The organism is Pantoea sp. CS_6 (assembly GCF_041954745.1).
Lineage (GTDB): Bacteria > Pseudomonadota > Gammaproteobacteria > Enterobacterales > Enterobacteriaceae > Pantoea > Pantoea stewartii.
Window position 1 is genome coordinate 1 of record NZ_JAVAYG010000007.1, and the last position, 57,671, is coordinate 57,671.

A 57,671-nucleotide genomic window follows, 5' to 3' on the forward strand; every position below is an offset into this window, starting at 1 on the left:
AAATTGTTAAAGAGCAGTGCAACCAGCGGGTTAACCGTCTGTTGCGAGGTGGCGTATTTTACGCTTTCCTCCTTCAGAGTCAACCTCTTTTTCAGAAGTTTTTCTCCGGCGAAAACTCCGGGGAGTTCTCTGCTGAACACCGCATTCCGTAAGCCGTTGTGCCGTGTCAGTGGAGGCGCATTATAGGGAAGCTTTCGCAGAGCGCAAGTGCAAATTTAAACTTTTTTGCTGTTCGTCTGAAATTTGCACAAAAGCGCTGTTTTAACCCTTTTTAATACGGGAAGGGAGCGCCGCAAGACTCTCTATTACCCAGTCAGCCAATGCCTCGCCTTCCGGCGTAACCGGCTTACCACTGCGCACTAACACTTTCTTACCGATACCGGCGGCCTGGGCGGCCTGCATATCTTCCAGCTTATCCCCTACCATATAAGACGCAGCCATATCGATATGCAGCTCTTCTTGCGCCGCCAGCAGCATGCCGGGTTGCGGTTTACGGCAGTCGCACTGCTGGCGATACGCTTCTACCGTTGCATCCGGGTGATGTGGACAGAAATAGATCCCATCGAGGTCGACATCGCGATCGGCCAGCGACCAGTCCATCCACTCGGTAAGCTGCATAAACTGATCTTCACTAAACATGCCACGTGCGATGCCAGACTGGTTTGTCACGACAACCAGCGCAAAGCCCATCTTTTTGAGTTGCTGCAACGCTTCAATTACACCATCGATAAACTGGAAATGATCGATTTCGTGGACATAGCCGTGATCAACATTGAGGGTGCCATCGCGATCGAGAAAAATGGCCGGGACTTTATTCGCCACGTAGAAACTCCTGCTATAAACATTGCCGCTCAGTATCGCACGATTGTCATAAAAGGGAGAATGCCCGTTTACATGACTTCGATTGATTTAGACGTCTGGATGCCTTAACATCCATCCAGCTTATGCATGCTGTCCTTTATGGCAGCACACCAGACCACGGATAATGCAAGACGGCAATAAATAACGTAATGATTAAATTAGAAAATATAACCAAAGTGTTCCAGCAAGGTTCGCGAACGATAAAGGCGTTATCTAACGTCAGCCTGCATGTCCCGGCCGGACAGATCTATGGCGTCATCGGCGCATCCGGTGCCGGAAAAAGTACGCTGATTCGTTGCGTGAATCTGCTCGAACGCCCTTCTTCAGGCCGCGTGTTGGTTGATGGCGCGGATTTAACGGCGCTGAGCGAACGACAGCTGACGCAGGCCCGCCGTCAGATTGGTATGATTTTTCAGCACTTCAACCTGATGAACTCCCGCACCGTCGCCGGCAATGTTGCGCTGCCATTAGAGTTGGGTAGCCTTTCTCGTGATGAAATTAAAAAGCGCGTCTCTGAGCTCCTGGAGCTGGTCGGCCTGGCGGATAAGCACGATGCCTGGCCTGCCAATCTCTCCGGCGGGCAAAAACAGCGTGTTGCCATTGCCCGCGCTCTGGCCAGTAACCCGAAAGTTCTGCTGTGTGATGAAGCCACCAGCGCATTAGATCCAGCGACCACGCGCTCAATTCTGGAATTACTGAAAGATATTAACCGCCGTCTGGGCCTGACTATTCTGTTAATTACCCATGAGATGGATGTGGTGAAACGCATCTGCGATCAGGTTGCGGTCATCAGCCAGGGTGAGCTGATCGAGAAAGACAGCGTAAGTGAAGTCTTCTCGCACCCCAAAACCCCGCTGGCGCAACAGTTCATCCAGTCAACCCTGCATCTGGATATTCCAGACGACTACCAGCAGCGCCTGTCGCCCGAAGCGGGCCCTGACAGCATGCCATTACTGCGTATGGAATTTACCGGCCAGTCCGTCGATGCTCCATTGCTGTCTGAAGCAGCGCGGCGTTTCAATATCAATAACAACATTATCAGTGCGCAGATGGATTACGCTGGCGGTGTGAAGTTTGGCATCATGCTGGCGGAAATTCACGGTAGCGAAAGCGATACACAAGCCGCCATTCAGTGGCTGCAGGAACATCATGTCAAAGTCGAGGTATTAGGTTATGTCTGAAGCGATGATTGCGCTGCTGGGGCGCGGCGTCTGGGAAACGTTGATGATGACCTTTGTCTCTGGCTTTTTCGGCTTCGTTCTGGGTTTACCGGTCGGCGTACTGCTGTATGTCACCCGTCCGGGACAGATTCTTGAAAACAAAGGGCTGTACCGTGTGCTGTCCGCCCTGGTTAACATTTTCCGCTCGATCCCTTTCATTATCCTCCTTGTGTGGATGATTCCGTTTACCCGCGTCATCGTTGGAACCTCTATTGGCTTACAGGCGGCCATCGTGCCCCTGACTGTCGGTGCGGCACCGTTTATTGCCCGTATGGTTGAAAATGCCCTGCTGGAACTCCCGACCGGGTTAATTGAAGCATCACGCGCGATGGGTGCCACGCCGATGCAAATCGTGCGCAAAGTCCTGCTGCCTGAAGCCCTGCCCGGTCTTGTTAACGCGGCCACCATTACGTTGATTACCCTGGTAGGTTACTCGGCGATGGGCGGCGCAGTCGGCGCGGGCGGCCTCGGACAAATTGGCTACCAGTATGGTTATATCGGATATAGCGCGACGGTGATGAATACGGTATTAGTGTTATTAGTCGTTTTGGTGTATCTCATACAATTCTGTGGCGACCGCATCGTGCGTGCTGTGTCCCATAAATAAGCAAGCAATATCACTATTAAGGAAAGGATATGTCTTTCAAATTTAAAAACATTGCCGCTGTGGGTGCATTAATTGGCGCGATTGCGCTGGCAGGATGCGATCAAAAAGCCAAAGATCCCAACCATATCAAAGTGGGCGTGATCGTCGGCGCTGAACAGCAGGTTGCCGAAGCGGCGGCCAAAGTGGCGAAAGATAAGTACGGTCTGGATGTTGAGCTGGTGACCTTTAATGACTATGTGCTGCCGAACGAAGCACTGAGCAAAGGCGATATCGATGTGAATGCGTTCCAGCACAAACCGTATCTGGATCAACAGATCAAAGATCGCGGTTACAAGCTGGTTTCTGTAGGTAACTCTTTTGTTTATCCGATTGCAGGCTATTCGAAAAAAATCAAATCGCTGGATCAACTGCAGGATGGCGCACAGGTTGCCATTCCTAACGACCCAACCAACCTGGGCCGTTCGCTGCTGCTGCTGCAGAAAGTAGGCCTGATCAAGCTGAAAGACGGTGTGGGCCTGCTGCCAACCTCGCTGGATATCGTTGAGAATCCAAAACACCTGAAGATTGTTGAGCTGGAAGCGCCACAGCTGCCACGTTCACTGGACGATCAGCAAATCGCCCTGGCCGTGATCAACACCACTTACGCCAGCCAGATTGGCCTGACGCCGGCGAAAGATGGCATCTTTGTGGAAGATAAAGACTCCCCTTACGTGAACCTGATTGTGGCGCGTGAAGACAACAAAGACGCGGAAAATGTGAAGAAATTCGTGCAGGCTTATCAGTCTGACGAAGTGGCTGACGCGGCCAATAAAGTGTTTAACGGTGGTGCCGTTAAAGGCTGGTAAGGTCGTCTGATCTTTTCCCTCAGGGCGGCTTTTAGCCGCCCTTTCTGTTATTGCCATTTGCTGACTTGTTATTTATCCGTGTCCTTGTTTCAATAACGCCACTTTTTGACACTTGAGGATGTTGCTATGCGTTTTTTACCGCTCTGCTTGTTAGCATTGATGCTGACAGGGTGTGTTCGGGAGTATCACCCAATAAGCAGCGCACCTTCTCATCCGCAGCAATCCAGCGAACCGACACGTAAGCCAGCGTATCGTCCCGCCCCCGTTAAGGTGTACACCGATGCTGCCGATCTGGTGAGCAAGCCCTTCCGCGATCTGGGTGAAGTCTCCGCAGAAGATTGCCAGATGAGCAATCAGAGTTCACCGCCCAATATCGCTACCGCGCGTAAACGTATGCAGATTAAAGCCGCACAGATGAAAGCTAATGCGGTACTGCTTCACAAATGTGAAATCGTGAGCAGCACCCCGGGCTGCTACCGTCAGGCTGTCTGCCAGGGTTCGGCGCTGAAAGTCACTAGTCAATGAGTGATTTTGCCTTTGCGCAGATCGGCGTAATCCGTTCGCCGTGGAAAGAGAAGTTCGCTGTCCCGCGTCAGCCTGGTCTGGTTCAGGACGGCGGCGGCGAACTGCATCTTTTGCCGCCTTATAATCAGGCAGAGGCCGTGCGCGGCCTGGAAGACTTCAGCCATCTCTGGGTGCTGTTTGTTTTTCATCAGACCCTGGAAGGCGGCTGGCGTCCGACCGTTCGCCCGCCCCGCCTGGGCGGTAACGCGCGCATGGGCGTTTTTGCTACGCGATCGACCTTTCGCCCTAATCCGATTGGGATGTCGCTGATTGAGCTCAAAGGCATCCGCTGCGCGAAGCAACAGGTCATTCTGGAGCTGGGCAGTCTGGATCTGGTGGACGGCACGCCGGTGGTCGATATCAAGCCCTATCTGCCCTTCGCCGAAGCCCTGCCTGAGGCGAGAGCGGGTTTTGCGCAGTCCGCGCCGGAAAGCAGCATGCCTGTGCGGTTTTCGCCGCTGGCCGGGCAGCAGTTGCAGCAGTATGCGCGCTATCCCTATCTTGCCCGCTTTATCCGTGAGGTTCTTGCGCAGGATCCGCGCCCCGCTTACCGTAAAGGTGAGGAAAAGGATCGCATTTATGCCGCCTCGCTGCTTGAGTTTACTGTGCGCTGGCGCGTTGATCACGCAGGCACGGAAGTCGTGGCCATCGATCCGCGTTAAAACCCGCTTTTTAGCCGGTGATCTCACTGGTACACTAGCCGCCAGCCTATTTTTGTCCGTGAATTTCCGATCAACTGGAATTGTAATCAATGCGTACTACTCAATATCTGCTCTCTACTCAGAAAGAGACACCGTCTGACGCGGAAGTGATCAGCCACCAGCTGATGCTGCGTGCTGGCATGATCCGTAAACTGGCCTCAGGGTTATATACCTGGCTGCCAACCGGACTGCGCGTATTAAAAAAAGTCGAAAACATCGTTCGCGAAGAAATGAACAACGCCGGTGCCATTGAGATTTCAATGCCTGTGGTCCAACCCGCAGACCTGTGGCAGGAGAGCGGCCGCTGGGAGCAGTACGGTCCAGAATTACTGCGTGTTGCCGATCGTCATGAACGTCCGTTTGTGCTCGGCCCAACGCATGAAGAAGTGATTACCGATCTGATTCGTAATGAGCTGAGCTCTTATAAACAGCTGCCGCTGAATCTGTATCAAATTCAGACCAAATTCCGTGATGAAGTGCGCCCACGTTTTGGCGTGATGCGTTCGCGCGAGTTCATCATGAAAGATGCCTACTCCTTCCATACCACGCAGGAATCACTGCAGGAAACCTATGACGCGATGTACCGCGCTTATAGTCAGATCTTCAGCCGTATGGGTCTGGATTTCCGTGCCGTGCAGGCGGACACCGGCTCGATTGGTGGCAGTGCCTCACATGAGTTCCAGGTACTGGCACAGAGCGGCGAAGATGATGTGATCTTCTCAACCGACTCTGACTATGCGGCGAACATTGAACTGGCCGAAGCCGTGGCACCGGCGGGCGAACGCCCTGCGCCTCAGGAAACAATGCGTCAGATCGATACACCGAATGCCAAAACCATCGCCGATCTGGTGAATCAGTTCCAGATGCCGATTGAGAAAACCGTGAAGACGCTGATGGTCAAGGGTGCAGAGGGAAGCGGTCATGCTCTGGTTGCCTTCCTGGTCCGCGGCGATCACGAACTGAACGAAATTAAGGCTGAAAAATCGCCGCTGGTTGCGTCACCGCTGGTTTTCGCGACCGAAGAAGAGATTCGTGCCGTGGTGGGTGCTGGCTTTGGTTCGCTGGGGCCGGTCGGGTTGACGATGCCGATTATCGCAGACCGTACCGTGGCGAAGATGAGTGATTTCTGCGCCGGTGCAAATGTGGACGGTAAGCACTACGTTGGCATTAACTGGGAACGCGATCTGCCCATGGCCGAGGTTGCTGATATCCGTAATGTGGTAGAAGGCGATCTGAGCCCGGACGGCAAAGGCACATTGCAGATCAAACGTGGTATCGAAGTAGGCCATATTTTCCAGTTGGGCACCAAATACTCCGAAGCGATGAAAGCGGCCGTTCAGGGTGAAGATGGTCGTAATCAGGTCATGACGATGGGGTGCTACGGCATCGGTATTACCCGTGTAGTGGCGGCGGCGATCGAGCAGAACCATGACGATCGCGGTATCATCTGGCCTGCGGCACTGGCCCCGTTCGACGTAGCGATTCTGCCAATGAACATGCAGAAATCATTCCGCGTAAAAGAGTTAGCGGAAGAACTGTACAACACGCTGCGCGCGAAAGGCGTCGAGGTGATTCTGGATGACCGTAAAGAACGTCCAGGCGTTATGTTCGCCGATATGGAACTGATTGGCGTCCCGCATACCATCGTGATTGGCGATCGCAATCTTGATAACCAGGAGATCGAATACAAAGCCCGTCGTGCCGGTGAAAAGCAGATGATTAAGCAGGATGAGATTGTCGATTTCCTGCTCAAGGCACTGAACAAGTAAGCCTGCCATAACGCCCCTTCATGGGGCGTTTTTTTTAACGCATGGTCGACTCTGTTCTCCTGACGACCACAGGTAATTCTCTGGCCACGTCTTACAGCACTTTACCGCGCAATGCTTTGGTCTGGCTGCGCCGTGATTTCCCTTCCAGCCTGCGCGCTTTCGACGCGCGTGTCGGTCGTGTTGAGCGCCGGACTTTCTCTACCTTCGTGAGCTCCTGAATCAAATTCACCAGCCGTTGCAGCGCCGCTTCGCGGTTCATCTCCTGGCTGCGGTATTCCTGCGCCTTGATGATAATCGTCCCGTCGCCGGTAATTAAATGATGGCTGGCACTGAGCAACCGCTCTTTATAAAACGGCGGCAGGGAAGACGCGGCGATATCAAAACGCAGATGAATAGCGGTGCTGGTTTTGTTGACGTGCTGGCCCCCTGCCCCCTGCGCCCGAATGGCCGTCAGTTCAATTTCATTGTCTGGCAGCTCGACATTCCGTGACAGCGCAATCATCGTCCACCCGCCTTTGTCCGGTTCCCGTTTTTTCGCTCTGACCTGTTCATCAACTTAACCTTTCGTGCTTTATCCTGAAACGTCTGATACGGCGTAGTCCGCTACTTTAGCAGTGATTTGCTCGCTGTTCCTGCTTTCGCCTGGCTGATTTTCTTGAAATGCCTGTGATATAGTCGCAAATCAACCAGAGTATTTATGCTCTGCTGAGGAGGTGCCCGTGCAAAAATATTGTGAGTTAGTTCGCCAAAAATATGCCGAAATTGGCAGCGGAGATCTGGGCTATATTCCCGATGCCATCGGCTGCGCGCTTAACGCGCTTGATGCTATTGCCGCGAATGCTGCGCTAAACTCTTCTCTCAGGGAACAGGCGGCTTATGCCGCCGCAAACTTATTGGTGAGCGACTATGTTGATGAATGAAGCTTATAAACCCATCAATTGCGATGACTACGATAATCTGGAACTCGCCTGCCAAAAAAACTGGATGCTGTCGCTGGCGTTAAAAGATGGCGAGCAGCTAAAGGCAAAGGCCAGGGACATCCTTTCACGTAAAAACGTGGAGTATCTGGCCATTGAACTGTCCGGTGAAACGCGCGAGTTACGTCTCGATCATATTGCCAGTTTTAGCCATCCTGAACTCGGCACCGTCGTGGTCAGCGAAGAGTAATTCACTTCCCGTCGGGCGGGATGCATTCCCGCCCATCTCATCAGGGCTTTACCGAACTGTAGTACGCCGCTAAATCTGTTATCTCCTCATCGCTGAGCCCCGCAACAAACGCTTTCATCACCTCTGCCTGACCACCGTTGCGCTCTCCCTTCTTATAGGCCTGTAGCGCGTGCGCGAGATAAGCGGCGTTTTGGCCCGCCAGGCTGGGATAAAGGGGAACCGTCGCAATGCCTTTCGGACCATGGCACGCCGTACAGGCCGCCGAACGCTGTTCGCCCGCGTGAATATCGCCTGCAGCACAAGCCGGAAACAACGTAAAAAACGTTAATGCCACTATCCATTGCCTCACAACGATACTCCTGTAGGTTTGTGCCAGTGAATCTGCCAGCCCTGTGCCTCCCCTGCTGCGCCTTCACGGGTCACGAACAGGCCGGGCGCACAAATAAGCGTTTGATTATAATAAATGAGCGGAATACGTTCCCGCTGCCATGACGGGATATTCAACGCCTGCCAGATTTTCTTCATCTCGCGCCCGCCCGCGCGATCCACAATATGCACGTACCCTGTCGCGTGAAAACGCACAAATACCTGTTCCTCCGGCGTCGGTCGTCGTAGTGAAGGCATTGTATAATCGGGCTGCAGCGTGCCGATATGCTGCGGCAGGGGCAATGTCTGGTTGAGATTCTTCCAGGCGATTTCGCAGTCGCGTAACGAGTCTCTGATCGGCAAAATATAAAGCCGCTGGCGATAACGGCGAATTTCGCTGTGGCCTAACCGTAGCCGTGGCTGGGCATCTTCACGACTCAGCATCACTTCCTGACGAATGCGGCGCAACGCATCGCGCGAGGGCATTTGCGCGCCCTGTCCGGCCAGCCAGCGACGCAGCAAAGCATTACTGCGCACTTCACTCATGGTCAGTAACGCGGAGAAACACAGGCTACCGTCCGGCTGAATCAGCGCAGCGAGTTGTTCCGCCAGCAACTCATCCAGCAGTTGCTCCTGCTCAGCACAGAGTGCCGCACTGCGCGCCGTCGCACTGGCGAAATGGGGCCAGCGTGCCACGACGGCCGGTAAGAGTTGCTGACGAAGAAAATTGCGGTCGTAACGCACATCCTGATTGCTCTCATCTTCAACCCATTGCAACTGATGCGTTTGGGCATACAGCTCTAATGACTGCCGGGAACAGCTTAACAGCGGGCGAACCAGAGGGTTTTTACCCAGAGAGCCCGCCACCGGCATGGCCGCCAGACCGGCCGGGCCACTGCCGCGTTTCAGGGCCAGCAGGACGGTTTCACACTGGTCGTCCAGGTGCTGTGCGGTAAGGAGTTTCTCATCCGCATGGAGCGCCTGGTGCAATGCCCGATAACGCGCCTGCCGCGCCGCCGCTTCAATGCCATCGCCCTGATCGGTTACCTGCACGCGCAGGATCTCGCAGGGGATCTGCCATGTTGCGCACAGGGTCTGGCAATGCGCCGCCCAGTGGTCGGCATTAGCACTGAGGCCATGATGGACATGCAGCGCTCGCAACCGCGAGGCCGGATGGTGCTGTTGCCAGTCCCGCAGCTTATGCAGCAGGACGGTAGAATCCAGGCCACCGCTAAACGCCACTACCAGCGCGTCGTTTTCATTCAGCAGTGCGTCAAAATCAGACATGATAATTCCATAACTCAGGCAGTGGGACGAGCCATAAAGCCGCCAGTTTACGCCTGATACAATTCAAGCGGCAAACCATCCGGGTCAGCAAAAAAGGTACAGGGTTTCCCGGTAAGCGCGTCAATGCGAATGGGTTCGCATGTCACGCCCTGCGTGTCCAGATAGCGCACCGCGGCTTCCACGTCCGGCACGCTGAAAGCCAGATGGCGAAGGCCACAGGCTTCCGGCTGACTGACCCGGGCGGGCGGGTGTGGAAAGGAAAACAGCTCAATGGTGTACTGACCGTTTAACGCCAGATCGCCTTTCCACGAATCGCGCGCTTCGCGGTAGTGCTCACTTTGCAGTTCAAATCCCAGTATGTCGCAGTAAAAGGCTTTACTGCGATGATAATCTGACGCAATGATGGCGATATGGTGAATGTGCGTTAGCTGTAGCATGTTTGCTCCCTGTTGGTCCTTCATTCCTGTTCCCCGCTCTGTTTCAGCACACGTACCCGATATTCACCTTCATCGGTTAGCGTCGCGCCGTGAATATCTGTCTCAAAGCCAGGATAGTGGCGCCCAATGCTACACAGCATGAGCAGGAAGTCGAGCACGGCGCGGCTTTGTTCTGTGATCATTTCGCCAGGCATCACCAGCGGTACACCGGGAGGATAAGGCAATATCATGTTGGCAGAGATACGGCCCACCAGCTCATTTATGTTTACGGTCTCAATATTGCCTTTCACCTGCTGCTGGAACGCCTGATGCGGCGTCATTTTCATCTCAGGTAAGACATCAAAGGCTTTCAGCATCAGACGCGGCAGGTCATGTTGCTGAATCAGGCGATGAATCCCCTGCGCCAGCGTCTGGATGCGCATCGTGCGGTAAAAGTCGGGATCTTCCGCATACAGATCCGGCAGCATGTTTTTTAGGCGCAGATTCAGGTCGTAGGCGCGCTTAAATTCGGTTAATCCACGCAGCACGCTCATCGCCTTGGTCTTGTCGATGCCAATACTGAACAAGAACAACAGGTTATACGGACCGGTCTTTTCCACCACAATCCCACGCTCATCAAGGAATTTCGCCACCAGCGCAGCGGGGATCCCCTCTTCGGCCATTTCTCCTAACTCGCTCATGCCCGGTGTAAGGATGGTGACTTTGATCGGATCGAGATACATATGATCGCGATCGGCCTGGGTGAATCCATGCCACGCTTCGTCTCCCGGCTGGATCGGCCAGCACTGCGCTTCATCCACATGCTCTGGTTGCCAGATATCAAAGAACCAGCTGTCCGACTCTTCGCGCAACCGCTGTATTTCACGACGAAAATGTAACGCGCGCTCGACTGACCGATTGATGAGCCTTTTCCCCGGATTCCCCCGCAGCATGGCGGCGGCTGTTTCAATAGAGGAAACAATCGCGTAATTGGGCGATGTGGTGGTGTGCATCATGTAGGCTTCATTAAAGGTTTGTTCGTCGTACTCGCCTTTGATGTGAATTAATGAGGCCTGCGAAAAGGCAGCCAGCAGTTTATGCGTGGACTGAGTTTCATAAATCACCTTGCCCGGTATCCGCTCACCGCTCATGCCGCTTTTCCCCTCATAGATAGGGTGAAAATTGGTGTAAGGCACCCAGGCCGAATCAAAGTGAATCGAGGGGACGTCGAGCGTTTGCTTGATGTACTGCGTGTTATAAAGCAAACCGTCGTAGGTCGAGTTAGTAATTACTGCATGAACGGGCCAGCTGGCGCGCGGCGTGGCAGCCACTTTCTGTTCAATGCTGGTACGGGTAAATTCTTTTTGCGGAATGCCGCCCAGAATGCCTAAGGCATTGCGTGTGGGTTTTAGCCAGACAGGAATCAGATCGCTCATCATCAGCAAGTGGGTAAGCGACTTGTGGCAGTTGCGGTCAACCAGAATCGTGCTGCCTGCCGGCGCGGCATACATGCCCACGATCTTGTTCGAAGTCGAGGTGCCGTTAGTCACCATATAGCTCTGTTCCGCACCGAACGTGCGGGCGATGTACTCTTCGGCCTCAAGATGTGGTCCGGTATGATCCAGCAGCGAGCCCAGCTCAGTCACCGAAATCGAAATATCCGACTTAAGCGTATTCGCGCCAAAGAAGTCATAGAACAAACAGCCCACCGGGCTTTTCTGGAAGGCCGTCCCGGCCATATGGCCCGGAGTGCAGAACGTGTACTTTCCCTCTTTCACATAGGTGAACAACGCTTTGGTTAACGGTGGTGTAATGTGGTCGAGGTAATCATCCGTGTACTGGCGGATGTGCAAGGCGATATCGTCGGCCGCATTCAGCGCGTACTCAAAAAAATGCAGCGGTAGCCGCATCTCATTGATGCTGATATCCATTTGCGAGTGGGTATTAATAAAGGCATACAGGGGCAGGTATTCATTGAGCTGATTAATTTCACCGCACAGCTCAGGGCTGTTGTGCTCATCCCAGTCAAAAATCACACCGCTGATACGGGGATTGTGTTCAATCAGTTTGAGAAGATCATCTGTGTTTTTAGGCCGTATGAGCTGAAAACCTTGCTGACTCAGTGCTACATCCAACTCGCGTAACGGTTCATCTTTGTAAAACACGCCATGCGCGCCCATGATCGCCAGAATATTCAATGCACATCTCCCTGATTGTTGAGGCATTGAGTAAGCATAGCGAATTACGCCACGAAACCGCAGTCAGATTCGTGGCATAAAAAAAGCGGACCGGAGTCCGCTTTTACGTCACAGCACTGAATCAGGCGTAGCCATAACTCATCAGACGCTGATAACGGCGATCTAATAATTCTTCGGTGCTTAACCCTTCCAGGTCAGCCAGATCGGCCAGCAGTTGCTGTTTTAGCGTCTGCGCCATTTCGACCGGATGGCGATGCGCGCCGCCCAGTGGCTCAGGGATGACCGAATCAATCAGCTTAAGCTCTTTCAGACGCGGCGCGGTAATGCCCATCGCTTCTGCGGCCAGCGGCGCTTTATCGGCGCTTTTCCACAGAATAGAGGCACAGCCTTCCGGTGAAATGACCGAATAGGTGCTGTACTGCAGCATGTTCACTTTGTCGCCCACGCCGATAGCCAGTGCGCCACCCGAACCGCCCTCACCGATAACAGTACAGATGACCGGTACTTTCAGGCCTGACATTTCGCGCAGGTTGCGTGCGATAGCTTCAGACTGACCGCGCTCTTCCGCGCCCACGCCCGGATACGCACCCGGCGTGTCGATAAAGGTGATGATAGGCATTTTAAAGCGTTCGGCCATTTCCATCAGGCGCAACGCTTTGCGATAGCCTTCCGGTGCCGGCATACCAAAATTACGGCGAATCTTCTCTTTGGTTTCGCGCCCTTTCTGGTGACCGATGATCATCACAGGACGGCCGTCGAGGCGGGCAATCCCGCCGACAATCGCTTTGTCATCCGCATAAGCGCGGTCACCCGCAAGCTCATCGAAATCGTCAAACGCATTGCGCACATAATCAAAGGTATAAGGACGTAATGGATGTCGCGCCAGTTGGGCGATTTGCCATGCGCCCAAATCGGCGAAGATTTTACGTGTCAGCTCAACGCTTTTCTCGCGCAGACGCTTAACTTCTTCGTCGAGATTGACGTGTTTATCGTCCTGACGACCAATCGAGGTAAGCGAATCAATTTTTGCTTCCAGTTCTGCGATTGGCTGTTCAAAATCCAGGTAATTAAGACTCATAATGTTCCTGTTTTAGTCAAACTCCAGTTCTACCTGCTCCGATCCAATTAACGACCGCAAATCGTTGAGTAAACGATCGCTGGGCGATATTCGCCACGCTGCACCAAAGCGTAGCTTCGCTCGCGCGTCGGCTCTCTGATAGTAGAGATGCACCGGAATTGTCCCTGAACGATGAGGCTCAAGGGACTGACGGAGTCGGTTTAATAGCTGGTCATCAATTTGCCTGTCTGTCAGCGAGATAGCAAGTCCGCGCGCGTATTTTTCACGCGCTTCATCTATGTCCATGACTTCACGGGCGGTCATTTTAAGGCCACCACTAAAGTCATCAAAGCTGACCTGTCCGCTGACGATCAGGATACGGTCTTTCTCCAGCAGTTGCTGGTATTTATCTAACGCATCGGTAAATAACATGACTTCAAGACGGCCAGAGCGGTCGTCCAGTGTACAAATACCAATTCGGTTGCCGCGTTTGGTCACCATTACACGCGCAGCAATCACCAGGCCTGCCGCGACGGTAATCTTACCACGATCGGTCGGATGCATATCTTTCAAACGCATCCCACCCACGTAACGCTCAATTTCTTTCAGATACTGGTTAATCGGGTGGCCGGTCAGATACAAACCCAGGGTTTCCCGTTCACCGTCCAGTTGCACCTGTTCCGGCCATGGCGTGACGCTGGCGTAAGACTGTTCGACCTGCTCAGGCTCATCGGCCAGCACGCCAAACATGTCGGCCTGACCGATTGCTTCCGCTTTAGCATGCTGATCTGCCGCTTTCAGCGCATCGTTCAGTGCGCTCATCAGGGCGGCACGATGTGGGCCCAGACGATCAAAGGCGCCGGACATGATCAACTTTTCCATCACGCGGCGATTGATCTTTTTGGTATCCGTTCGCGCGCAGAGATCGAACAGTTCGCGGAAGTAACCGCCTTCGTTACGCGCATCGATGATCGCTTCGATCGGCCCTTCCCCCACACCTTTGATGGCGCCGATACCGTAAACGATCTCGCCCTCATCATTAACGTGGAACTGATACAGACCCGAGTTAATGTCCGGCGGCAGGACTTTCAGCCCCATGCGCCAGCATTCATCTACCAGACCCACCACTTTTTCTGTGTTGTCCATATCCGCCGTCATCACAGCCGCCATGAATTCCGCTGGATAGTGCGCTTTCAGCCATAAGGTCTGATAAGACACCAGCGCGTAAGCGGCGGAGTGCGACTTGTTAAAGCCATAACCCGCGAATTTCTCTACCAGATCGAAGATTTTCATCGACAGTTCGCCATCGATGCCCATCTTTTCCGCGCCCTCTTTAAAAACAGAGCGCTGTTTGGCCATCTCTTCAGGCTTCTTCTTACCCATGGCGCGACGCAGCATGTCCGCCCCGCCCAGCGTATAGCCGGACAGGACCTGGGCAATCTGCATGACCTGTTCCTGGTAGAGGATAATGCCGTAGGTCGGCTCCAGTACCGGCTTCAGGCTTTCGTGTTGCCACTGAATATCCGGGTAAGAGATGGCTTCCCGACCGTGCTTACGGTCAATGAAGTTATCAACCATGCCCGACTGTAAGGGCCCCGGACGGAACAGGGCCACAAGCGCGATCATATCTTCAAAACAGTCAGGCTTCAGGCGCTTAATCAGATCTTTCATGCCGCGCGATTCAAGCTGGAAAACCGCGGTGGTTTCCGCGCGCTGCAGCATGTCGAAGCTCTTTTTGTCTTCAAGCGGAATGGTTGCGATATCGATCGGCGGTAAGCCCTGCTTTTCGCGGCGCGGGTTAATCATTTTCAGCGCCCAGTCAATGATGGTGAGCGTTCGCAACCCCAGGAAGTCAAACTTCACCAGGCCCGCATATTCCACATCATTTTTATCGAACTGGGTTACCGGATACTGACCGTTTTCATCACAATACAGCGGTGCAAAATCGGTGATCTTGGTTGGCGCGATCACCACGCCACCCGCATGTTTACCGGCGTTTCGGGTTACCCCTTCCAGCTTCCGCGCCATATCGATAAGCGCTTTAACCTCTTCATCCGCCTCATAAATTTCAGGCAGCTGCGGTTCCGAGGCAAAGGCTTTGTCCAGCGTCATGCCCGGATCGGGCGGCACCAGTTTTGAAATACGATCGACAAAACCATAGGGATGGCCCAGCACGCGGCCCACGTCACGAATGACCGCCTTGGCCGCCATCGTACCGAAGGTAATAATCTGGGATACCGCTTCGCGGCCGTACATATCGGCCACGTGTTCAATCACCTGGTCACGTTTTTCCATACAGAAATCGACGTCGAAATCGGGCATGGAAACGCGTTCAGGGTTAAGAAAACGTTCGAACAGCAGGTCGAACTCAAGGGGATCGAGATCGGTAATTTTGAGCGCATAGGCCACCAGCGAACCGGCCCCCGAACCGCGTCCCGGCCCTACCGGTACGCCGTTATCTTTCGACCACTGGATAAACTCCATTACGATCAGGAAGTAGCCGGGGAATCCCATCTGGTTGATTACGTTCAGTTCAACGTCCAGACGTTCATCGTATTCCGGCCGTTTTTCCGCCCGCACGGCTTCATCCGGGAACAGCATCGCCAGACGCTCTTCCAGCCCCTCACGGGATTTCATTACCAGGAAATCCTCGGTGGTCATGTCGCCCGTCGGGAACTGCGGCAGAAAGTACTCACCCAGTCTGACGGTGACGTTACAACGCTTAGCAATCTCTACGCTGTTTTCGAGCGCTTCAGGGATGTCTGCGAACAACTCGCACATCTCGTCTTCGCTGCGCATATATTGCTGAGGACTGTAATTACGGGGCCGTTTAGGATCGTCCAGCGTATAACCATCATGAATGGCGACGCGAATTTCATGCGCATCAAAGTCCTCTTCATTCAGGAAGCAGACCTCGTTCGTGGCCACAACCGGGATGCCTTCGGCAATCGCCAGCTCAACGGCGGCGTGCAGATAGGTTTCTTCATCGGGTCGTCCGGTACGTACCAGTTCCAGGTAATAGCGATCGGCAAAATGTTGCTGATAAAATGCCAGGCACTCTGAAACCAGTGCGCTGTTACCGCGCAGCAGACTGCGCCCCACATCTCCACGACGGCCACCTGACAACAGGATCAGGCCTTCCTGTAATTCAGCCAGCCAGTCACGATCGATTATCGGACCGGCCACACCGTAACCGCGTTGATACGCGCGGGAAATGAGTAACGTGAGGTTTTGATAGCCGGTGTTGTTGGCCGCCAGCACCGTAATCTGGGTCAGTTCATCCCCCATCAGCTCACTGGCAACGTTAAAATCCGCCCCGATAATCGGTTTGATCCCCGCCCCATGCGCACCACCGTAAAATTTCACCAGACCACACAGGTTGGTGAAGTCGGTAATCGCCATGGCTGGCATGCCTAACGCAGCCGCTTTCTTAATCAGCGGGCCGGTTTTCGCCAGGCCGTCGATCATGGAATAGTCGCTGTGAACATGCAGATGTATAAAACGGGGTTCGGCCATATCAGTTTCCGGTTAAAACAGGGGCGGATTAGCGCAGCGTGGAGGCGCTGCTCGCCAGCACTTCGGCATCGATGAGCGCATTACGCACCGGCGCAAAGCTGCGGCGGTGATGTGGTGTTGCGCCATACTGCGTTAACTTTTCCATATGTAACGCCGTAGGATAACCTTTATGTTGCGCAAAACCATACTGCGGAAACAACAAATCCAGCTCTGCCATTTCACGATCGCGCGTGACTTTGGCGATGATCGAGGCCGCACTGATTTCAGCAACCAGGCTGTCGCCTTTTACTACGGCCAGTGATGGCACAGGCAAGGCCGGACAGCGATTGCCGTCAATCAGCACATAATCAGGCGTGATCGCCAGGCCGGCCACCGCGCGCTGCATCGCCAGCATCGTGGCATGCAGAATATTCAGGCTGTCGATCTCTTCCGGTTCGGCACGGCCCAGACTCCAGGCCAGCGCATGCTCTTTAATCTGATCAAACAGCGCCAGCCGACGTTTCTCTGAGAGCTTTTTCGAATCGGCCAGGCCCGGAATGGGTTTCGCCGGATCGAGAATTACCGCCGCAGTCACCACCGCACCAACCAGCGGGCCGCGCCCCACTTCATCCACACCGGCAATCAGTCGGGCGTTGGGATAGATAAAATCAGCCATTGGCGAGCTCCAGTACCGCATTTGCGGCTTGTTCGTCCGCATTCCAGCGAATCTGCTGGTGCAGTTCGTGGAAGGTCTGCAATAACGTTTCGCGTTCATGACTGGCATGTAACAGCGGATCCAGCGCCGCAGCCAGCGCTTCGGGTTGGCACTCATCCTGCAGCAGTTCTTTGACCAGCTCTCGCCCGGCCAGCAGGTTAGGCAACGAAACGTAGTCAGTTTTGACCAGGCGTTTTGCCAGCCAGAAGGTAAACGGCTTCATTCGGTAGCCCACGACCATGGGGCATTTCGCCAGCATGCATTCAAGCGCCGCGGTGCCGGACGCCAGCAGCGCAGCATCACTGGCCACCATCGCTTCACGGCCCTGCCCGTCCAGCAGATGCACGGGCAGCTCCGGCGCAACCTGCGCTTTGATTTGCTCAAACTGCTCGCGGCGCTTCGGGTTAACCAGCGGTACCACAATTTCCAGCGCCGGATAGCGCTTACGCAGTATCTGCGCCGTTTTAAGAAAGTCAGCACTCAGCATGTCAACTTCGGCACCGCGACTGCCGGGCAATAACGCCAGACACTGGGCATTGTCGTCAATGCCCAGATGGCGACGGGCGGCGGCTTTGTCGGGCTGTAGCGGCATAGCATCCGCCATGGTGTGGCCGATAAAACGGCACGGGACACCGAAACGATCGTAAAAGGCTTTTTCAAACGGCAGAAATGCCAGCACCAGATCGGTGTTGCGACCGATTTTGAACACCCGTTTTTGCCGCCAGGCCCAGACAGAGGGACTGACGTAATGAATCGTGCGAATGCCTGCGCGCTTAAGATTACCTTCCAGCGTGATATTGAAATCCGGTGCGTCAATACCGACAAACACATCGGGTTTCAGCGAGATAAAGCGCTGTGTCAGATCGCGACGAATAGCCAGCAAGCGGCGCAATCGTCCCAGCACTTCCACAATGCCCATCACCGCCAGTTCTTCCATTTCGTACCAGGCTTCACAGCCTTCGGCCTGCATCAATGGGCCTGCGACGCCAACAAACCGGGCATCAGGATGACGCGCTTTTAAGGCACGAATCAGGCCTGCACCAAGGATGTCGCCAGAGGTTTCTCCGGCGACGACGGCTATCGTAAGGGGACGCGCTGACATGAATTAGCGAATTAATCCACGAGTTGAACGGGCAAAAAAGTCATAGAAAGGCTGCACTTCACTGTGTTGCTGAGCAATCGCTTCGATTTCTGGCTTAACCTCATCCAGCGTTCTGCCGCTGCGGTAAAGCAACTTATAGGCATTACGAATCGCGTGCAGTGACTCTTTGCTGAAGCCGCGACGTTTCAGGCCTTCAATATTGATTCCGAATGGCGTCGCGTGATTCCCCTGTGCAATAACATAGGGCGGCACATCCTGAGCAACGCCTGAACACCCGCCAACCATCACATGCGCGCCAATGGTGCACCACTGGTGCACAGCGGTCATACCGCCAATGATGGCGAAATCATCCACCGTGACATGGCCGCCCAGCGTGGCGTTGTTGGCCATGATGCAGCGGTTGCCGATCACACAGTCATGGGCGATGTGGACGTTAACCATCAGCAGGTTGTCGCTGCCGACAACCGTGACATTCGTGCCCTGCGTCGTGCCGCGATGAATGGTGACGCTTTCACGGATTCGGTTACGATCGCCAATCTCAACCCGGGTAGGTTCGCCCGCGTATTTTAAATCCTGATTCACTTCACCAATGGAGGCGAACTGATAGATCTGATTGTCTTTACCGATACGTGTATGGCCATTCACCACAACGTGTGACTTGAGTACGGTTCCTTCACCAATTTCAACATTCGCCCCGATAAAGCAGAACGGGCCGATATGAACGCCAGGGCCGATGATGGCCCCGTCTTCAATGACAGAACTGGGATGGATGTTGGCGGTTGGATCAATCACGAATTATGCCTCCCGGCTACGGGCACACATCATGGTCGCTTCACAAACGATTTTACCGTCCACGGTCGCTACGCCGTTAAAGCGCGTCAGACCACGGCGGGTTTTCTCGAAAGTCACTTCCATAATCATTTGATCGCCCGGTACGACCGGACGCTTGAAACGGGCATTATCAATGCCTGCAAAATAATAGAGCTCGCCTGGCTCCAGTTTACCCACGCTTTTGAATGCCAGAATACCGGTGGCCTGCGCCATCGCTTCCAGAATCAGAACGCCGGGAAAAATCGGTTTACCAGGGAAATGCCCCTGGAAAAACGGTTCGTTAAAGGAGACGTTCTTTACCGCGCGCAGATATTTGTTTTCTTCAAAATCCAGCACGCGGTCTACCAGCAGAAACGGATAACGGTGCGGCAGCAGCTCTAAAATCTCTTCAATTTGCAGAGTATGAGTTTCAGTAGTCAAAATACTCTTCCTGTCCTAAAAATCTGATGACATCAATAACACGGCCTGCACCGATCATCATGATCGTTGGCAGGCCGCAAATAGTTTCCGTGGCGCCTGGCTTCCCTGCTTACACTGTTATTATGAAAGCCGGTCAGTCATGGGATGGCGTTTAGTCGTCTTTGCCGACTTTGCGCTCGATTGCTTTTAAGCGTTTGCTCATGTCGTCGATATTCATCACCAACGCTGCAGTTTTGCGCCAGGTTTTGTTGGGCTGTAATGGAATTCCTGAGGAGTATACACCAGGTTCTGTTATCGGACGCATAACCATGCCCATACCGGTTACGGTTACTTTGTCACAGATTTCCATATGGCCGTTGATGACGCTGGCACCGCCAATCATACAATAACGACCAATTTTTAAACTACCCGCCATGATCACACCGCCAGCAACCGCAGTATTGTCGCCAATCACTACGTTGTGGGCAATCTGACATTGGTTATCTATGATAACACCATTGCCGATCAGAGTGTTATCCAGCGCACCACGATCAATGGTCGTACAGGCACCAATTTCTACCCGATCGCCAATAATCACCGAGCCCAACTGCGGTATTTTCACCCAGTTACCCCGATCGTTCGCGTAGCCGAAGCCATCAGAACCGATGACGGTGCCGGACTGAATCAGGCAATGCTGACCAATGACTACTTCATGGTAAACCGAGACGTTAGCCCACAAACGCGTACCGCTGCCGATACGGGTTTTTTTACCCACAAAACAGCCTGCGCCAATGACAACGTTATCACCGAGCTCAACGTCAGATTCAATAACCGCATTGGCCCCGACAGAGACATTGGCACCGAGTCTCGCGCTGGGATTAATCACAGCACTTGGCGCAATATCCTGCGCGGGCTGTGGCGTAGTGTCGAGCAGCTGCGCCATTCTCGCATAGGTGAGATAAGGATTTTTCACCACCAGCGCGGCGGTTTTACACCATTCCAGATCCGCTTCCGTCAGCACCACGGCTGATGCCTGGACCAGCGCGAGCTGCTCGCGGTAGCGGCTGTTGGCAAGAAATGTGATTTGACCAGTTGTGGCGGATTGCATAGAAGCAATGCCGGAGATGGCGATATCGCCATCTCCGTGCAATTCTGCATCCAACTGCTGGGCTAAATCAGCCAGTCGAATTGATGACATCGATTATTTAACCTGCTTCGCAACTTCATCAGTGATGTCTTTCACATCAGAACCAGAATAAAGCACAGCCTGAGAATTCAGGACCAGGTCATATCCGCCGCTTTTGGCAACTGACTGAACGGCAGTCTGGATTTTTTCCAGCAGCTTGTTACGTTCCTGAACCTGACGGGTCTGGTTGTCTTTCTCAAACGCGTCTGCTTTCGCCTGGAAGGCATTGCGCTCAGATTCGATCTGCTTCTCTTTCTTGTTGCGCTCGCTCGCCTTCATGGTCGGCGCATTGCGCTGCAGATCCTGCATTTCCTGCTGAATTTTGTCGTGCTGAGAACGGAGTTCAGTGGCGCGGCCCTGGAACTCACTCTCAAGCTGTTTGGAGATAGCAGCGCGCTGAGGTGATTTCTGGAAAACCTGGCTCAGATCAACAGTTGCGACTTTATCGGCCGCCTGTGCGCCAGCAGAAGCAGCCAATGCAACACCCAGAGTAACTGCACATAACAACTTTTTCACTATAAACTCCTTACCCTCAACATGTATGTTTGCAGTGCGGAGCATAACAATGCTCCACAGCTGCAAGCTATTTTTTTCACATCCCTGTACAGAACGTTACCAGGTTTTACCAATGTTAAACTGGAACTGCTCTGACTTATCTCCGTCCACTTTCTTAACCGGCTGGGCGTAGGAGAACACTAACGGCCCCAGCGGCGACATCCACTGTAAAGACACACCGGTCGAGACGCGAATGTTGTTTGGATCGCTGTAGTCAGGAATACCGGCAGCGCGCGTTTCAGCGGTGTTCTGCCATTTGGTATCCCAGACGGTACCGGCGTCGACAAACAGCGACGTACGTACCGAGTTCGAATATTTCTCACTCAGGAACGGCGTGGGCGTAATCAGCTCAAGGCTGGCAATCGCCATCGCGTTACCGCCCACCGCATCACTCGATTTACAGATACCGTTAGGATCGCTCAGGTTACAGTATGATGAGCCATCATTCAGGTAGGCCGCTTTCGGACCGATGGTGTTGGACTGGAAGCCACGCACGGTACTGGAACCACCGGCGTAGAAGTTCTCATAGAACGGCATCTCTTTACCGCCCAGCCCGTCGCCATAGCCGACACGGCCACGACCCAGCACAACCCAGGTGTGATCTTTATTGATCGGCACATACTGTTGGCTGTCCAGGGTGACTTTGTAGAATTCATTATCCGAACCCGGGATCGTCACCTTACCGTTCAGGTTGGTACGGTTACCCGAGGTCGCGAAGAAACCGCGGTCCAGCGTGTTATACGTCCAGCCATAGTTAAAGGTGAAGTCGTCAGCCGAGAAATCGCCATTGCGGTTTAACTGCTGTGGCTTACCGACTGAGTCCAGATAGCGCCACATCGCAACCTGAGGACGCATATCCGACAGGTCGTTGTGTACATAACCCAGACCGACGCGCAGCGAGTTGTTCTCATTGATTGGGAAGCCCAATGTCCCGTCTGTACCGTAACTTCTGTTGGTATAGCCGGAGAGATCGGCGTCGCTGGCCTTAAAGTTGTTGTAGAACACCCGGCCGCCCAGACTCACACCATCAACGGTAAAGTAAGGATCGGTCAGGGAGAACTCTGCATAGGTCTGGTAGTCGTTTTTGGTTCCGCTGATACCGACGGTATTCCCGGTACCCAGCCAGTTATCCTGGGTCACGCCGACCTGGAAGCTGACGCCACTTTCCGTACCGTAGCCGACGCCGAAGTTAAAGGTACCGGTGTTACGCTCTTTAACTTTGTAAACCACGTCAACCTGATCCGGTGAGCCCGGTACACGCTGCGTATCCACGTCAACGGTTTCGAAGTAACCTGTACGATTCAGGCGCTCTTTACCCTGATCGACCAGATCGCTGCCCAGCCAGGCACCTTCCATCTGGCGCATTTCGCGACGCAGTACGGCATCTTTCGAGGTGTCGTTACCTTCAAAGCGCACTTTACGCACGTAGTAGCGGTTGCCCGCATCCACGTTGATATGCAACTTAACGGTTTTATCGGCATCGTTAATTTCAGGCTGCGTCACGACGCGCGGATAGGCATAACCGTAGCGACCTAACAGCTTCTTGATATCATCTTCCATCGACGTGACTTTTGCGCCGTTATACAGCTCGCCCGCCGGGATTTTGGTCAGATGTTCGATTTCCGCCGAATGGCCGGCCATGCTGCCGTTAACAATAACGCCGGCAATCTTGTACTGATCGCCTTCGGTGATGTTAACGGTGATGTAGATGCCTTTTTTATCCGGCGTCAGGCTCACCTGCGTCGAATCAATATTGAAACGGGCATAACCGCGATCCAGATAGAAGCTGCGCAGGGTTTCAAGGTCACCCGCCAGTTTCTGTTTCTGGTATTTACGGTCAGCCACCACGTTCCACCACGGCACTTCGTCACGCAGCTGGAAACGGGAAATGAGTTCGTCTGAACTGAAGGCTTTATTACCTACAATGTTGATCTGCTGAATTTTGGCAGAAACACCTTCGGTAAAGACCAGTTTCAGATCGACGCGGTTACGCGGCAGCGGTGTGACAACGGCTTTTACGCTGGCGGTATATTTACCCACGCTGTAGTAGAAGTCTTCCAGTCCCTTCTCGATTGAAGAGATTGTGGTGCGGTCCAGCGCTTCGCCGACGCGCACACCTGAGGCTTCAAGGTTCTGTTTGAGCTGATCGTCCTTAACCGCTTTGTTACCGCTGAAGGTAATGCTGGCGATGGTAGGACGTTCTTTAACCTGAACAATCAGCGTATTACCATCTCGCAGGACCTGAACATCCTCAAAGTTGCCAGTCGCGAACAGGGAGCGAATGGTATTTCTGACGTCATCGTCATTCACCGTATCGCCAACCCGAACTGGCATGCTCAGCAGAGCCGCGCCGACGGCGACTCGCTGCAGCCCTTCGAAATGAATGTCCTTCACCACGAAATCGTCTGCACCGTAAACGGTGGCGCTGCTAAACAGCAGCGACGCTATGAGCAACTTTTTCATCGCCATCGTTATTATGCGTTTTCCTAACACATCCCACGCAAGCTCGCGTTCCAGCGGTTACAGGCGTGAGAAATCATTGAAAAGTGCAAGCCCCATTAACATCACCAGCAGTATTGAGCCGATGCGATAACTAAAGTCTTGAACTCGATCGGACACCGGTCCCCCTTTGATCTTTTCGATCGCCAGGAAGAGCAAGTGCCCACCATCTAAAACCGGCAGCGGGAACAGATTGATGATTCCTAAGTTGACGCTAATCAACGCCAGGAACATCAGGTAGTAAATCATTCCGTACTCGGCTGACAAACCTGCACCTTGCGCAATCGAGATTGGGCCGCTCAGGTTGTTCAACTTCACATCACCGGTTATTAACTTGCCCAACATGGAGACGGTCAGCTTCATCAGTTGCCAGGTTTTTACACTGGCCTCACCAATGGCCGGGAACGCGCCATATTGTCTTACCGTTTTGTACTCGTCTGGCAGAGGAACAACTCGCGGAATGACGCCCGCAAACCCTTCCGCTTTATTTCCAGGTTTCGCTTCCGGCGTCAGGGTCAACTTCACCGCTTCACCGTTGCGATCGACCTCAAGGGCCATACTTTTTCCGGGGTTATCCCGAACCTGAGTCGCAAAAAGCTGCCATTGCGTTAATAACTGACCATCGACTTTAACGATCCTGTCGCCCGCTTGCAAACCGGCTTCACTGGCGGGTGAATTCTTTTGCACTTCAGCCAGTGTCGTTTCGATCTGTGGACCGCGAGGACGTATCCCCAGCGCCACCACCGGATCCTGCTTATCAGGCTCAAACTGCCAGTTCCGCAAATCAACGTGCTTTTGCTGCGTCCCTTGTTCGCCAAAGCGACCCACTGTCAGCGTCGTGCTGCTGTCACCGATTTTACCGACCAGCGCCATGCGCACAGCTTCCCAGTCAGGCGTTTCGATACCGTCGACGGCCTTAAGTTCCGTTCCGGGTGTAATTTGCGCTTCCGCCGCTACCGAACCGTTCAGAATTTCACCAACCACAGGTTTCACACCCGGCACGCCATGAATGAAGACGACCCAGTAGGCAAAGATGGCGAACAGGAAATTGGCGACAGGACCAGCAGCGATAATGGAGGCGCGCTGCCAGATGGCTTTATTGTTAAACGCCTGGTGCCGGAGTTCCGCAGGGACGCTTTCGACCCGCTCATCCAACATTTTGACGTAACCGCCAAGTGGAATGAGGGCAAGAACAAATTCGGTCCCATGTCGGTCACGGCGTTGCCATAACGCTTTACCAAAACCGATTGAAAAACGTTCGACTCTGACCCCGCAGCGCCGCGCCACCCAAAAATGGCCAAATTCATGCACCGTAATTAATATGCCCAGTGCAATGATGAATGCGGCAAAACTCCAGATTACGCTTAACATCGTCGTTTGCCCTTAGAGTGTCTGAAACACCAACAGTAACAGGCAGGCAAAGACCGGTACGGCTGCTGTCAGGCTGTCAATGCGGTCGAGGATGCCGCCATGTCCCGGGATCAGGTTACCGCTGTCTTTGATACCGGCTTCACGTTTAAACATGCTTTCCGTGAGATCGCCCAGGACTGATGCGAGCGTCGACATCACCGCACACATGACCAGCGTGCCCGTCGGGATGGTCAGCGGCGCAAAGCTGGCAAACAGCACAGCAATAAGCGCGGAAGAGACCAGTCCGCCCAAAAATCCTTCCCAGGTTTTACCGGGTGACACTTTGGGGGCCAGCTTATGCCTGCCAAACAGCTTACCGAACATATAGGCACCTGAATCGGCCCCCCAGACCAGAAACATGACAAACAACAGCCACCATGCACCGGCAAAATGATCAGATTCGTAGTGATACTGGCGGAGCGCCATCATGCCCCAGAAGAAAGGAATAATGGTTAAGACACCGAACAGCAGGCGGAGAAGCCGGGAATGACGCCAGAGTGTCGCAGAGGCCGGATAAAACAGAACCAACAGCAGCGCGCCCGTCCACCAGGCCAGCGAAGCCCACAGCCAGCCTGTAACCTGCGGCAGATAGGCGTTATGTTCGTAAGGGGGAAGGGTAAGGAGCATAAGCGTCAGCACAAGGCCACAGATCACGGCCAGCCAGATACGTTGCTGACGCGATGCCATACCGGACAGCTGCCCCCATTCCCAGGCGGCAAGCATGCAGATGATAATCGTAACAATTGCAAAGCCAACAGGCGGTAACCAGAACAATGCAGCGATCACCAGCGGAATAAGGATCAGCGCGGTGATCAGACGAGACTTCAGCAAAGGTTACCCCCAGATTGCTCAGGCGCCGCCTGGTGCAGCGCCGCCAAAGCGTCGCTCCCGCAGAGAGAATGCATTCAGTGCACCTTCAAAAACGTGTTCATCAAAATCCGGCCAGAGCACATCAGTAAAATAGAATTCCGCATAGGCAATCTGCCACAACAGGAAGTTGCTAATCCGATGCTCTCCCCCGGTCCTTATCACTAAATCCACTGGCGCCAGCTGGTTCATACACAGCTGCGACGTCAGACTCTCTTCGGTTATCTGATCAGGGCGTAACAAGCCTTCCTGTACCTGTTCAGCCAACTTTTTAACACCTTCGATGATATCCCAACGTCCGCCGTAGTTAGCGGCGATGTTTAACGTCAGGCGATCGTTATTTTCCGTCAGCGCCTCGGCCCGACGGACACGTTCCTGAATACGCGGGCTGAATCGACTGATATCGCCAATAATGCGTAAGCGGACATTGTGTTTATGCAGGCTCTTCACTTCGCTATCCAGCGCCCAGACAAACAGTTCCATTAAGGCTGTCACTTCCTGCGCAGGACGGCTCCAGTTTTCGCTGCTAAAGGCGTAAAGCGTTAACGCTTCCAGATTATTATTGACAGCAAAGCTAACGGCGCGGCGTACTGATTTCACGCCCGCTTTATGGCCGGAAATACGCAGTTTTCCCTGGTTTTTAGCCCAGCGGCCATTGCCATCCATGATGATAGCGACGTGGCGCGGACCGGTACCCTGTTGGTCATCGGTGTTGTTGTGATTTTCAGACGACATAACGCGTAATCAATTCCTTTCATCAGAAATGCTGTGGTTTCTGAATACATTGCGCCCGGTACAAATCCCGACATTGCCTGCCGGGCCACACCGAATTCGGTGACAGACCGTTAAACGCGAGCCAGCGACTATAACATTTTCACCCGAAGCGAACAAATAGCCTCAGCGTAATCGTTATTACGACGTGAAATGGGACAACATTTCTGTTGCCGCCGCGCGTGCGCTTCGGTCAATGTCAATGACCGCATCCACGGAGTCCGGCTCCTGACAGTGATGCGCCGACAGCACTGCGCTGTTCAACGCGGCAATATCCGTAAAACGGATCTGCTTATCCAGGAAAGCCGCCACGGCAATCTCATTGGCCGCATTGAGCGTGGTGGTCGCTGCCTGTCCGGCTTCGCAGGCATCAATCGCGAGTTTGAGACAGGGGTAACGACCAAAATCAGGTGCCGAGAAGGTCAGTGCCGACATGCGGGTAAAGTCCAGCGGTGTGACCCCAGCCTCAATACGTGCGGGCCAGGCCATACTGTGGGCGATTGGTGTCCGCATGTCAGGCGAACCTAACTGGGCCAGCACACTGCCATCGCAATACCGCACCATGGAGTGGATCACCGATTGTGGGTGCAAAATCACTTCCATCTGCGCTGCGCTGGCATTAAACAGCCAGCGCGCTTCAATGTATTCAAGACCTTTATTCATCATGGTGGCCGAATCAACAGAGATTTTACGCCCCATTGTCCAGTTCGGATGTGCACAAGCCTGATCTGGCGACATATTGCTCAGATCCGCTAAATTTGTGTCACGAAAAGGGCCACCCGATCCCGTAAGAATAATCGACTCAATGCCGTTATTCTGCAGGTCAGCGTAACCTAACTGATGCTGGATGGAAGCGGGCAAACTCTGAAAAATGGCATTGTGCTCGCTATCGACCGGCAACAACTGCGCGTTATGTTGACGTACCGCCTCCATAAATAAACGGCCGCAGGTGACCAGCGATTCTTTGTTCGCCAGCAAGACCGTTTTGCCGGCGCGAATGGCGGCCAGCGTGGGTAATAACCCCGATGCACCCACAATTGCGGCCATCACCTGGTCAACCTCATCCAGCGCGGCCAGTTCACAGGCTGCCTGAACGCCGGAGAGCACTTCAGTCCTGATCTTCAATGCTCTCAGTCGCTCACGTAGCGCGGCGGCAGCGTCTTCATCTGCCATGGCGGCGTAGCGCGGTTGAAACTGTGCACACTGTTCTGCCATCAGGGCTACATTTTTGCCCGCCACCAGCGCCGTGACCTGGTAAAGCGCCGGATTGGCTTTAACAACGGCCAGCGTGCTGGTGCCGATTGATCCGGTCGAACCCAGCAGAGTTAATCGCTTCATAATGCTGTCCCTGTATCGGTAAAAGCGTGGGGCACAACGTAAAACGCCGCCAGAGATGGCATTCAGTCAGAAGGCCTCCCTGTACGGCGTTTTCGTCGGCGAAGATGGAATTAGAAATCCATCAGCTCCGTTTCTTTTTCGGCCAATGCTGCATCGACTTTCTTGATGTGCGCATCGGTCATTTTCTGGATTTCATCCTGCGCGCGACGTTCGTCGTCTTCGCTGATCTCTTTATCTTTCAGCAGCGCTTTGATCTTATCGTTGGCATCGCGACGGACGTTACGTACCGACACACGGCCCTGCTCGGCTTCGCCGCGCACGATTTTAATCAGGTCTTTACGACGTTCTTCGGTCAGTGCAGGCAGCGGAACACGAATGTCCGAACCGGCAGAGCTGGGATTCAGCCCAAGATCAGACGCCATAATCGCTTTTTCAACGGCCGGGCCGAGAGAGCGATCAAACACGTTGATTTTCAGCGTGCGGGAATCTTCAACAGTGACGGAAGCCAGCTGACGCAGTGGCGTCGGCGTGCCGTAATATTCAACGATGATGCCGTCGAGCAGTGAAGGTGAAGCACGACCTGTGCGCACCTTGCTGATAGTGGTTTTGAATGCTTCCACGCATTTATCCATGCGCGTATCAGCATCTTTTTTAATGTCGTTAATCACGTTAAAACCCTTGGATTCGGTTTGACCTGGCCAGTTCCGGCATTACCGGAAGCGGGATCGATAAGCATCGATAATCCTGAATGGCGTGCGGCAATACCGCGCCGCACTGACAGAATATACCCTATTTTATCTCGCCTCGGGTATTAATGCGTAATCAGGGTGCCTTCTTTTTCACCCATCACTACGCGACGCAATGCGCCAGGCTTGTTCATGTTGAAAACGCGGATAGGCAGTTTGTGATCGCGCGCCAGCGTAAACGCGGCGAGATCCATCACTTTTAGCTCTTGATCCAGCACTTCCGCATAGGTCAGTTTTTCGTACAGTGTTGCATCGGGGTGCTTCACGGGGTCCGCAGAATAAACGCCGTCAACTTTGGTGGCTTTCAACACCACATCGGCTTCGATTTCGATACCGCGCAGACAGGCGGCAGAATCCGTCGTAAAGAAGGGGTTACCGGTACCTGCGGAGAAGATGACAACGCGGTTATTGCGTAACAGGCTGATGGCTTCTGCCCAGCTGTAGTTGTCGCACACGCCGTTCAGGGGAATGGCCGACATCAGACGGGCGTTAACATAGGCACGATGCAGCGCATCACGCATTGCCAGGCCATTCATTACGGTGGCCAGCATCCCCATGTGGTCGCCGACAACGCGGTTCATGCCCGCCTGTGCCAGACCCGCTCCACGGAACAGGTTGCCCCCGCCAATCACAACGCCCACCTGGATACCCAGTTCGACCAGCTCTTTAACTTCCTGAGCCATGCGGTCAAGCACACTCGCGTCGATACCAAAACCTTCTGCACCTTGCAGTGCTTCACCGCTGAGTTTTAGCAGGATACGTTGATAAACAGGTTTTGCGTTGGTCGCCATGGTCAGTTCTTCCTGGAAGATATGATGAGTGAGAAGTAATTCCGATCAATCATCCGCTTACAGCAAAAGAATTGCTATTGGGATGAAACTGAAAACGTATCTTTTGCCTGTGGCAGACAAAAAAGAACCGCCATCTGGCGGTTCTTTCAGATCATTAAGACTGTTTGGACATCGCTGCAACTTCAGCAGCAAAATCAGTCTCAACTTTCTCAATGCCTTCGCCCACTTCGAAGCGGATGAAGTTGATCACGTCAGCGCCCTGCTCTTTCAGCGCCTGGCCAACGGTTTTGGCTGGATCGATAACGAATGCCTGACCGGTCAGAGAAACTTCACCGGTGAATTTCTTCATGCGGCCTTCAACCATTTTCTCTGCAATTTCTTTTGGCTTGCCAGACTGCATCGCGATATCCAGCTGAACCTGGTACTCTTTCTCAACCACTTCGGCAGAAACGTCTTCTGGCTTAACAAACTCAGGCTTGCTTGCCGCAACGTGCATCGCGATCTGTTTGATCAGATCTTCGTTAGCGCCTTTCGCTGAAACCAGAACGCCGATACGTGCGCCGTGCAGGTAGCTGCCCAGCTCTTCGCCTTCCAGCACTGCAACGCGACGAATGTTGATGTTTTCACCGATTTTGGCAACCAGTGCAACGCGCTCTTCTTCAAACTGTGCTTTCAGCGCTTCAACGTCGGTGATGCGGTTAGCCGCAGCCGCGTCCAGCACTTTGTCAGCAAATGCCTGGAAGCCGCCATCTTTTGCAACGAAGTCAGTCTGGCAGTTTACTTCCAGAATCACACCGTAGTTACCAACGATTTTGGTTTTGATCACGCCGTCAGCAGCAACGTTACCTGCTTTTTTCGCTGCTTTGATTGCGCCAGACTTACGCATGTTTTCAATCGCCAGCTCGATGTCGCCGCTCGCTTCAGTCAGCGCTTTTTTGCAGTCCATCATGCCTGCGCCAGTACGCTCACGCAGTTCTTTTACCAGTGCAGCGGTAATTTCAGCCATTCCAGAATCCTCGGTTCGTACCTGAGCACGGGTGCATCAACAGGTACTTATTTGCGGAAAATTTACTCTGTCCCGCCGACCTGAACAGGGGCGTTACAGACTTGGATAAAATAAAGGGGCCATGTTTGGCCCCTTACAGATCACATCTGAATGCTAAGGGCTCTTCTACAGAGCAAACCTTAATTAAGCGTTTTCTAAAGACGCTTCTTCAGCCTGCTCAGCCAGATCCTGAGAACGGCCTTCGCGAACGGTAGTCGCAACGGCAGTCAGGTACAGGTTGATAGCACGGATCGCATCGTCGTTACCTGGGATAACGTAATCAACGCCATCCGGATCAGAGTTAGTATCAACGATAGCAAATACTGGGATGCCCAGGTTGTTTGCTTCTTTGATTGCGATGTGTTCGTGGTCAGCATCGACAACAAACAGTGCATCCGGCAAACCGCCCATGTCTTTGATACCGCCCAGGCTGTTTTCCAGCTTGGCCAGCTCACGAGCGCGCATCAGCGCTTCTTTCTTGGTCAGTTTGTCGAAAGTGCCGTCCTGAGACTGGGTCTCAAGCTCTTTCAGACGTTTGATAGACTGACGAACGGTTTTCCAGTTAGTCAGCATACCACCCAACCAGCGGTGGTTTACGAAGAACTGGTCGCAGCTCAGTGCAGACTCTTTTACCGCTTCGGCAGCAGCGCGCTTGGTACCAACGAACAGAATCTTACCTTTACGGGAAGAGATTTTGGTCAACTCAGCCAGAGCTTCGTTGAACATTGGTACGGTTTTCTCAAGGTTGATGATGTGAACTTTGTTACGCGCACCGAAAATGAATGGCTTCATTTTTGGGCACCAGTAACGGGTCTGGTGACCGAAGTGAACACCAGCCTTGAGCATATCGCGCATGGAAACAGTTGCCATGATTACTACCTCTAGTTTAATTGGGGTTGGGCCTCCATGTATCCCATACAACCGACCTCTTTCAAGGCACCCCGGCGTATGTGTCGATACATGTGTGTTTTAGTACACATAGTGAGATTATTGCGGTTCCCGTTGACCTTGCAGCCCACAGAGAATCGTCGGCGCGCTTTATACCACAATCAGGCTCTGGACGCCAATAATTGTTCGCTTATGGCGCGCGATGCGTTCTCCGTTTGGCAGCCCTTTTGGCTTGCTGTTAACATGACAGCACAGCGTTCATTATTGCTGAAAATTTCAGCAACAGCGGAATAATTTAATGGCAATCTCAATAAAAACTCCCGAAGAAATCGAAAAAATGCGCGTCGCAGGTCGGCTGGCTGCGGAAGTGCTTGAAATGATCGAACCGCACGTGCAGCCTGGCGTGACGACGGGCGAACTGGATCGCCTTTGTCATGCGCACATTACCGAGAAGCAGCAGGCGGTGTCTGCCTGCCTGGGTTACCACGGTTTTCCTAAATCTGTCTGTATCTCAGTGAATGAAGTGGTTTGCCATGGCATCCCCAGTGACGATCGCCCGTTAAAAGACGGGGATATCGTTAACATTGACGTGACCGTGATTAAAGACGATTACCATGGCGATACGTCCAAAATGTTTATCGTGGGTAAACCCACCATTCAGGGCGAACGTCTGTGCCGCGTGACGCAGGAAAGCCTTTATCTGTCACTGCGTTTAGTTAAGCCGGGCATTCGGCTGCGCGAGCTGGGCCGCGCGATTCAAAAATACGTCGAAGCGAATGACTTCTCTGTCGTGCGGGAATACTGCGGTCACGGCATTGGCAAAGGCTTCCATGAAGAGCCTCAGGTGCTGCATTACGACGCGGATGACGGCGGAGTGGTCCTGCAGGCAGGAATGACCTTTACCGTTGAACCAATGGTGAACGCCGGTGATTACCGCATTCGTACCATGAAAGACGGCTGGACGGTGAAAACCAAAGATCGCAGCTTGTCGGCGCAGTACGAGCATACTATTGTGGTGACGGATAACGGCTGTGAGATTTTAACCCTGCGAAAAGACGACACCCTGCCTGCGGTGTTAGTTAACCAGGAGTAATTCCACCACGAATAAAAAAGCCGGCGCTCTGCCGGTTTTTTTATGGTTAATGATGAGAGCGTTGCATGAGCCTGTCGCAAGAAGTGAAAAACGGCCTGAATGATTCCCCTGGCGAGTGGCAAGACGATACGCTGACACGCGACGTCTTAAAGCAACGTCTGGAGGGCTTCCAGCAGCACCTGGCGGCGGCGTTTGATGCCGGTGAGCCTGTCGAAGATCTGATTCACGCCCGAACGCTGTTTATCGATCGCCTGCTGCGCCGTTTGTGGCGTTTTTTTGGCTTCGACAGCATGAAAGCCATCACGCTTGTCGCCGTCGGCGGTTACGGCCGCGGTGAACTGCATCCCCTTTCCGATATTGATATCTTAATTCTCAGCCGTCAACCGCTGGATGAGCAGGCGGCGCAGAGCGCCAGCGCGCTACTGACGCTGATGTGGGATCTCAAGCTGGAGGTCGGCCACAGTGTACGTAGCCTCGAAGAGTGCCTGCTGGAAGGGCTGTCCGATCTGACCGTGGCGACCAATCTGATTGAAGCCCGAATGCTGACCGGCGATGTCGCGCTGTTTCTGGAATTACAAAAAAATGTCTTCAGCGATGGCTTCTGGCCATCATCCCGCTTTTTTGCCGCCAAAATCGACGAGCAGCAGGAACGCCATACACGTTATCACGGTACCAGCTATAACCTGGAACCGGATATCAAAAGCAGCCCCGGCGGGTTACGTGACATTCATACCTTACAATGGGTTGCCCGTCGCCACTTTGGCGCGACCACGCTGGATGAGATGTCAGGCTTTGGTTTCCTGACGGACGCAGAGCGCAGCGAGCTGAATGAGTGCCAGGCGTTTCTCTGGCGCATTCGCTTTGCCCTGCACCTGTCTCTGCCACGGTACGATAACCGCCTGCTGTTTGACCGCCAGCTCAGCGTTGCCCGGCGCCTGAATTATGAGGGAGAAGGCAACGAACCGGTCGAACGCATGATGAAAGATTTTTACCGCGTCACGCGGCGCATCGGTGAGCTTAACCAGATGCTGTTGCAACTGTTCGATGAGGCCATTCTGGCGCTCTCCACCAATGAAAAACCTTATGCCATTGATGACGATTTCCAGCTGCGCGGTAACCTGATCGATCTGCGTGATGAAACCCTGTTTGATCGGGAACCCCAGGCGATCTTGCGTATGTTCTATGTCATGGTACGCAATGAAAACATCAAAGGGATCTACTCCACTACACTGCGCCGCCTGCGTCATACACGACGTCATCTTGAGCAACCCTTATGCCAGTTGCCTGAAGCGCGTCGCCTGTTTATGTCGATTCTGCGTCATCCCGGTGCGGTCAGTCGCGCGCTGGTCCCGATGCATCGCCACAGCGTGCTCTGGGCCTATACGCCGCTCTGGGGCCACATTGTCGGGCAGATGCAGTTTGATTTATTTCATGCTTATACCGTCGATGAGCACACTATCCGGGTGTTGCAGAAACTGGAGAGCTTTGCCAATGAAGCAACGCGCCCGCAACATCCGTTGTGCGTTGAACTCTGGCCTCGCCTGCCACAACAGGAATTACTGTTAATGGCTGCGCTGTTACACGACATCGCGAAAGGGCGTAACGGCGATCACTCCGTGCTGGGTGCGCAGGACGCGCTGGCGTTTGCGGAGATGCACGGTCTTAACTCACGTGAAACCCAGTTAGTGGCCTGGCTGGTTCGTCATCATCTGCTGATGTCAGTTACCGCGCAGCGCCGCGACATTCAGGATCCTACGGTCATTCAACAGTTCGCCGAAGTCATGCAGAACGAGAACCGGCTGCGTTATCTGGTTTGCCTGACCGTTGCCGACATCTGCGCCACTAATGAAAGCTTGTGGAACAGCTGGAAGCAAAGTCTGCTGCGAGAACTGTTCTTTGCCACTGAAAAACAGCTGCGCCGCGGCATGGAGAACAGCCCGGATCTGCGTGAGCGTGTCCGCCATCACCGTTTACAGGCGCTGGCACTGTTGCGCATGGACAACATCGATGAAGCCCGCCTTCACCACATATGGAACCGGTGCCGTGCCGATTACTTCCTGCGTCACACGCCGAATCAGATCGCCTGGCATGCGCGCCATTTACTGGAACACGATCTGCGTAAACCGTTGGTGCTGGTAAGCCCACAGGCTACACGAGGCGGTACAGAAATTTTTATCTGGAGCCCGGACCGGCCACACCTGTTTGCCGCCGTGGCCGGTGAGCTGGATCGCCGCAATCTCAGCGTGCATGATGCGCAGATTTTTACCAGCCGCGATGGTATGGCGATGGATACGTTTATCGTGCTGGAGCCGGATGGCAGCCCGCTGGCTCCCGATCGTCATGCGCTGATCATTCAGGCGCTGGAACAGGCGATTACGCAGTCAGACTGGGTGCCACCACGTACCCGCCGTCAGGCTGCCCGACTCCGCCATTTCAGCGTGGATACCGAAGTAAACTTTCTGCCGACGCATACCGATCGCCGGAGTTATCTGGAACTGGTGGCGCTCGATCAGCCTGGCTTGCTGGCGCGCGTCGGCGAGGTGTTTGCCGATCTCGGCGTATCACTGCATGGCGCGCGCATCAGTACCATTGGAGAACGTGTCGAAGATTTGTTTATTCTGGCCAATAGCGAACGCCGGGCACTGGATGAGGAAATGCGCCAGACCCTGCAACAACGGTTGACAGAGGCCCTTAATCCAAACGATAAAGTGTGACCCGCTTCAATTTGTGAACTTTCACTTTTTACCTGTGCTGGTCGCTGACCGGCACCCCAAATGACAGATCAGGAAAAAATATGCAACAGTTACAGAGTGTTATTGAATCTGCCTTCGAACGTCGCGCTGATATCACCCCGACCAGTGTGGATACTGAAACCCGCGACGCGATTAATCAGGTTATCGCCAAACTGGACAGTGGTGAGCTGCGCGTTTCTGAAAAAATCGACGGTGAATGGGTAACGCATCAGTGGCTGAAAAAAGCCGTTCTGCTCTCTTTCCGCATCAATGACAATCAGGTCATGGAAGGCGCAGAAACACGCTTTTACGACAAAGTGCCAATGAAATTCGCTGACTGGGACGATGCGCGCTTTAAGGCCGCCGGTTTCCGCGTCGTACCGCCTGCCGCCGTGCGTAAAGGTGCCTTTATTGCACGTAATACCGTGTTGATGCCTTCCTATGTGAACATCGGTGCCTTTGTTGACGAAGGAACGATGGTGGACACCTGGGCCACCGTGGGCTCCTGTGCGCAAATTGGTAAAAATGTCCACTTATCTGGTGGCGTAGGCATCGGTGGGGTGCTTGAGCCCCTGCAGGCTAATCCGACCATTATTGAAGATAACTGCTTCATCGGCGCACGTTCTGAAATTGTTGAAGGCGTGATTGTTGAAGAAGGTTCCGTTATTTCAATGGGCGTTTATATTGGTCAAAGCACCAAAATTTATGACCGCGAAACCGGTGAAATTCATTACGGACGCGTACCTGCCGGATCGGTCGTCGTCTCTGGTAATCTGCCGTCAAAAGATGGCAGCTACAGCCTGTATTGCGCGGTTATCGTGAAAAAAGTGGATGCCAAAACACTGGCCAAAACCGGCATTAATGAATTGCTGCGCACGATCGACTAAGCTTGTGGACGGGCTGCCTGACAGCCCGTCATCTTTTGTTTACAGCTGTTACGGGTAATGTTGTTTTTCAACGCGAACCAACGGGTGCGTTTACTTTTCATCCAGGTCATAATTCGCGCCAGTTAAATCCTGTTGCGCACTGATTCATGTTATTTATGTCTACAGTCATTAAGTCATGAACAATTCTGCGCGCTTATCATTTGGTGGAAAAAACGTTATGTATGACAATATTAAGAGCTTAGGCATTAGTAACCCCGACGATATCGATCGCTACAGCCTGCGTCAGGAAGCGAATAACGATATTTTGAAAATTTATTTCCGCAAAGATAAAGGCGAATTTTTCGCTAAAAGCGTGAAATTTAAATACCCTCGTCAGCGTAAAACGGTCGTCGCCGATAATGCGTCGCAGGGCTACCGTGAAGTGCAGGAAATCAGCCCTAACCTGCGCTATGTCATCGATGAGCTGGATCAAATTTGCCAGCGCGATCAGGTTGAAGTCGATCTGAAACGTAAAATTCTGGACGATCTGCGTCATCTGGAAGGTGTGGTGTCACACAAGATCGCGGAAATTGAATCCGATCTGGAAAAACTGACCCGCAGCGGCCGTTAATCCCTTCAAACGCACTATAGCCTGCCGTCCTGAGTGAGCGTCACTTTGTGCGGCGGGCCTTTTTTATGCCCTCCTACTCCTGCCGCAGCAACGCTCCTTCACGCAAGACATCTTCAGTCGCCTCACGCCAGTCAAACCGGCCAATCCAGGATTGATAGCGTGCAGAACCCAGCGCATTATCCGCCAGCATAAGCAGGGGAATGACGCGTCCGCTGTTACGGTCGCGCGTCTTCCACGGCCAGCGGCGCGCAGAATCACTAAACGGTGCCATATAATCCAACGCAGCCAGCAGCGAGCCGCCCTGTTTGTCAGAGTAGTGCCAGAGATCCTCCTCACCGCGCTGAGACGACAAGGCCGCTATCGCAGTCAGCGCCTGTAAATTAAAAAAACTGTAGTGAAAAGAGCGGGTGCGGGCTAGTTCAAGCGGCTGCGTGCCATCACGCGCTATTTGCTCATCGATCTTCGTTTTAGCCAGCGCCATCATGTCCCTCATAACGGCGTCGTTATGCAGGTAAGCGGCAATCCCGGCCACCTGGACACAATACCAGCTACCGTGATTGTTGGCCGCATGCCGCTCCTGGCGCGCCAGCTTACTGGTTTGCAGCCAGGTAAGGTAGTCGTGGAACCAGCGCTGTAGCGCGGCCTCGTCGCCTGCACGCCAGCCAGGTGACTGACGCAGCAATATCAACGCATCAACAATGCGGGTGGCAAAATAACGCCCATCCAGTACGCCATCATGCCGACCCGTGCTGATGCCCGGCACGCCTTGCGCAAAGTTAAGGTTGGGGTTCATGCGGCTGGCAGGATCGATAAACCAGTGACGGATCATCGATTGGGCTTTACTGGCATAGCGTACATCGCCCGAAAAGAACCAGGCCAGCGTCAGTGCCTGCACATCGGCACTAAAACGCGCAAAACGCAGCCCGTCTGTTTGGTTGTTTTTTGTGTCGGGATTCACCTCGCCATCCCGACGGCTCCACGGAAGCCCCGTTTTCTGCCGGGCGTCCGGCCACCAGTACGCGCTCAGGCTGAGATAATCGTGTCGCGAGCCGCTGGGGGGCACCAGACCTTTGTCCATGACGCTGGGATCGGGCTGCTTAAGCGCCTTATCCGCCTGCTGTTTCAGCTGTTGCCAGGCTTGCTGCGTACGTGGGCTTGCCTGCTGATTCTGGATGGCCTGTCGTGTGGTGAGCAAAGCCTTTGTCGAGAGAAAAATCAGCGTGTCCGTTGCCGCCGCCTGGCAGGTGAACGCAAGTATCAGTAAGCCACATCCCCAACGCCGTGCGCGCATCAGTCTGTCCTCTTCGTTTTTTCGGGCCCTGTCAGCCCTGCTCATCCAGTTGGATCGCGATGTACAACAGCAGGCGATCGTCGACTTTGCCCAGGTTGAGTCCCGTCAATTCAGCGATACGATTTAAACGGTATTCCAGGGTATTTCGATGAATAAAAAGCGCACGCGACGTCGCGCCGGGCTGCACATTGTTGCTGAACCAGGCACTCAGCGTGCGTCGCAGCAAACCGTTGCTGTCCATGCTTTTTAGCTTTTCCAGCGGACGCGCCAGTTCATTTGACTGCCAGCCACCCCGTAAGCTGTCGAGCAGGACCGGCAGCATCAAATCCTGATAAAAATAGCTGCGAACCTCGGGCATACGCTGCTTTCCCACCGCCATCGTTGTTCGCGCAGTACGATATGAACGTGCAATGCTGCCCATGCCCGTAAAGAAATTGCCCAGCGCAATACGCATGCGCAGATGACCACTTTCCTTCATGCGCTGCATGAGCTGTTCGACCCGCCTGCGGTGATCGTGTTGATCATAACGTCCGTGTGCATTTAATGCCGGTTTCAGCACGACCATTTCGGTTAGTGAGACGATGGCAATCAGGTTATCCCGCGCCGGTGTCGTCAATAACGTCTGCAACTGCTGTAATTCTGACATCGCGCTGTCAACGCCAAGCTGCCCGCTGTCCACTTCGATCACCGCCACGATTCGGGGCTGATTAAGATCGATGCCGAGGCGCTGCGCCCATTCGGTGAGTTGCGGGGAGAGCGCGTCACTGCGAATGAGATTGAGCACCAACTCTTCCCGCAGACGGCTGTCCTGCGCCAGCATGTGCAACAGCCGCGCCTGCTCCAGCATCATCTCTGCGGCCATACAGACTAATTCACCATAGTGACGCAGCGCACCCGGCTCGCCCGTCAGACCAATCACTCCAACAATCATCCCGTCGATACGCAACGGCAGATTAATTCCCGGCCTGACTCCATGCAGATGCCGGGCCACCGCATCGTCAATATCCACAATACGTCCCTGAGACAGCACTAACAATGCACCCTCGTGTAATTCGCCGATGCGCTCCCGGTCACCGCTGCCAATAATCCGTCCTCGCGCATCCATAACGTTGACATTGCCATCAATGATTTTCATAGTGCGCGCGACAATTTCCTGCGCCAGTCGTGCGTCGAGATGACAGGTTGCCATCCTGTACTCCTGAGTCATAAAGAGGGGGAAAACAGCATAGACGCGCGATACCGGGAGAACATTGTGCATCTGCACAAGGCCTGGCAGGCATTAACAGAAATGCGGCGACCATCACATTTGTGCGCATCGCCATAAAAAAGGCGGACCGAAGTCCGCCTGATAAACCGCTGCCTGTGATTACTGCGCCAGCAGATACAGTGAACTGTCTCCGCGCTGCACGTTCAACGCCAGTACCGGTGGCTTGGTATCGAGGATTTTACGCAGTTCGCCCAGATTGCTGACGGCCTGCTGGTTGACGCCAAGAATCAGGTCGCCTTTTTTCAGGCCAATTCTGGCCGCCGCGCTGCCCGCTTTCACGCTGTCAACCCGAACGCCTTTCTCTTTACCTGAATTATTGCTCAGATCCGCGCCTTCAATACCGGTGTAAATGGTGGCGGACTGCACCTTGTCCTGCGTGCTCTGCTGCAGCTGAACCGTCACATCCAGCGGTTTACCGTCACGCAGTATGCCAAGTTTCAGCGTGGTTCCTACCGGCAACGAACCGACTTCGGCACGCAGTGAAGCAAAGCTGGTTAACGGCTTACCGTTCATCGACACAATGACGTCACCCGCTTTAATACCGCCCTTCGCCGCCGCGGAGTTCGGTACGACCTGACTGACGAATGCACCACGTTGCGCATCGACTTTCATCGCCTTCGCCAGCTCAGAGTTAAGCTCGGTCCCCATAATGCCCAGCTCGCCGCGTTTAACCTGGCCGTATTCCACCATTTGTGCCGTCAGGTTTTTCACCATGTTGCTCGGGATGGCGAAACCAATACCAATGTTGCCGCCGTCCGGGGCCAGGATAGCGGTGTTGATGCCAATCAGCTCGCCGTTGAGATTTACCAGAGCGCCACCCGAGTTACCCCGGTTGATGGCCGCATCGGTTTGAATAAAGTTCTCATAGTTTTCAACATTCAGGCCACTGCGTCCCAGCGCGGACACGATACCAGACGTAACGGTTTCACCCAGACCATACGGGTTACCAATCGCCACGGCGTAATCGCCTACCCGTAAATTGTCAGAGTCGGCCATCTTAATCGCGGTAAGATTTTTAGCACCTTCCAGCTGAATTAATGCGATATCCGAGCTGGGATCTTTACCAATCACTTTGGCATCGTAACTGCGACCATCGCTCAGTTTTACCTGAATTTTCGTCGCGTCGTTTACCACATGGTTATTGGTGACCACATAGCCTTTTTCAGCGTTAATGATGACACCAGAGCCCAGCGCTCTAAATTTTTGCTGCTGCGTATCTGGCGCGGCAGGGGCACCGCCACCGTCACCGCCCTGGCAAAGCGGTGAGCCCATGAACGGCGAACCGTCCTGGCAGAAAGGCGAATTATCGCCAAAAAATTGCTGAAACTGCTGCGGCATCCGTGGCGTTTTGACCGTCGTACTTCCTTCAACGCTGATACTCACGACTGAAGGCATAACCTTTTCCAGCATTGGCGCAAGGCTCGGCAACTGCTGGCTGTTGGTGGATGACACGGAAGAGGATGTTTCCGCAGCGAAAGCACTCACAGGGGTCAGTGCCATGCCAAGACTAAGCGCCAGGGCGCTTAACATTAACGAGGTTTTTTTCATTTTGGTATCTCACAATGATGGATATACTGACCATTGCTGTGGTCGAATGTTGAGATAAATGTTTTAGCGCGAAGTTCCTCTAAAAGTTTTAGGCAAAAGTAAAAATTTATTCGCGCTCTTTACAATTCTCGGGTTATTCCACCGCCATTAAGCGACGATACTCATCCCAGGCATAGAGATCCGTCATGCCACTAATGTAATCCTGAATCAGACGAAAACGATAATAACGTTCCCATAACAAACGCTCATATTTATGCTCAACAACCAATGTACGCATTTTATACAAATAGGCTTTTCGGTGTTTACCAGACAGTTTATGGAACAGTCGGGTCTCTATGGGATGATGGCGTAAAAAGTCTTCATTTATTAGTGTGGTAAACGCTTCATAATTGAGCGACATCAGCGGCTGATATATTTCTAGCAAGCCCTTAATTACCCGATAACCCTGCAGTTCCAGTTGCTCAACTTCGGAATGATTAAACACCTGCTGGCGCGCCACGGTTTTAAAAATCTGTAATAAACGGCCCTCTTCACCTTCGTCTTCTAATAAAGCATGGTTGAAGTGTCCCTCGAATATGGCAGGCAGATTATCAATAAAACGTTTCACCGCGTAGGTGACCAAAACATTCTGAACATTGACCCGCAGCGACATAAAAAACTGATCGCTACGGCTACGGCGTTTTTTACTGCCCGCTTCGCGCCACGCTTCCCCCACTGTACGACTGAAGGCATCGTTATTATTTATTGTTCCCCAGGCCTTGCTGAGATATTCATACAGACTGTCCACGTTAAATATGGCTTTTTCAACGGCATCGTCTAAATCGGCAATACAATAGGAGATGTCGTCAGCGGCTTCCATGATATAGGTCAGCGGAAAGCGATGGTGTTCCGTCAAATTTGTGGCAGTGCGAAGCTCATCGATATATTCCCGCTCAGATAAATAGAAGCCCGGCTTTTTCATTAATACGCTAAACTGAGCCGGTTTTTCCCCCTGCCACCAGGCGGGCGCGGTATATTTCAGGATGCAGGCTACCTGAGAATAGCTCAGGTTGAGTTGCAGCAGCGAATGCACCATGCGAATAGCCTGAGCATTCCCTTCGAAGTGGCACAAATCCTGACGAATCATGGCATTCATGCGATCAAAGTCCGCGCGCTGCGCCTCGTTTTCAACACCCGCAACCAGCGGATCGACCAGTTCAGCGGGCAGGTTATCTTCAAACCAGTCATTAATGGCGGCTTCGCCAAAATGCCCAAACGGTGGGTTACCTACGTCATGTAACAGGCAGGCCATTTCGACGAGGCTTTCGAACGCCCCTTCCATGTCATCCAGACCATATTTCGCCAGTCCGCCCTGCATCTTTAGCGTCTGCAGAATTTCTTTGCTGATATACCGGCCGGTTTGTTGCACTTCAAGCGAATGCGTCAGACGGGAACGTACGGCGGCGTTGCGCTCAAGCGGGAATACCTGGGTTTTTTGTTGCAGTCGACGAATTGCCGCTGAATTAATGATCCGCCCACGATCGCTTTCGAAATGGCGGGTAATAAAATATTCCCCCTGTGGATCTTTACGGTTGCTATAAGGGCGAGTGAAGCTGATCTTCTTCCTGAAATTGATCGTCGCCATAGCTGTCCCCTTATTTTTTCGTGAAATAATCCCGTCACTGCCATGATAGACTATGCCTGATATTGACATCCATTACATTAGCGAGACGTAAAATGAAAGCAGGCATCATTGGCGCAATGGAGCAGGAAGTTACCCTGCTGCGAGACAAAATTGAAAATCGCCAGACCCTGTCTCTGGCTGGTTGTGAAATTTACACTGGCACACTGAATGGTGTGGACGTTGCGTTGCTGAAATCCGGCATTGGTAAGACCTCGGCCGCTATGGGCACCACATTGTTACTGCAATTGTGCAAACCCGATTTGGTGATTAACACCGGCTCAGCGGGCGGCTTAGCCTCTTCGTTAAAGGTAGGCGATATTGTGGTGTCCGATGAAGTGCGCTATCACGATGCCGATGTCACAGCCTTTGGTTATGAACCGGGCCAGATGGCGGGCTGCCCCGCGGCCTTTACCGCAGACAGTAAGCTGATCGCCGCCGCAGAAGCCTGTATTCAGCAGTTGAATCTCAACGCGGTTCGCGGCCTGGTGGTCAGCGGTGACGCGTTTATCAATGGCGCAGCCCCTCTGGCCCGCATTCGCGCGACGTTCCCACAGGCGATTGCCGTTGAGATGGAAGCCACCGCTATCGGCCATGTCTGCCACCAGTTTAACGTGCCGTTTGTGGTCGTCCGCGCGATCTCCGATGTGGCCGATCAGGAATCGCACCTGAGTTTCGATGAGTTCCTGAGCGTTGCCGCTAAGCAGTCCTCCCTGATGGTGGAAAATCTGCTGGCCCGCCTGGCACATGGCTAAATCCCTGCTGTTTTGCTGGCTGCTGCTGTTTTGCAGCAGCCTGCCTGCTGCACAGCCCCGCGTCATCACCCTGGCTCCTCACCTGACTGAACTGGCTTTTGCCGCTGGCATCACGCCGGTTGCGGTCAGTGCCTGGTCGGGTTATCCCGCTGAAGCACAAAAGATTGAGCAGGTCGCGACCTGGCAGGGGATGAACCTTGAGCGCATTTTACAGCTTAAGCCCGATGTTGTGCTGGCATGGCCCGGCGGCACCTCATCCCGTCAGGTGGCGCAGTTAGTGCACTCAGGGATTCATGTGGAATGGGTCGCCACCTCGACACTGGATGACATGATTCATTCGCTGGCTGGATTAGCCCGATGGAGCCCGTCCCCCCAGCGTGCTACACAGGCCGCTACGCAACTACGCCAGCAGGTCGCAGCCTTGCGCCAACGCTACCGTCCGCAACCCCCCGTACGCATTTTTGTGCAGTTTGGTCTTTCCCCCCTGTATACGGCGGCTAAAGCGACGCTGCAAAATGACATTATCGGCCTGTGTGGCGGGCAAAATATTTTTGCCGCAAGTCCGGTGAGCTGGCCTCAGGTGAGCCGGGAGCAGGTCCTGATGCGCCACCCTCAGGTCATTGTGACAACGGGCGGTTCGCAACAGGCTGAAACGCTTGCGCAGTTCTGGCGACCGCAGCTTAACGTACGCATCATTGCCATTAACGAGGACTGGCTCAGCCGTCCGGGCCCGCGTATCCTGTTAGCCGCAGAGCAGCTCTGTGAGGCACTGCATCCTGCCCCAAAGGCATCTTCAGGCCACTGAATATTGCCCTGCCGATTAAAGTAATCATTTTCACTGCCGTTAACGTTATTTAAGAGACGCGTGCCATGTAAGCCCGCCGTCCTTCAGCGCGATGCGCTTTTGACTACACCAGGAATTCACTATGACTAAAGCCCTGCTTATGGCCATAGGGCTTGTGATCGCGCAGCAGGCGTTCGCGGGATCCACGACCGGCTCTATCAATGTCAGACTTGTTATCTATTCACGTTGCGAAGTCAACAGCGTGCGAAGCCCGTCTTCGCCACAGGTTGACTGCGGTCGCCAGAGCAGCGCACAGCCGCGCGTGACGCAAACGGTGCTGAAGCGTCAGGGAAGCCGCACAACGAACGACAGACTGGTGACAATCGAATGGTAAGAGGCCGCCCGGAGAGAGCGGCCTGATGATCAGATGCTGAAGGAAGACCCGCAACCGCAGGTGGTTTTGGCGTTCGGGTTGGTTACGATAAAGCGCGACCCTTCCAGACCTTCGGTGTAATCCACCGAACCGCCTACCAGATACTGCAGACTCATTGGATCAACCACCAGCGAAACGCCCTGCTTTTCAATGGTCATATCACCGTCGTTCATTTGATCGTCGAAGGTGAAACCATACTGAAAGCCGCTGCAACCACCACCAGTGATATACACACGCAGCTTCAGCGCCGGGTTATCTTCGTCAGCAATCAGATTTTTCACTTTGTTGGCTGCTGCGTCGGTAAACTGCAACGGCAGTGCTACTACTTCATCACTCATGAGTTACTCCGTAAACGTCCGGGTCAGAAAACGACCTCAATGTTGCTATTATCTGCCAGCGACCCGCCGCAATCAAGCGCTCAGCTTCGCACTCTGTGCCGGATTGACGCGGAGAAGTCGTACGCAGGGATATCTGGCTTTCGTCGGCCGCCCCTCTTCCGTAGAATAGCCCGAAATTATATGAACTGCTGGAGCTGAAAATGAGTAAGTCTGAAAAACTGTTCGCCGAAGCACAACGCCTGATCCCCGGCGGTGTGAACTCGCCGGTCCGTGCGTTTACCGGTGTCGGCGGCGTTCCGCTGTTCATTGAGCATGCTGATGGCGCCTGTCTGTATGACGCCGATGGCAAAGCCTATATCGACTATGTTGGCTCATGGGGGCCAATGGTACTGGGACATAACAACGAAGGCATTCGTCAGGCTGTGATTGAGGCAGCCCAGCGCGGCCTGAGCTTTGGTGCGCCGACCGAAATGGAAGTCACCATGGCGCAGCTGGTATGTGACCTGGTACCGAGTATGGAAATGGTGCGCATGGTCAACTCCGGCACCGAAGCGACCATGAGTGCGATTCGTCTGGCGCGCGGGTTTACCGGACGCGATAAGATCATCAAGTTCGAAGGGTGCTATCACGGCCATGCCGACCACCTGCTGGTGAAAGCCGGATCAGGTGCGCTGACGCTGGGCCAACCCAACTCGCCGGGCGTACCCGCCGATTTTGCTAAGCATACGCTGACCTGCACCTATAACGATCTGGATTCTGTTCGTGCGGCCTTTGAACAGTATCCCGCGGCTGTCGCTGCCATTATCGTTGAGCCTGTTGCCGGCAATATGAACTGTATCCCTCCGCAGCCTGACTTCCTGCCGGGCCTGCGTGCCCTGTGCGATGAGTTCGGTGCGCTGCTGATTATTGATGAAGTGATGACAGGCTTCCGTGTGGCGCTGGGCGGCGCACAGGCACACTATAACGTGAAGCCGGATCTCACCTGCCTGGGCAAAATCATCGGCGGTGGCATGCCAGTGGGTGCGTTCGGTGGCCGTCGCGAGGTCATGTCCGCGCTGGCTCCGACCGGGCCGGTTTATCAGGCCGGTACGTTGTCCGGTAATCCCGTAGCCATGGCCGCCGGTTATGCCTGCCTGACGCAGATTGCGCAGCCAGGTATGCATGACAGGCTGAACCGTCTGACTGAACAACTGGCTCAGGGGCTGGTTGAGGCAGCCAGACAGGAAAATATTCCCGTGGTGGTGAATCAGGTTGGCGGCATGTTTGGCCTGTTCTTTACCGATGCCGACAGCGTCACCTGCTATCAGGACGTGACACAGTGCGACGTGGAACGCTTCAAGCGCTTCTTCCACCTGATGCTCGAAGAAGGCGTGTATTTTGCGCCGTCCGCATTTGAGGCCGGGTTTATGTCGCTGGCACACACTGATGAGGATATTCAGCACACCATCGAGGCGGCCCGGCGCTGTTTCGCGAAGCTCTGATGAGAAAAGACCGGCTGAGCCGGTCTTTTTTTTAACGTGAACGGCGCAGTAGCCAGATAAAATAGGGTGCGCCCAAAAAGGTCGCCATCAGGCCCGCCGGAATCTGACTGGGAAAGGCGAGCATGCGCCCGCACCAGTCTGCGGCCACCATTAACCCGGCCCCCAGCACGCCAGACAATAAAACCTGTGGCAGCGCGCGGCGAAAGCCCAACATACGGGCCATATGGGGTGCCATTAAGCCGACAAAGCTCAGCGGCCCAATCGTCAGCGTGGCGCAAGCCGTTAAAGCCGCCGCTAACAACAACAGGGCGAGTCGTGAACCCGTCAGTGCCATACCGACAGACCGTGCGGTCATGCTGCCAAGTGGCAGAATGGTTAACCAGCGGCTGGCCAGTGGCGCTAATGCCACTAAAACAGCCGCACAGCCTGCACTTTGCAGCGCCTGCGTAGCACTGATGTTGTAAGTTGATCCGGATATCCAGGTCAGTAACCCTGCCATGCGCGGATCGCCACTTGCCATCAACAGCATCAGAATGGTGACAAAGGCGCTGTTGAGTGCCATACCCGCCAGTAGCATACGTTCCGGTGAGAAACCACCACGACTGGCGACCAGCATAATAACCGCCAGCGTTATCGCCGCCCCCAGCGCACCTGCCGGCAACAGAAATGCCAGCGCGTTGCCGGGAACAAAGAACAGCATCACGACCACACCGCAGGCCGCGCCGGAACTGATGCCCAGCACTTCAGGACTGGCCATGGGATTACCGGTGAGGCGCTGGATCAGGCTGCCCGCCACACCGAGCATCAGGCCGACCTCCAGTGCCGCCAGCACACGCGGCGCGCGCCAGGGTAACAACTGTTGCAGCATGTCGCCAGACGTCCAAATCCAGCCATGCGCATCACGCCCAAAGGCCAGGCAAAGCCATGTCAGTCCGCCCAGCATCAGCAATCCCACCAGCGTCCAGCGCCCGTAACGGTATCGCTCGACCGGCACGTTGTCCCCCTGATCCAGCGCAGGCGGAACGGATCCGGTTCGCAGGCGAGGTAACAGCGCCAACAGAATGGGCACGCCCAGCAGCGCCGTCACGGTTCCGGTGGAGACCTCGCGCCAGTGCGCCGTGAGCCAGAGTACGCAGGCATCCGCCAGCCAGAGCAGCAGTGCACCAATCAGAGGTGCCAGCAGCATGCGGCTCAGTAACCGCCGTCCACCCAGCAGCCTTGCCAGCAGCGGTGCAAATAAACCAATGAAGCCAATGATCCCCGCTACGCTCACCAACTGAGCGCTCAGCAAGATGGCCAGAACCAGGACGGCCAGCCGCGTAGCAGACAGCGCTAACCCAAGATTTTTGGCGACGCCATCGTCCAGCCCCATCAGCGTAAGCGGTCTCAGTAGTGCCAGAGACAGCACCAGCGCCAGCACCAGACGTGGCCAGAGTTGGGTAACGCTGTCCCAGCTCATCTGATTCAACGTGCCGGTGCTCCACAGAAACATATTCTGCAGTTGATCGTGGTTAAAGATGGCAAATATTTGGTTCACTGCGCCGCTGTACAGGCTGAGAACCAGCCCTGCCAGAATCAGCGTAACGGGCGACAGACGTTTGCGCCAGGCCACGCTGAACACCAGCGCACCGACCAACAGCGCGCCACCCGACGCGGCGAACTGATGAGCCAGCGCCCCACCCGGCAGGTGCCATAAGGTCGCGACGGTCATCCCTAACTGCGCGCCGGATGAAACGCCTAACGTGCCCGGTTCGGCCAGCGGATTGCGCAACACCTGCTGAAACAGTAATCCGGCTAACCCCAGCCCTGCCCCCACCAGCAGCGCCAGTGACCAGCGCGGCAGTAAGCTGTAGTGAAAGACCATTTGCTCAATGTTGCTGCTGTCCGGTCTCCACAGCGCCTGCAACCACTGGTTCGTGGGCAGCGCCTGTTGCAGATTGATCGCGGTTAACACCAGCGCCAGGAAGAACAGCGTACCTGTCACGGCTAACGGGAAAAAACGATGACGCATTACGATTTCTCCAGCGCACGTTCCAGCACGCGAATAAAGTGCAGGGCTGACAAGGTCGCACCGTAGTACCACACCGCCGGAACGCGCTGGAAATGGCCGCTGTGAACAAACGGCATGGACTGCCATAACGGACTTCGCGACAATTGCTGCATCACGGCATCATTGTCATGATCGAAGCAGATGGCCTCTACGTCATGGAAAACGGCCAGCCGTTCCAGTCCAATCACGGCGCTGCCCCAAAAACTGGTTTCGCCCTGCCAGGCATTTTTCAGATTCAAAAGCGCCATCACTTCCAGGAATAAGCTGTTTTTACCGAAGGTAATAGCGTGGCGGCTGTCGAGTAGCGACATCAGCAAAATGGCCCGACCGGCGTGCGGCGCCAGACGCTGACGCGCCGCCGCAATCTCCGCATCCACCTGTTGCAGATGCGCTTCAGCCTGCGCCTCCCGTCCCAGTCGGGCCGCCAGCGCCCGCAATGAGGCCCGTGCGCGACTCAGCGGTTTGCCATCGCCATTGTGCAGGTCAAACCCCATGATCGGCGCAATGCGCCGCAGCTTATCTTTCGGTGGACCGTAACCGTTCGAGCAGAGAATCAGCGAGGGATGCATCTGAGTCATCAGCTCAAGATTTGGCTCGGTACGTAACCCGACATCCACCACGCCCGCAGGCAATGGCGGCTGTCCGACCCAGACGTTGTAGTTATGCACGTCCGCCACACCCAACGGGTTCACGCCCAGCGCCAGGAGTAACTCGGTGGGCAGCCACTCCAGCGCAATAACGCGGTCGCTGTCAGGCTGTGCCGCAGGCGATGGGAAAGACGGGATGAGAGGCGACAACGCCATTGCCATCAGCAGGCGACGGCGATATAAATCCGGCATTATCGTATCCTTAACACACAAAACTCACCGGCGCGCCGCCGCCAGGATGGGGGAAGATGCCCATTGGGATACCGTAAATCGCCTGCAGCACATCTGCCTGCATAATGTGTTCTGGTCCACCTTCTGCAATCAGTTCGCCGCCGCGCAAGGCGACCAGATGGTCACAATAGCGAGCCGCCATATTAATATCGTGTAAGACGGTAATGACCGTTAAGCCATGTTCATGGCTCAGCGTCTGAATCAGCGCCAGCACATCCACCTGGTGGGCAATATCCAGCGCAGAGGTAGGTTCATCCAGCAACAGGCAGCGGCTGTTCTGAGCGACCATCATTGCCAGCCATGCACGCTGGCGCTCACCACCGGAGAGGCTGTCGACCAGCCGCGAGGCGAATGGCGTTAGTCCAACCCGCGCAATTGCCTGCGCGACCCGCTCGCGATCGTCCTGCGTAAAGCGCCCCAGCGCACCATGCCAGGGATAACGCCCAATGGCCACCAACTCACGTACCGTCATGCCTTCCGCAGCCGGTAACTGCTGCGGCAAATAAGCGACCTCACGGGCAAACGCTTTGCTGCTCCAGCGATCAACAGGCTGTTCGTTGAGCAGAACCCGCCCTTCGCTGGCCGCGTGATGCCGCCCCAGCATTTTTAACAGCGTGGATTTCCCTGAACCATTGTGCCCAATCAGCGCGGTGACTTTACCTGGCGTAAAAGCGAGAGAAACGGGATGAAGGAGCGTACGGCCCGGTACGCGAAAGCTGGCGTTATCCAGTCGGAAGGCGGTCTGTTGGTACTGCGGAAGCTGCATGGTTATCCCTGTAAACGGGCGCCGAAGCGCCCTCATCGATCAGAACCGGAACGTGGCGGTGCCGACAATTTGTCGCTCTGCGCCCCAGTAGCACGCGTATTCACGGTAGCAACTGGCAACGTAGTCACGGTTAAACAGGTTGTTAACGTTAACGCCAACCGTTGAGCCAGGCAAACCAAAACGGCCTAAATCATATTTCAACGCGGCATCGACGGTAGTGTAACCCGCGACGGTGAAGTTTTGGTTCACGTCGGGACCCGCACTGTATAACCCCTGTGTTTCGCCCACATAACGGACGCCCGCGCCCAACGTTACGCCGGACAGCGCCGTTTCATGGAAGGTATAGTCGCTCCACAGCGAGGCCATGTGCTTAGGCACCTGCACCGGGGTTTTGCCTTTGAGCTGTGTATCTTCCGTATATTCAGCATCGGTGTAGGTATAAGACGCGGTCAGGTTGACGTTGGCATTGAGGGCCGCCTTGGCTTCCAGTTCGACACCGCGAGAACGGATTTCGCCGCTCTGGATGCTGAAAAGGGTATGGTCAGGATCGGCTGTTAAATTTTTAGACTTAGTCAGTTCATAAATCGCAGCCGTAACCACGACAGGACGATCTTTCGGCACATATTTCACCCCCGTTTCGTACTGCTTAGCGCGCGAGGGATCGAAAGGTTGCCCGCTCACTGTCGTCCCGGCCGTTGGGATAAAGGATTCGCTATAACTGAAATAAGGCGCGATACCGTTATCGAAAACGTAGTTTACGCCGCCACGCCAGGTGAAGGCCTGATCATGATTTTTGACTTCGGTATTGGTGTCGCGATTTAACGCAGATGTCATCGCGTAATCATAACGGCTGCCTAACGTCAGCACCCAACGATCCCACGCCATTTGATCCTGCGCGTAAAGGCCGGTTTGTTCCTGTTTGTTCAGATAACGATAGGGGAAAGGCGTGCCGTTAAGCGAATCATTACCGTACTGAGGAGCAACCGCATTCAAAGGAAATGCTGAACCAAACGCTGCGTTGATATCATTACGCATGCGTTGATAATCCACCCCAAGCAAAAGCGTATGGTCGAGTTGACCAGTTGCAAATTTTGCCTGTACCTGGTTATCGACGGCGAACTCATTCAGTTTTTCGTCTGAAGTGGCATAACCTCGCGTGATTTCCTGGGTGGCGGCGTTAAATCCATTGCCATAAATGCTGCGGTAATCCGTCGTTAACACGGCATAACGCAGGTTCTGGCGTACCGTCCAGGTCTCATCAAAACGGTGTTCAAAGCTGTAGCCGACCATTTTGGTGTTACGGGAGATGCGATTGCTCTTCTCCCCTTCATCAAAGCTGGTCGGCAGTTTGTACTGACTGCCATCAGGACGCGTAATGGGCACGACCGTGCCTTCACGCGGTAACCAGCCGTAATAACCCGTGTCCGGTTCATTCTGGAAGTAGGTCAGCAGATCCAGACGGGTGTTTTCGTCTGGTCGCCAGCTGAAGGACGGCGCGATGGTATAGCGCTTTTGCTTGTTGTTCGCCTGCTGGGCATCCTGGCTGCTCGCCAGGCCTGTCAGACGGTAGCTGTAAACGCCTGCGTCATCGATCGCACCGCCAAAATCAAAGCCGGTGGAGTAAAGATTGTGATTGCCCATCTGGAACTGCACTTCACGCAGCGTTTCCTGGGTGGGACGTTTACTGACCAGCGCGACCACACCGCCCGGGTTGCTCTTACCGTACAGCACCGACACCGGCCCGCGCAGCAGCTCAGCCCGCTCCAGGAAATAGGGATCAATAGCGAATTCCGAGTAGTTGTCGCCCTGCAGCTTCAACCCATCGAGATACTGGTTGGTGTTGGTTTCGCTAAAACCGCGAATTGACAACGCATCATAGACGCCTGAACTGCCGCGGTTACCGGTAAGCACACCCGGCGTGTAATTAAAGGCTTGCTTCACGCTGGTGACGCTGCGCATCTCCATCTCTTCCCGCGTCACCACAGAAACCGACTGCGGATTCTTTTCAATCGGCGTGTCCGTTTTGGTGCCGGTGGCGCTGTGTTTTGCGGCGATGGTGGGCGCCGGGCCCCACGCGTTTTCCTGCGCCACCGCACCACCGCCATTTGCAGATACCACCACCGTTTGTTCAGCGTAAGCCATTCCGCTTGCGCCGCTGGTCACCAGGGCAATGATCAAAGCCAGAGGACGACGCGTAAATACGCCGGATGGAGAAGCAAAAGGGATAGAACGCGCTGTCATGAAGGTGTCTCTCAAATGGGGATGATTAAGCGAATCGAAACGATAATGATTATTATAACGATTGGATAATATGCGAAGTCTCGCAATTTCTGCAAGCAGAATTCCCCGGCGTGGCGTCGTGTCACGGGCGATAACAAGGGGTTTTGATGTGGAATAAAAAAAGGCACCGAAGTGCCTTTTTCATCCGCGTTTGACGGGTTATTTGCCGAACATATCTTTTATCCAGCCGGCAACGCCGTTGCTGTCTTTTTGTTCCTGCTGTTGCTGCTGCTGTAACTGCTGTTGTTGCTGGTCCTGCATCTGCTGCTGTTGCTGCATTTGCTGAACCTGCTGTTGCTGCTGCTGGCAGAGCGCATTTGGATCCAGCGTCCAGACAGGCAGCGTGCGCCATGTGCTGCTTCCTGAACCGCAGACAAAGTTACCCGCAGTATCGATGTTCATCATCGTCACATCTTCCGGCGGCGTAAGCTGCAGCGGCATCGGAGCCTGATTGTCCAGGTAGCGGCGGTAAATCTGCATCGCCCCGCTGGCACCATAGAGTTTGGTCGGCTGGTTGTTATCACGGCCAACCCAGGTGATCGCCACTTCTTTACCATCAATCCCGGCAAACCAGCTGTCGACCAGATCGTTCGTGGTGCCGGTTTTCCCTGCCAGGTGCGCATTCGGGAAACGTGCCCCCAGCGCCCGGGCGGTACCGCGATCAACGACCTGTTGCATGGTATACAGCGTTAAGTAAGCCGCCTGTGCCGGTTCTACGCGCTGCGCCTGCGGGAAGCTCTGGTACAGCACGGTACCGTCTTCCGCGATGACCGAACGCACGGCTGACAGCTCTGCATGATTCCCGCCGCTGGCAATGGACTGGAAGGCCTGAGCCACTTCCACAGGCGTCAGGTTGAGTGCGCCCAGTAACATCGCCGGAACCGGATTCAGCTGATCTTTAGGCACACCCAGCTTCGTCCAGGTGTCCACCACCGCATTCAGTCCCAGCGTCATGCCCAGGTTAACCGTTGGCACGTTCATGGAGTTCGTCAGCGCATCGACCAGCATCACTTTGCCACTAAACCGCCGGTCGTCGTTCATGGGTTTCCAGATGCTGCCATTCGGCTGTTTCAGCGCAATAGGCTCATCCGCAATCCAGCTGTTCAGGCGGTAAGTGTTGGGTTGACTCAGCGCGGTCAGATAGGTGGCCGGTTTCGCCAGCGAGCCGATGGATCGGCGCGCCTGCAACGCGCGGTTATACCCGGCAAACTGCGGATCGGCCCCACCGACCATCGCGCGAACTTCACCCGTAAAGCGGTCAACGACCACCATTGCGGTTTCCAGATCTTTCAGACCGCGCTGTTTTTTCAGGGTGGGAATACCGTCTACAACGGCTTTTTCGGCCGCATCCTGAGAAACCGGATCCAGGGTGGTGAAAATTTTCACGCCCGACAGATCTTTGACTTTGTCGCCCAGTTTTGCCTGAAGCTCATTACGCACCATCTGCATAAAGGCAGGCTGTGGCGTAATTACACCGCCTTTCGGCTGCACGCCCAACGGACGGGCCGACAGCATGTCGTACAGTTCCTGATCGATCACTTTCTGCTGCTGCAGCAGGCGCAGCACCAGATTACGTCGTTCCAGGGCCAGTTTCGGGTTACGCCATGGGTTATAGAGCGACGCCCCTTTCACCATGCCCACCAGCATCGCCTGCTGATCGAGACTCAGCTCGTCAACCGGGCGGCCAAAATAGTAGAGGCTGGCCAGAGGGAAACCGCGGATCTGATCGTTACCTGCCTGACCGAGATACACCTCGTTCAGGTAAAGCTCCAGAATACGATCTTTGCTGTAACGGGCATCCATGATCACGGCCATATAGGCTTCACGGGCTTTACGCCACAGCGAACGCTCATTAGTCAGGAACAGGTTTTTGACCAGTTGCTGGGTAAGCGTACTGCCGCCCTGCACCGCTTTTCCGGCAGTGATGTTCGCCAGGAAGGCACGGCCAATGGAGTACGGGCTGATGCCGTCATGCTCATAAAAGTGGCGATCTTCCGTTGCGATTAAGGTATCCACCAACAGATCAGGGAAACCGGCACGGGGAACGAACAAGCGCTGTTCACCATTGGGTGACTGCAGCATCGTAATCAGACGAGGATCAAGCCGGAAGAAACCAAAATCACGCCCGGTTTCGACGTTCTTAATCTCACTCAGCTCATCTTTGCTGAATGTCATTCGGGCATGAATCTGCCCTTCTTTGCTGTCCGGGAAATCAAACGGGCGACGCAGCAGTTCAATGGTGTTGCCTTTGACCGAGAATTCTCCCGGACGCGTAATGCGCGAGACTTCGCGGTACTGCGTGCCTTCCAGCAGGGCAATCATTTCGCTTTTATTGTAGGCCATGCCAGGTTCGAGGCTGACCATACGACCGTAGACAGCAGCGGGCAGTTGCCACACTTTACCGTCAATGCGGCTGCGAATTTCCGAATCGAGGTATACGCCCCACGCGGCCATGACCACTACAAATACCAGGAACAGCTTAATAAACCATCCCAGCCAACGGCGTTTGCCGCGCGGCGGTTTTCCACCTTTACCTTTACGTGGCACCGGCGCTTCCTCCTCGTAATCATCATCAAAATCGTCCTGAGCGACATCACTATCGATGTCTCTGCGCCGCCCACGGCGGGCGCTGTTGCGCGGTGGCAACGGTTTTCCTTTGCGCCCAATAGGTTCGCGATCGTTCCCAGACATTGGTTTCATTCTCCAGGCATAGCTTACGGCTGCGCCGCTACTCTAACTGCTTTCTTCACTGTCGCATGGCAGAACCCTCTGAATTAAACAGCGGGCCCGCCCTGTGACGTATTCTTTTTCGTCCGCCGGGTCGGTATTGCGGAGGCCGGATCGTCGGGCCAGGGATGTTTGGGATAACGCCCTTTCATTTCTTTTTGCACATCTTTATAGGCACCGCGCCAGAACGCCGCCAGATCGCGGGTGATCTGTAAGGGACGCTGGGCGGGCGATAACAGTTCCAGCACCAGCGGCACGCGACCTTCTGCGACAGCAGGATTACTGGCTTCGCCAAACATTTCCTGAATACGCACCGCCAGCGCGGGCGGTTTATCTGCATCATAGCGAATCGGCAGCCGACTTCCGGTGGGCACAGTGTAATGAGTTGGCAGCACAGTATCCAGCCGCTGACGTTGTGACCATGTGAGCAAATGTAAGAGCGCAGTGACCAGATTGACCGACTGCAGACTCTTCAGATCCCGCACGGCGCTCATCTGCGGTTGCAGCCAGCGATCCAGCGAGTCAAGCAGGCTGGCCTCATCGACGGCGGGCCAGTTCTCTTCGGGCAGCCACTGGGCGGCACACTGGATACGTAACCGCAGTTGCTCAGCCTCCGGCGTCCATCCCAGTACCGATAACCCCTTTTTAGCGACCCAGCGTAGCAGCGCGGCCTGTAACGCCTCCGCATCCGGTCGGGCAAGCGGCTGAGTCTTCAGTATCAGTTCGCCAATCTGCTCACGGCGTAAGGTGCGCAACGTGCCCTTCTCGTCATCCCATTCCACGTCGGTACGCTGTTCGACAAGCTGTGGACAGGCCTGCGTCAATGCCGCAAGCTCGACGGGAAGGGCCAGCAGGATACGTGCATCGGGGGCGCTGCTGCCCTGTAATAAGACAGGCGCAATGAGCCATTCGTAACGCGTGAGCGCCTGCTGTTCGTCCAGCCCTGCCCCCAGTCCGTTGGCTAACTGATAGCGTCCGCTGTTATCGCGTCGGCGCGCCAGACGATCGCGAAATCCCGCCGTTAACAACGCGGGAAAATGCGCGTCATCGACCCGTCCGCCTGTGACGCCAAGGCGTTTTTGCCAGTGCTGCGCGCGCCGCAACCAGTGCGGTAAAGGCCGACAGAGAACATCACGTAGATCGACACTGCCCGCGCGGGGCGGATCCTCCAGCACGGCGACGAGTAGTGCCGCGCTGGCCACCGCATCGGCATCACGTCCTGCGGCGCATAACATCGCGCTCAGCCTGGCATCACTGCCGAGCTGCGCCATGCGTCTGCCCTGTGTGTTCAGTCGTCCTGATTCATCCAGCGCTCCAAGGCGCATCAGCTGCTGCTGCGCTGCCTGTAAGTGCTTTTCGGGTGGCCGATCGATCCACTGTAGCTGGTCGATGTCTGTACAGCCCCACTGCAGCAGTTCCAGCCACAATGACGCGAGATCGCTGTGCAGGATTTCGGCTTCGCCCTGTGCAGGCGCCCGTTCCGCCTGCTCCTGTGAAGTCAGGTGCAGGCAGATGCCCGGCATCAGTCGTCCGGCACGTCCGGCGCGCTGCGTCATCGACGCCTGGCTGATGCGCTGAGTCTGCAACCGCGTCACGCCGCTGCGTGCATCAAACAGCGCGCGCCGCTCCTGGGCACTGTCCACGACCAGGCGAATACCTTCGATCGTTAAGCTGGTTTCGGCAATATTGGTCGCCAGCACCACTTTGCGGCGTCCGGGGGCAGCAGGCAAAATGGCCTGCTGCTGAGCGGCCAGCGGAAGCGCGCCATAAAGCGGCGTTAAATCGACATCCTCATCGACACGGGTTTCCAGCTCGCGTTTTACGCGCGCTATCTCTGCCACGCCGGGCAGAAAAAGCAGCAGCGAGCCGCTTTCCTGTCGAAGCAACTGCGCGACTTCACGCGCTACCGCCTCGTCAAAACGCAGGCTCGGACTCAACGGAGCATAACGCCGTTCGACCGGATAGCTGCGACCTTCTGAGGCAATCAGCGGCGCGTCCGGTAGCAGCGTCGCCAGGCGAGTATTATCGAGCGTGGCTGACATCAGCAAAATTTTCAGATCGTCACGCAATCCCTGCTGAACATCCAGTAACAGCGCCAGCGCCAGATCCGCCTGCAGGCTGCGCTCATGAAATTCATCCAGAATCACCAGCGACACGCCATCCAGCATCGGATCCTGCTGCAACATGCGCGTCAGAATACCTTCGGTCACTACCTCAAGCCGGGTCATGGGTCCGCTGCAGTTTTCGCCGCGCATGCGGTAACCCACCGTGGCGCCGGGCTGTTCGCCCAGTAGCTCAGCCAGCCGTTGCGCCACGTTGCGTGCGGCCAGTCGGCGTGGCTCCAGCATGATAATGCGCCCTGACAGCGCCTTGTGCTGTAACAGCTGAAGGGGTA

50 protein-coding genes (1 of these 50 running past the window's edge) are annotated in these 57,671 nt (G+C 54.5%); 16 read left to right on the forward strand and 34 right to left on the reverse strand.

Translation table 11 applies throughout. The features are described 5' to 3' along the window. Nucleotides 1-261: 261 nt before the first annotated feature. On the reverse strand, nucleotides 262-822 hold the full coding sequence (gmhB, locus tag RAC90_RS11920; RefSeq protein WP_054634455.1) for a D-glycero-beta-D-manno-heptose 1,7-bisphosphate 7-phosphatase: 561 nt from the start codon (nucleotides 820-822) through the stop codon (nucleotides 262-264). A gap of 188 nt (nucleotides 823-1,010) precedes the next feature. On the opposite strand from gmhB, the gene metN reads away from it, so the two are divergent. The 6 genes from metN (at nucleotide 1,011) to proS (ending at nucleotide 6,567) form a co-directional block, all read left to right on the forward strand. Next, nucleotides 1,011-2,042, forward strand: a complete 1,032-nt coding sequence (metN, locus tag RAC90_RS11925; RefSeq protein WP_033740329.1) for a methionine ABC transporter ATP-binding protein MetN — start codon at nucleotides 1,011-1,013, stop codon at nucleotides 2,040-2,042. After that, nucleotides 2,035-2,688 (forward strand): methionine ABC transporter permease MetI, encoded by a 654-nt coding sequence (locus RAC90_RS11930; protein ID WP_375124369.1) that lies wholly within the window; start codon nucleotides 2,035-2,037, stop codon nucleotides 2,686-2,688. The genes metN and RAC90_RS11930 overlap by 8 nt, the downstream gene beginning before the upstream one ends. A gap of 29 nt (nucleotides 2,689-2,717) precedes the next feature. Beyond that, nucleotides 2,718-3,533, forward strand: a complete 816-nt coding sequence (locus RAC90_RS11935; protein WP_033740328.1) for a MetQ/NlpA family lipoprotein — start codon at nucleotides 2,718-2,720, stop codon at nucleotides 3,531-3,533. A 126-nt stretch (nucleotides 3,534-3,659) separates the two neighbouring features. Further along, entirely contained in the window at nucleotides 3,660-4,058 is a 399-nt protein-coding gene (gene rcsF, locus RAC90_RS11940) for an Rcs stress response system protein RcsF (RefSeq protein WP_054634457.1), read from the forward strand. After that, nucleotides 4,055-4,759 (forward strand): tRNA (N6-threonylcarbamoyladenosine(37)-N6)-methyltransferase TrmO, encoded by a 705-nt coding sequence (gene tsaA / locus RAC90_RS11945; RefSeq protein WP_033740326.1) that lies wholly within the window; start codon nucleotides 4,055-4,057, stop codon nucleotides 4,757-4,759. The genes rcsF and tsaA overlap by 4 nt, the downstream gene beginning before the upstream one ends. A gap of 89 nt (nucleotides 4,760-4,848) precedes the next feature. Beyond that, complete coding sequence (gene proS, locus RAC90_RS11950; protein WP_033740325.1) at nucleotides 4,849-6,567, forward strand: proline--tRNA ligase; 1,719 nt, start codon at nucleotides 4,849-4,851, stop codon at nucleotides 6,565-6,567. Nucleotides 6,568-6,658: 91 nt separating this feature from the next. Here the strand turns inward: proS and arfB are convergent, their stop codons facing one another. Continuing rightward, nucleotides 6,659-7,069, reverse strand: coding sequence for an alternative ribosome rescue aminoacyl-tRNA hydrolase ArfB (gene arfB, locus RAC90_RS11955; RefSeq protein ID WP_006117783.1), 411 nt, complete (start codon nucleotides 7,067-7,069; stop codon nucleotides 6,659-6,661). Between the two features lie 217 nt (nucleotides 7,070-7,286). On the opposite strand from arfB, the gene RAC90_RS11960 reads away from it, so the two are divergent. After that, entirely contained in the window at nucleotides 7,287-7,487 is a 201-nt protein-coding gene (locus tag RAC90_RS11960) for a YaeP family protein (RefSeq protein ID WP_033740323.1), read from the forward strand. Then, nucleotides 7,474-7,734, forward strand: a complete 261-nt coding sequence (gene rof, locus RAC90_RS11965) for a Rho-binding antiterminator (protein WP_033740322.1) — start codon at nucleotides 7,474-7,476, stop codon at nucleotides 7,732-7,734. The genes RAC90_RS11960 and rof overlap by 14 nt, the downstream gene beginning before the upstream one ends. Before the next feature lie 40 nt (nucleotides 7,735-7,774). Here the strand turns inward: rof and RAC90_RS11970 are convergent, their stop codons facing one another. The 21 genes from RAC90_RS11970 to rpsB all read right to left on the reverse strand — a co-directional run bounded on the left by RAC90_RS11970 (nucleotide 7,775) and on the right by rpsB (nucleotide 31,678). Further along, a complete protein-coding gene (locus RAC90_RS11970) occupies nucleotides 7,775-8,083 on the reverse strand; it encodes a c-type cytochrome (RefSeq protein WP_375124370.1) in 309 nt (102 codons plus the stop codon). Further along, nucleotides 8,080-9,387 (reverse strand): tRNA lysidine(34) synthetase TilS, encoded by a 1,308-nt coding sequence (gene tilS, locus RAC90_RS11975; RefSeq protein WP_058702029.1) that lies wholly within the window; start codon nucleotides 9,385-9,387, stop codon nucleotides 8,080-8,082. Before tilS ends, RAC90_RS11970 begins: the two co-directional genes overlap by 4 nt. A 47-nt stretch (nucleotides 9,388-9,434) precedes the next feature. Next, on the reverse strand, nucleotides 9,435-9,824 hold the full coding sequence (locus tag RAC90_RS11980; protein WP_033740319.1) for a VOC family protein: 390 nt from the start codon (nucleotides 9,822-9,824) through the stop codon (nucleotides 9,435-9,437). Between the two features lie 20 nt (nucleotides 9,825-9,844). Then, complete coding sequence (locus RAC90_RS11985) at nucleotides 9,845-12,001, reverse strand: lysine decarboxylase LdcC (RefSeq protein ID WP_375124371.1); 2,157 nt, start codon at nucleotides 11,999-12,001, stop codon at nucleotides 9,845-9,847. Nucleotides 12,002-12,122: 121 nt separating this feature from the next. Beyond that, a complete protein-coding gene (gene accA / locus RAC90_RS11990; RefSeq protein ID WP_033740317.1) occupies nucleotides 12,123-13,079 on the reverse strand; it encodes an acetyl-CoA carboxylase carboxyl transferase subunit alpha in 957 nt (318 codons plus the stop codon). Between the two features lie 12 nt (nucleotides 13,080-13,091). After that, a complete protein-coding gene (gene dnaE / locus RAC90_RS11995) occupies nucleotides 13,092-16,574 on the reverse strand; it encodes a DNA polymerase III subunit alpha (RefSeq protein ID WP_110267834.1) in 3,483 nt (1,160 codons plus the stop codon). Nucleotides 16,575-16,602: 28 nt separating this feature from the next. Continuing rightward, on the reverse strand, nucleotides 16,603-17,229 hold the full coding sequence (rnhB, locus tag RAC90_RS12000) for a ribonuclease HII (protein WP_033740315.1): 627 nt from the start codon (nucleotides 17,227-17,229) through the stop codon (nucleotides 16,603-16,605). Beyond that, a complete protein-coding gene (lpxB, locus tag RAC90_RS12005) occupies nucleotides 17,222-18,370 on the reverse strand; it encodes a lipid-A-disaccharide synthase (protein ID WP_054688129.1) in 1,149 nt (382 codons plus the stop codon). Before lpxB ends, rnhB begins: the two co-directional genes overlap by 8 nt. A 3-nt stretch (nucleotides 18,371-18,373) precedes the next feature. Next, nucleotides 18,374-19,162: an acyl-ACP--UDP-N-acetylglucosamine O-acyltransferase gene (gene lpxA, locus RAC90_RS12010; RefSeq protein WP_006117770.1), complete on the reverse strand. Its 789-nt coding sequence runs from the start codon at nucleotides 19,160-19,162 to the stop codon at nucleotides 18,374-18,376. A gap of 3 nt (nucleotides 19,163-19,165) precedes the next feature. Continuing rightward, nucleotides 19,166-19,621, reverse strand: coding sequence for a 3-hydroxyacyl-ACP dehydratase FabZ (gene fabZ, locus RAC90_RS12015; protein WP_006117769.1), 456 nt, complete (start codon nucleotides 19,619-19,621; stop codon nucleotides 19,166-19,168). 151 nt (nucleotides 19,622-19,772) lie between these two features. After that, nucleotides 19,773-20,798 (reverse strand): UDP-3-O-(3-hydroxymyristoyl)glucosamine N-acyltransferase, encoded by a 1,026-nt coding sequence (lpxD, locus tag RAC90_RS12020; protein ID WP_375124372.1) that lies wholly within the window; start codon nucleotides 20,796-20,798, stop codon nucleotides 19,773-19,775. A gap of 3 nt (nucleotides 20,799-20,801) precedes the next feature. Then, nucleotides 20,802-21,347: an OmpH family outer membrane protein gene (locus RAC90_RS12025; RefSeq protein WP_191091151.1), complete on the reverse strand. Its 546-nt coding sequence runs from the start codon at nucleotides 21,345-21,347 to the stop codon at nucleotides 20,802-20,804. Between the two features lie 51 nt (nucleotides 21,348-21,398). Next, a complete protein-coding gene (gene bamA / locus RAC90_RS12030; protein WP_033740313.1) occupies nucleotides 21,399-23,810 on the reverse strand; it encodes an outer membrane protein assembly factor BamA in 2,412 nt (803 codons plus the stop codon). Between the two features lie 51 nt (nucleotides 23,811-23,861). Beyond that, nucleotides 23,862-25,211, reverse strand: coding sequence for a sigma E protease regulator RseP (gene rseP, locus RAC90_RS12035; protein WP_033740312.1), 1,350 nt, complete (start codon nucleotides 25,209-25,211; stop codon nucleotides 23,862-23,864). A gap of 12 nt (nucleotides 25,212-25,223) precedes the next feature. Further along, the gene (gene cdsA / locus RAC90_RS12040; RefSeq protein ID WP_054634468.1) at nucleotides 25,224-26,081 is read right to left on the reverse strand and encodes a phosphatidate cytidylyltransferase; all 858 of its coding nucleotides are present in this window, start codon (nucleotides 26,079-26,081) and stop codon (nucleotides 25,224-25,226) included. 18 nt (nucleotides 26,082-26,099) lie between these two features. Further along, the gene (ispU, locus tag RAC90_RS12045; RefSeq protein WP_006117763.1) at nucleotides 26,100-26,852 is read right to left on the reverse strand and encodes a (2E,6E)-farnesyl-diphosphate-specific ditrans,polycis-undecaprenyl-diphosphate synthase; all 753 of its coding nucleotides are present in this window, start codon (nucleotides 26,850-26,852) and stop codon (nucleotides 26,100-26,102) included. Between the two features lie 177 nt (nucleotides 26,853-27,029). Next, nucleotides 27,030-28,226, reverse strand: a complete 1,197-nt coding sequence (ispC, locus tag RAC90_RS12050; RefSeq protein ID WP_006117762.1) for a 1-deoxy-D-xylulose-5-phosphate reductoisomerase — start codon at nucleotides 28,224-28,226, stop codon at nucleotides 27,030-27,032. Nucleotides 28,227-28,336: 110 nt separating this feature from the next. After that, a complete protein-coding gene (frr, locus tag RAC90_RS12055) occupies nucleotides 28,337-28,894 on the reverse strand; it encodes a ribosome recycling factor (RefSeq protein WP_006117761.1) in 558 nt (185 codons plus the stop codon). A gap of 143 nt (nucleotides 28,895-29,037) precedes the next feature. Next, the gene (gene pyrH / locus RAC90_RS12060; RefSeq protein WP_006117760.1) at nucleotides 29,038-29,763 is read right to left on the reverse strand and encodes a UMP kinase; all 726 of its coding nucleotides are present in this window, start codon (nucleotides 29,761-29,763) and stop codon (nucleotides 29,038-29,040) included. A 154-nt stretch (nucleotides 29,764-29,917) separates the two neighbouring features. Beyond that, a complete protein-coding gene (gene tsf, locus RAC90_RS12065) occupies nucleotides 29,918-30,769 on the reverse strand; it encodes a translation elongation factor Ts (protein WP_006117759.1) in 852 nt (283 codons plus the stop codon). A gap of 183 nt (nucleotides 30,770-30,952) precedes the next feature. After that, nucleotides 30,953-31,678 carry a 30S ribosomal protein S2 gene (gene rpsB, locus RAC90_RS12070; RefSeq protein ID WP_006117758.1) on the reverse strand — a complete coding sequence of 242 codons (726 nt, stop codon included), beginning with the start codon at nucleotides 31,676-31,678 and terminating at the stop codon, nucleotides 30,953-30,955. A 316-nt stretch (nucleotides 31,679-31,994) separates the two neighbouring features. Here rpsB and map point away from each other — a divergent pair, with 316 nt between their 5' ends. The 4 genes from map to RAC90_RS12090 all read left to right on the forward strand — a co-directional run bounded on the left by map (nucleotide 31,995) and on the right by RAC90_RS12090 (nucleotide 37,018). After that, nucleotides 31,995-32,789 carry a type I methionyl aminopeptidase gene (gene map, locus RAC90_RS12075; protein WP_033740309.1) on the forward strand — a complete coding sequence of 265 codons (795 nt, stop codon included), beginning with the start codon at nucleotides 31,995-31,997 and terminating at the stop codon, nucleotides 32,787-32,789. 65 nt (nucleotides 32,790-32,854) lie between these two features. Then, the gene (gene glnD / locus RAC90_RS12080) at nucleotides 32,855-35,503 is read left to right on the forward strand and encodes a bifunctional uridylyltransferase/uridylyl-removing protein GlnD (RefSeq protein WP_039338672.1); all 2,649 of its coding nucleotides are present in this window, start codon (nucleotides 32,855-32,857) and stop codon (nucleotides 35,501-35,503) included. Between the two features lie 80 nt (nucleotides 35,504-35,583). Next, a complete protein-coding gene (dapD, locus tag RAC90_RS12085; RefSeq protein ID WP_033740308.1) occupies nucleotides 35,584-36,408 on the forward strand; it encodes a 2,3,4,5-tetrahydropyridine-2,6-dicarboxylate N-succinyltransferase in 825 nt (274 codons plus the stop codon). Nucleotides 36,409-36,625: 217 nt separating this feature from the next. Then, the gene (locus RAC90_RS12090) at nucleotides 36,626-37,018 is read left to right on the forward strand and encodes a DUF3461 family protein (RefSeq protein ID WP_006117754.1); all 393 of its coding nucleotides are present in this window, start codon (nucleotides 36,626-36,628) and stop codon (nucleotides 37,016-37,018) included. Nucleotides 37,019-37,091: 73 nt separating this feature from the next. Here the strand turns inward: RAC90_RS12090 and RAC90_RS12095 are convergent, their stop codons facing one another. From RAC90_RS12095 to dgt, 4 genes are all read right to left on the reverse strand, one after another. Further along, nucleotides 37,092-38,309 (reverse strand): alginate lyase family protein, encoded by a 1,218-nt coding sequence (locus RAC90_RS12095; RefSeq protein ID WP_054634471.1) that lies wholly within the window; start codon nucleotides 38,307-38,309, stop codon nucleotides 37,092-37,094. Nucleotides 38,310-38,340: 31 nt separating this feature from the next. Next, the gene (locus RAC90_RS12100; protein ID WP_054634472.1) at nucleotides 38,341-39,498 is read right to left on the reverse strand and encodes a CdaR family transcriptional regulator; all 1,158 of its coding nucleotides are present in this window, start codon (nucleotides 39,496-39,498) and stop codon (nucleotides 38,341-38,343) included. Nucleotides 39,499-39,675: 177 nt separating this feature from the next. Continuing rightward, complete coding sequence (gene degP / locus RAC90_RS12105; RefSeq protein WP_033740303.1) at nucleotides 39,676-41,124, reverse strand: serine endoprotease DegP; 1,449 nt, start codon at nucleotides 41,122-41,124, stop codon at nucleotides 39,676-39,678. Nucleotides 41,125-41,257: 133 nt separating this feature from the next. After that, nucleotides 41,258-42,748, reverse strand: coding sequence for a dGTPase (gene dgt / locus RAC90_RS12110; protein ID WP_006117749.1), 1,491 nt, complete (start codon nucleotides 42,746-42,748; stop codon nucleotides 41,258-41,260). 92 nt (nucleotides 42,749-42,840) lie between these two features. Between dgt and mtnN the strand changes: the two genes are divergently transcribed. From mtnN to RAC90_RS12125, 3 genes are all read left to right on the forward strand, one after another. Continuing rightward, complete coding sequence (gene mtnN / locus RAC90_RS12115; protein WP_006117747.1) at nucleotides 42,841-43,539, forward strand: 5'-methylthioadenosine/S-adenosylhomocysteine nucleosidase; 699 nt, start codon at nucleotides 42,841-42,843, stop codon at nucleotides 43,537-43,539. Further along, nucleotides 43,532-44,344 (forward strand): vitamin B12 ABC transporter substrate-binding protein BtuF, encoded by an 813-nt coding sequence (btuF, locus tag RAC90_RS12120; RefSeq protein ID WP_375124373.1) that lies wholly within the window; start codon nucleotides 43,532-43,534, stop codon nucleotides 44,342-44,344. The genes mtnN and btuF overlap by 8 nt, the downstream gene beginning before the upstream one ends. Before the next feature lie 121 nt (nucleotides 44,345-44,465). After that, nucleotides 44,466-44,717, forward strand: coding sequence for a hypothetical protein (locus RAC90_RS12125; RefSeq protein ID WP_110267836.1), 252 nt, complete (start codon nucleotides 44,466-44,468; stop codon nucleotides 44,715-44,717). Between the two features lie 29 nt (nucleotides 44,718-44,746). Here the strand turns inward: RAC90_RS12125 and erpA are convergent, their stop codons facing one another. Further along, nucleotides 44,747-45,094, reverse strand: coding sequence for an iron-sulfur cluster insertion protein ErpA (erpA, locus tag RAC90_RS12130; protein ID WP_006117744.1), 348 nt, complete (start codon nucleotides 45,092-45,094; stop codon nucleotides 44,747-44,749). 200 nt (nucleotides 45,095-45,294) lie between these two features. Here erpA and hemL point away from each other — a divergent pair, with 200 nt between their 5' ends. After that, entirely contained in the window at nucleotides 45,295-46,575 is a 1,281-nt protein-coding gene (gene hemL, locus RAC90_RS12135; protein ID WP_033740299.1) for a glutamate-1-semialdehyde 2,1-aminomutase, read from the forward strand. Between the two features lie 31 nt (nucleotides 46,576-46,606). On the opposite strand, the gene fhuB is transcribed toward hemL, so the two are convergent. The 6 genes from fhuB to hrpB all read right to left on the reverse strand — a co-directional run. After that, nucleotides 46,607-48,586, reverse strand: coding sequence for a Fe(3+)-hydroxamate ABC transporter permease FhuB (gene fhuB / locus RAC90_RS12140; RefSeq protein ID WP_375124374.1), 1,980 nt, complete (start codon nucleotides 48,584-48,586; stop codon nucleotides 46,607-46,609). Continuing rightward, nucleotides 48,586-49,464 carry a Fe(3+)-hydroxamate ABC transporter substrate-binding protein FhuD gene (fhuD, locus tag RAC90_RS12145; RefSeq protein ID WP_039338689.1) on the reverse strand — a complete coding sequence of 293 codons (879 nt, stop codon included), beginning with the start codon at nucleotides 49,462-49,464 and terminating at the stop codon, nucleotides 48,586-48,588. The genes fhuB and fhuD overlap by 1 nt, the downstream gene beginning before the upstream one ends. A gap of 10 nt (nucleotides 49,465-49,474) precedes the next feature. Beyond that, nucleotides 49,475-50,269, reverse strand: coding sequence for a Fe3+-hydroxamate ABC transporter ATP-binding protein FhuC (fhuC, locus tag RAC90_RS12150; protein ID WP_033740296.1), 795 nt, complete (start codon nucleotides 50,267-50,269; stop codon nucleotides 49,475-49,477). Between the two features lie 39 nt (nucleotides 50,270-50,308). Then, nucleotides 50,309-52,510: a ferrichrome porin FhuA gene (fhuA, locus tag RAC90_RS12155; RefSeq protein ID WP_375124375.1), complete on the reverse strand. Its 2,202-nt coding sequence runs from the start codon at nucleotides 52,508-52,510 to the stop codon at nucleotides 50,309-50,311. Nucleotides 52,511-52,708: 198 nt separating this feature from the next. After that, nucleotides 52,709-55,240 carry a bifunctional glycosyl transferase/transpeptidase gene (mrcB, locus tag RAC90_RS12160; protein WP_039338694.1) on the reverse strand — a complete coding sequence of 844 codons (2,532 nt, stop codon included), beginning with the start codon at nucleotides 55,238-55,240 and terminating at the stop codon, nucleotides 52,709-52,711. A gap of 83 nt (nucleotides 55,241-55,323) precedes the next feature. After that, nucleotides 55,324-57,671 carry the 3' portion of an ATP-dependent helicase HrpB gene (gene hrpB / locus RAC90_RS12165; protein ID WP_375124376.1) on the reverse strand. It continues 148 nt past the right edge of the window, so the window shows 2,348 of its 2,496 coding nt (coding positions 149-2,496); its start codon lies beyond the right edge, outside the window — the gene reads right to left on this strand; it ends in the stop codon at nucleotides 55,324-55,326.

Excerpts from the sequence above, each read along its gene's own strand:
- metN (WP_033740329.1), top strand. The coding sequence starts at position 1,011 with ATGATTAAATTAGAAAATATAACCAAAGTGTTCCAGCAAGGTTCGCGA.
- RAC90_RS11930 (WP_375124369.1), top strand. The coding sequence starts at position 2,035 with ATGTCTGAAGCGATGATTGCGCTGCTGGGGCGCGGCGTCTGGGAAACG.
- RAC90_RS11935 (WP_033740328.1), top strand. The coding sequence starts at position 2,718 with ATGTCTTTCAAATTTAAAAACATTGCCGCTGTGGGTGCATTAATTGGC.
- rcsF (WP_054634457.1), top strand. The coding sequence starts at position 3,660 with ATGCGTTTTTTACCGCTCTGCTTGTTAGCATTGATGCTGACAGGGTGT.
- tsaA (WP_033740326.1), top strand. The coding sequence starts at position 4,055 with ATGAGTGATTTTGCCTTTGCGCAGATCGGCGTAATCCGTTCGCCGTGG.
- proS (WP_033740325.1), top strand. The coding sequence starts at position 4,849 with ATGCGTACTACTCAATATCTGCTCTCTACTCAGAAAGAGACACCGTCT.
- arfB (WP_006117783.1), bottom strand. The coding sequence starts at position 7,069 with ATGATTGCGCTGTCACGGAATGTCGAGCTGCCAGACAATGAAATTGAA.
- rof (WP_033740322.1), top strand. The coding sequence starts at position 7,474 with ATGTTGATGAATGAAGCTTATAAACCCATCAATTGCGATGACTACGAT.
- tilS (WP_058702029.1), bottom strand. The coding sequence starts at position 9,387 with ATGTCTGATTTTGACGCACTGCTGAATGAAAACGACGCGCTGGTAGTG.
- RAC90_RS11980 (WP_033740319.1), bottom strand. The coding sequence starts at position 9,824 with ATGCTACAGCTAACGCACATTCACCATATCGCCATCATTGCGTCAGAT.
- accA (WP_033740317.1), bottom strand. The coding sequence starts at position 13,079 with ATGAGTCTTAATTACCTGGATTTTGAACAGCCAATCGCAGAACTGGAA.
- dnaE (WP_110267834.1), bottom strand. The coding sequence starts at position 16,574 with ATGGCCGAACCCCGTTTTATACATCTGCATGTTCACAGCGACTATTCC.
- rnhB (WP_033740315.1), bottom strand. The coding sequence starts at position 17,229 with ATGGCTGATTTTATCTATCCCAACGCCCGACTGATTGCCGGTGTGGAT.
- lpxB (WP_054688129.1), bottom strand. The coding sequence starts at position 18,370 with ATGTCAGCGCGTCCCCTTACGATAGCCGTCGTCGCCGGAGAAACCTCT.
- lpxD (WP_375124372.1), bottom strand. The coding sequence starts at position 20,798 with ATGTCATCAATTCGACTGGCTGATTTAGCCCAGCAGTTGGATGCAGAA.
- RAC90_RS12025 (WP_191091151.1), bottom strand. The coding sequence starts at position 21,347 with ATGCTCCGCACTGCAAACATACATGTTGAGGGTAAGGAGTTTATAGTG.
- bamA (WP_033740313.1), bottom strand. The coding sequence starts at position 23,810 with ATGGCGATGAAAAAGTTGCTCATAGCGTCGCTGCTGTTTAGCAGCGCC.
- rseP (WP_033740312.1), bottom strand. The coding sequence starts at position 25,211 with ATGTTAAGCGTAATCTGGAGTTTTGCCGCATTCATCATTGCACTGGGC.
- ispU (WP_006117763.1), bottom strand. The coding sequence starts at position 26,852 with ATGTCGTCTGAAAATCACAACAACACCGATGACCAACAGGGTACCGGT.
- ispC (WP_006117762.1), bottom strand. The coding sequence starts at position 28,226 with ATGAAGCGATTAACTCTGCTGGGTTCGACCGGATCAATCGGCACCAGC.
- pyrH (WP_006117760.1), bottom strand. The coding sequence starts at position 29,763 with ATGGCGACCAACGCAAAACCTGTTTATCAACGTATCCTGCTAAAACTC.
- tsf (WP_006117759.1), bottom strand. The coding sequence starts at position 30,769 with ATGGCTGAAATTACCGCTGCACTGGTAAAAGAACTGCGTGAGCGTACT.
- rpsB (WP_006117758.1), bottom strand. The coding sequence starts at position 31,678 with ATGGCAACTGTTTCCATGCGCGATATGCTCAAGGCTGGTGTTCACTTC.
- map (WP_033740309.1), top strand. The coding sequence starts at position 31,995 with ATGGCAATCTCAATAAAAACTCCCGAAGAAATCGAAAAAATGCGCGTC.
- glnD (WP_039338672.1), top strand. The coding sequence starts at position 32,855 with ATGAGCCTGTCGCAAGAAGTGAAAAACGGCCTGAATGATTCCCCTGGC.
- dapD (WP_033740308.1), top strand. The coding sequence starts at position 35,584 with ATGCAACAGTTACAGAGTGTTATTGAATCTGCCTTCGAACGTCGCGCT.
- RAC90_RS12090 (WP_006117754.1), top strand. The coding sequence starts at position 36,626 with ATGTATGACAATATTAAGAGCTTAGGCATTAGTAACCCCGACGATATC.
- RAC90_RS12095 (WP_054634471.1), bottom strand. The coding sequence starts at position 38,309 with ATGCGCGCACGGCGTTGGGGATGTGGCTTACTGATACTTGCGTTCACC.
- RAC90_RS12100 (WP_054634472.1), bottom strand. The coding sequence starts at position 39,498 with ATGGCAACCTGTCATCTCGACGCACGACTGGCGCAGGAAATTGTCGCG.
- degP (WP_033740303.1), bottom strand. The coding sequence starts at position 41,124 with ATGAAAAAAACCTCGTTAATGTTAAGCGCCCTGGCGCTTAGTCTTGGC.
- dgt (WP_006117749.1), bottom strand. The coding sequence starts at position 42,748 with ATGGCGACGATCAATTTCAGGAAGAAGATCAGCTTCACTCGCCCTTAT.
- mtnN (WP_006117747.1), top strand. The coding sequence starts at position 42,841 with ATGAAAGCAGGCATCATTGGCGCAATGGAGCAGGAAGTTACCCTGCTG.
- btuF (WP_375124373.1), top strand. The coding sequence starts at position 43,532 with ATGGCTAAATCCCTGCTGTTTTGCTGGCTGCTGCTGTTTTGCAGCAGC.
- RAC90_RS12125 (WP_110267836.1), top strand. The coding sequence starts at position 44,466 with ATGACTAAAGCCCTGCTTATGGCCATAGGGCTTGTGATCGCGCAGCAG.
- erpA (WP_006117744.1), bottom strand. The coding sequence starts at position 45,094 with ATGAGTGATGAAGTAGTAGCACTGCCGTTGCAGTTTACCGACGCAGCA.
- hemL (WP_033740299.1), top strand. The coding sequence starts at position 45,295 with ATGAGTAAGTCTGAAAAACTGTTCGCCGAAGCACAACGCCTGATCCCC.
- fhuB (WP_375124374.1), bottom strand. The coding sequence starts at position 48,586 with ATGCGTCATCGTTTTTTCCCGTTAGCCGTGACAGGTACGCTGTTCTTC.
- fhuD (WP_039338689.1), bottom strand. The coding sequence starts at position 49,464 with ATGCCGGATTTATATCGCCGTCGCCTGCTGATGGCAATGGCGTTGTCG.
- fhuC (WP_033740296.1), bottom strand. The coding sequence starts at position 50,269 with ATGCAGCTTCCGCAGTACCAACAGACCGCCTTCCGACTGGATAACGCC.
- fhuA (WP_375124375.1), bottom strand. The coding sequence starts at position 52,510 with ATGACAGCGCGTTCTATCCCTTTTGCTTCTCCATCCGGCGTATTTACG.
- mrcB (WP_039338694.1), bottom strand. The coding sequence starts at position 55,240 with ATGTCTGGGAACGATCGCGAACCTATTGGGCGCAAAGGAAAACCGTTG.